Source organism: Peribacillus sp. RS7, assembly GCF_041956845.1.
GTDB lineage: Bacteria > Bacillota > Bacilli > Bacillales > DSM-1321 > Peribacillus.
Map to the genome: position 1 here is coordinate 2,882,769 of NZ_CP168135.1, position 57,671 is coordinate 2,940,439.

At 41.9% G+C, this 57,671-nt stretch carries 51 protein-coding genes, 15 tRNA genes, 3 rRNA genes, 1 pseudogene and 2 riboswitches (2 of these 72 cut by a window edge); of the genes and pseudogenes, 44 read left to right on the forward strand and 26 right to left on the reverse strand.

Translation table 11 applies throughout. The annotated features are described in order from the left end of the window. Positions 1–287 carry the 3' end of an ABC transporter ATP-binding protein gene (locus ACDZ29_RS14470; protein WP_375088017.1) on the forward strand. Its footprint begins 1,462 nt before the window's first position, so 287 of the gene's 1,749 nt are visible here — the last part of the coding sequence; its start codon lies beyond the left edge, outside the window; the stop codon is at positions 285–287. A 98-nt stretch (positions 288–385) separates the two neighbouring features. Here ACDZ29_RS14470 and ACDZ29_RS14475 read toward each other — a convergent pair whose 3' ends face one another. From ACDZ29_RS14475 to ACDZ29_RS14495, 5 genes are all read right to left on the reverse strand, one after another. Next, on the reverse strand, positions 386–1,306 hold the full coding sequence (locus ACDZ29_RS14475) for a DMT family transporter (RefSeq protein ID WP_375091140.1): 921 nt from the start codon (positions 1,304–1,306) through the stop codon (positions 386–388). A 292-nt stretch (positions 1,307–1,598) separates the two neighbouring features. Beyond that, positions 1,599–1,943, reverse strand: coding sequence for a hypothetical protein (locus tag ACDZ29_RS14480; RefSeq protein WP_375088018.1), 345 nt, complete (start codon positions 1,941–1,943; stop codon positions 1,599–1,601). Positions 1,944–1,956: 13 nt separating this feature from the next. Further along, the gene (locus ACDZ29_RS14485; protein WP_289317916.1) at positions 1,957–2,487 is read right to left on the reverse strand and encodes an NAD(P)H-dependent oxidoreductase; all 531 of its coding nucleotides are present in this window, start codon (positions 2,485–2,487) and stop codon (positions 1,957–1,959) included. 18 nt (positions 2,488–2,505) lie between these two features. Further along, positions 2,506–4,110, reverse strand: a complete 1,605-nt coding sequence (locus ACDZ29_RS14490; RefSeq protein WP_370016972.1) for a DHA2 family efflux MFS transporter permease subunit — start codon at positions 4,108–4,110, stop codon at positions 2,506–2,508. 54 nt (positions 4,111–4,164) lie between these two features. Continuing rightward, entirely contained in the window at positions 4,165–4,803 is a 639-nt protein-coding gene (locus ACDZ29_RS14495) for an HlyD family efflux transporter periplasmic adaptor subunit (protein ID WP_289327222.1), read from the reverse strand. Between the two features lie 331 nt (positions 4,804–5,134). Here ACDZ29_RS14495 and ACDZ29_RS14500 point away from each other — a divergent pair, with 331 nt between their 5' ends. Beyond that, complete coding sequence (locus ACDZ29_RS14500) at positions 5,135–5,593, forward strand: MarR family transcriptional regulator (RefSeq protein WP_251437883.1); 459 nt, start codon at positions 5,135–5,137, stop codon at positions 5,591–5,593. 58 nt (positions 5,594–5,651) lie between these two features. Here the strand turns inward: ACDZ29_RS14500 and ACDZ29_RS14505 are convergent, their stop codons facing one another. The 4 genes from ACDZ29_RS14505 to ACDZ29_RS14520 form a co-directional block, all read right to left on the reverse strand. After that, positions 5,652–6,743 (reverse strand): aromatic acid exporter family protein, encoded by a 1,092-nt coding sequence (locus tag ACDZ29_RS14505; protein WP_289323761.1) that lies wholly within the window; start codon positions 6,741–6,743, stop codon positions 5,652–5,654. 351 nt (positions 6,744–7,094) lie between these two features. Further along, positions 7,095–11,567, reverse strand: coding sequence for a glutamate synthase-related protein (locus tag ACDZ29_RS14510; protein ID WP_375088019.1), 4,473 nt, complete (start codon positions 11,565–11,567; stop codon positions 7,095–7,097). A gap of 341 nt (positions 11,568–11,908) precedes the next feature. After that, positions 11,909–13,198, reverse strand: a complete 1,290-nt coding sequence (locus ACDZ29_RS14515) for a glutamate-1-semialdehyde 2,1-aminomutase (RefSeq protein WP_375088020.1) — start codon at positions 13,196–13,198, stop codon at positions 11,909–11,911. 143 nt (positions 13,199–13,341) lie between these two features. After that, entirely contained in the window at positions 13,342–13,662 is a 321-nt protein-coding gene (locus ACDZ29_RS14520) for a hypothetical protein (protein ID WP_370013899.1), read from the reverse strand. A 151-nt stretch (positions 13,663–13,813) separates the two neighbouring features. Here ACDZ29_RS14520 and ACDZ29_RS14525 point away from each other — a divergent pair, with 151 nt between their 5' ends. The 3 genes from ACDZ29_RS14525 to ACDZ29_RS14535 are packed head-to-tail and all read left to right on the forward strand — an operon-like array spanning position 13,814 to position 16,451. After that, positions 13,814–14,821, forward strand: a complete 1,008-nt coding sequence (locus ACDZ29_RS14525) for an ATP-binding cassette domain-containing protein (protein WP_289323765.1) — start codon at positions 13,814–13,816, stop codon at positions 14,819–14,821. Positions 14,822–14,869: 48 nt separating this feature from the next. Beyond that, a complete protein-coding gene (locus tag ACDZ29_RS14530) occupies positions 14,870–15,661 on the forward strand; it encodes an ABC transporter permease (protein WP_375088021.1) in 792 nt (263 codons plus the stop codon). A gap of 4 nt (positions 15,662–15,665) precedes the next feature. Further along, complete coding sequence (locus tag ACDZ29_RS14535) at positions 15,666–16,451, forward strand: ABC transporter permease (protein WP_289317907.1); 786 nt, start codon at positions 15,666–15,668, stop codon at positions 16,449–16,451. A 41-nt stretch (positions 16,452–16,492) separates the two neighbouring features. Here ACDZ29_RS14535 and ACDZ29_RS14540 read toward each other — a convergent pair whose 3' ends face one another. Together ACDZ29_RS14540 and metE are read right to left on the reverse strand one after the other, a co-directional pair. Continuing rightward, entirely contained in the window at positions 16,493–16,981 is a 489-nt protein-coding gene (locus ACDZ29_RS14540) for an acyl-CoA thioesterase (protein WP_289323766.1), read from the reverse strand. Beyond that, positions 16,978–19,284 carry a 5-methyltetrahydropteroyltriglutamate--homocysteine S-methyltransferase gene (metE, locus tag ACDZ29_RS14545; protein WP_375088022.1) on the reverse strand — a complete coding sequence of 769 codons (2,307 nt, stop codon included), beginning with the start codon at positions 19,282–19,284 and terminating at the stop codon, positions 16,978–16,980. Before metE ends, ACDZ29_RS14540 begins: the two co-directional genes overlap by 4 nt. 153 nt (positions 19,285–19,437) lie before the next feature. Beyond that, positions 19,438–19,630, reverse strand: a riboswitch (cobalamin riboswitch). Positions 19,631–19,887: 257 nt separating this feature from the next. On the opposite strand from metE, the gene ACDZ29_RS14550 reads away from it, so the two are divergent. The 5 genes from ACDZ29_RS14550 to perR all read left to right on the forward strand — a co-directional run bounded on the left by ACDZ29_RS14550 (position 19,888) and on the right by perR (position 23,655). Beyond that, complete coding sequence (locus ACDZ29_RS14550) at positions 19,888–20,307, forward strand: potassium channel family protein (RefSeq protein ID WP_101225970.1); 420 nt, start codon at positions 19,888–19,890, stop codon at positions 20,305–20,307. Positions 20,308–20,369: 62 nt separating this feature from the next. Beyond that, positions 20,370–20,840 carry a thioredoxin-dependent thiol peroxidase gene (gene bcp / locus ACDZ29_RS14555; protein ID WP_289318482.1) on the forward strand — a complete coding sequence of 157 codons (471 nt, stop codon included), beginning with the start codon at positions 20,370–20,372 and terminating at the stop codon, positions 20,838–20,840. Between the two features lie 11 nt (positions 20,841–20,851). After that, positions 20,852–21,976 carry an aminopeptidase gene (locus ACDZ29_RS14560; RefSeq protein ID WP_375088023.1) on the forward strand — a complete coding sequence of 375 codons (1,125 nt, stop codon included), beginning with the start codon at positions 20,852–20,854 and terminating at the stop codon, positions 21,974–21,976. A 133-nt stretch (positions 21,977–22,109) separates the two neighbouring features. Further along, on the forward strand, positions 22,110–23,054 hold the full coding sequence (locus ACDZ29_RS14565; protein WP_375088024.1) for a D-2-hydroxyacid dehydrogenase: 945 nt from the start codon (positions 22,110–22,112) through the stop codon (positions 23,052–23,054). A 157-nt stretch (positions 23,055–23,211) separates the two neighbouring features. Beyond that, positions 23,212–23,655, forward strand: a complete 444-nt coding sequence (gene perR / locus ACDZ29_RS14570; RefSeq protein WP_370013904.1) for a peroxide-responsive transcriptional repressor PerR — start codon at positions 23,212–23,214, stop codon at positions 23,653–23,655. A 100-nt stretch (positions 23,656–23,755) separates the two neighbouring features. Here the strand turns inward: perR and ACDZ29_RS14575 are convergent, their stop codons facing one another. Continuing rightward, a complete protein-coding gene (locus tag ACDZ29_RS14575; RefSeq protein WP_289323770.1) occupies positions 23,756–24,109 on the reverse strand; it encodes a YgzB family protein in 354 nt (117 codons plus the stop codon). 175 nt (positions 24,110–24,284) lie between these two features. Between ACDZ29_RS14575 and ACDZ29_RS14580 the strand changes: the two genes are divergently transcribed. The 19 genes from ACDZ29_RS14580 (at position 24,285) to ACDZ29_RS14670 (ending at position 31,725) form a co-directional block, all read left to right on the forward strand. Then, positions 24,285–25,160: a nucleotidyltransferase-like protein gene (locus ACDZ29_RS14580; RefSeq protein WP_289323771.1), complete on the forward strand. Its 876-nt coding sequence runs from the start codon at positions 24,285–24,287 to the stop codon at positions 25,158–25,160. Between the two features lie 270 nt (positions 25,161–25,430). Then, positions 25,431–26,981, forward strand: a 16S ribosomal RNA gene (locus ACDZ29_RS14585). Positions 26,982–27,156: 175 nt separating this feature from the next. After that, positions 27,157–30,089: ribosomal RNA gene (locus ACDZ29_RS14590) — 23S ribosomal RNA — on the forward strand. A 119-nt stretch (positions 30,090–30,208) separates the two neighbouring features. Further along, a 5S ribosomal RNA gene (gene rrf / locus ACDZ29_RS14595) occupies positions 30,209–30,324 on the forward strand. Together the 16S, 23S and 5S rRNA genes with 15 tRNA genes alongside form the textbook arrangement of a ribosomal RNA operon. Before the next feature lie 9 nt (positions 30,325–30,333). Beyond that, positions 30,334–30,408 (forward strand) — tRNA-Asn (locus ACDZ29_RS14600). A gap of 5 nt (positions 30,409–30,413) precedes the next feature. Next, positions 30,414–30,505 (forward strand) — tRNA-Ser (locus tag ACDZ29_RS14605). 10 nt (positions 30,506–30,515) lie between these two features. Beyond that, positions 30,516–30,590 (forward strand) — tRNA-Glu (locus ACDZ29_RS14610). A gap of 15 nt (positions 30,591–30,605) precedes the next feature. Then, positions 30,606–30,681, forward strand: a tRNA-Val gene (locus ACDZ29_RS14615). Between the two features lie 79 nt (positions 30,682–30,760). After that, a tRNA-Met gene (locus ACDZ29_RS14620) sits at positions 30,761–30,834 on the forward strand. Between the two features lie 5 nt (positions 30,835–30,839). Then, positions 30,840–30,915 (forward strand) — tRNA-Asp (locus ACDZ29_RS14625). A gap of 12 nt (positions 30,916–30,927) precedes the next feature. Further along, positions 30,928–31,003 (forward strand) — tRNA-Phe (locus ACDZ29_RS14630). A gap of 7 nt (positions 31,004–31,010) precedes the next feature. Further along, positions 31,011–31,086, forward strand: a tRNA-Thr gene (locus ACDZ29_RS14635). Positions 31,087–31,102: 16 nt separating this feature from the next. Beyond that, positions 31,103–31,186, forward strand: a tRNA-Tyr gene (locus tag ACDZ29_RS14640). 10 nt (positions 31,187–31,196) lie between these two features. Further along, positions 31,197–31,270, forward strand: a tRNA-Trp gene (locus ACDZ29_RS14645). A gap of 17 nt (positions 31,271–31,287) precedes the next feature. Next, a tRNA-His gene (locus ACDZ29_RS14650) sits at positions 31,288–31,363 on the forward strand. A gap of 38 nt (positions 31,364–31,401) precedes the next feature. Then, positions 31,402–31,476: transfer RNA gene (locus ACDZ29_RS14655), tRNA-Gln, on the forward strand. A gap of 3 nt (positions 31,477–31,479) precedes the next feature. After that, positions 31,480–31,554, forward strand: a tRNA-Gly gene (locus tag ACDZ29_RS14660). Positions 31,555–31,562: 8 nt separating this feature from the next. Further along, positions 31,563–31,636, forward strand: a tRNA-Cys gene (locus ACDZ29_RS14665). 8 nt (positions 31,637–31,644) lie between these two features. Beyond that, positions 31,645–31,725, forward strand: a tRNA-Leu gene (locus ACDZ29_RS14670). Positions 31,726–31,982: 257 nt separating this feature from the next. Here the strand turns inward: ACDZ29_RS14670 and ACDZ29_RS14675 are convergent. From ACDZ29_RS14675 to ACDZ29_RS14685, 3 genes are all read right to left on the reverse strand, one after another. Continuing rightward, positions 31,983–32,117 carry a hypothetical protein gene (locus ACDZ29_RS14675; protein WP_269083778.1) on the reverse strand — a complete coding sequence of 45 codons (135 nt, stop codon included), beginning with the start codon at positions 32,115–32,117 and terminating at the stop codon, positions 31,983–31,985. Between the two features lie 270 nt (positions 32,118–32,387). Continuing rightward, on the reverse strand, positions 32,388–32,678 hold the full coding sequence (locus ACDZ29_RS14680; protein ID WP_370013924.1) for a hypothetical protein: 291 nt from the start codon (positions 32,676–32,678) through the stop codon (positions 32,388–32,390). A 636-nt stretch (positions 32,679–33,314) separates the two neighbouring features. Next, positions 33,315–33,521 carry a hypothetical protein gene (locus tag ACDZ29_RS14685; RefSeq protein ID WP_289323782.1) on the reverse strand — a complete coding sequence of 69 codons (207 nt, stop codon included), beginning with the start codon at positions 33,519–33,521 and terminating at the stop codon, positions 33,315–33,317. Positions 33,522–34,029: 508 nt separating this feature from the next. On the opposite strand from ACDZ29_RS14685, the gene glsA reads away from it, so the two are divergent. Beyond that, a complete protein-coding gene (gene glsA / locus ACDZ29_RS14690) occupies positions 34,030–34,971 on the forward strand; it encodes a glutaminase A (RefSeq protein ID WP_375091141.1) in 942 nt (313 codons plus the stop codon). A gap of 299 nt (positions 34,972–35,270) precedes the next feature. Here glsA and ACDZ29_RS14695 read toward each other — a convergent pair whose 3' ends face one another. Together ACDZ29_RS14695 and ACDZ29_RS14700 are read right to left on the reverse strand one after the other, a co-directional pair. Further along, entirely contained in the window at positions 35,271–35,465 is a 195-nt protein-coding gene (locus tag ACDZ29_RS14695) for a hypothetical protein (RefSeq protein ID WP_063235353.1), read from the reverse strand. After that, positions 35,452–35,973: a tyrosine-type recombinase/integrase gene (locus ACDZ29_RS14700; protein WP_370016974.1), complete on the reverse strand. Its 522-nt coding sequence runs from the start codon at positions 35,971–35,973 to the stop codon at positions 35,452–35,454. Before ACDZ29_RS14700 ends, ACDZ29_RS14695 begins: the two co-directional genes overlap by 14 nt. Positions 35,974–36,536: 563 nt before the next feature. Here ACDZ29_RS14700 and ACDZ29_RS14705 point away from each other — a divergent pair. The 3 genes from ACDZ29_RS14705 (at position 36,537) to clpP (ending at position 38,556) form a co-directional block, all read left to right on the forward strand. After that, positions 36,537–36,869, forward strand: coding sequence for a hypothetical protein (locus tag ACDZ29_RS14705; protein ID WP_289323783.1), 333 nt, complete (start codon positions 36,537–36,539; stop codon positions 36,867–36,869). 367 nt (positions 36,870–37,236) lie between these two features. Then, positions 37,237–37,941 (forward strand): sigma-70 family RNA polymerase sigma factor, encoded by a 705-nt coding sequence (locus ACDZ29_RS14710; protein WP_375088025.1) that lies wholly within the window; start codon positions 37,237–37,239, stop codon positions 37,939–37,941. 30 nt (positions 37,942–37,971) lie between these two features. Beyond that, entirely contained in the window at positions 37,972–38,556 is a 585-nt protein-coding gene (clpP, locus tag ACDZ29_RS14715; protein ID WP_375088026.1) for an ATP-dependent Clp endopeptidase proteolytic subunit ClpP, read from the forward strand. A gap of 117 nt (positions 38,557–38,673) precedes the next feature. Here clpP and ACDZ29_RS14720 read toward each other — a convergent pair whose 3' ends face one another. Then, on the reverse strand, positions 38,674–39,630 hold the full coding sequence (locus tag ACDZ29_RS14720) for an alpha/beta hydrolase (RefSeq protein ID WP_375088027.1): 957 nt from the start codon (positions 39,628–39,630) through the stop codon (positions 38,674–38,676). 203 nt (positions 39,631–39,833) lie between these two features. On the opposite strand from ACDZ29_RS14720, the gene ACDZ29_RS14725 reads away from it, so the two are divergent. After that, positions 39,834–40,421 (forward strand): DUF6241 domain-containing protein, encoded by a 588-nt coding sequence (locus ACDZ29_RS14725; protein ID WP_370013929.1) that lies wholly within the window; start codon positions 39,834–39,836, stop codon positions 40,419–40,421. 188 nt (positions 40,422–40,609) lie between these two features. Here ACDZ29_RS14725 and ACDZ29_RS14730 read toward each other — a convergent pair whose 3' ends face one another. Both ACDZ29_RS14730 and ACDZ29_RS14735 read right to left on the reverse strand, forming a co-directional pair. Beyond that, positions 40,610–41,503 (reverse strand): TauD/TfdA dioxygenase family protein, encoded by an 894-nt coding sequence (locus ACDZ29_RS14730; RefSeq protein ID WP_375088028.1) that lies wholly within the window; start codon positions 41,501–41,503, stop codon positions 40,610–40,612. Positions 41,504–41,533: 30 nt separating this feature from the next. Beyond that, complete coding sequence (locus ACDZ29_RS14735; protein WP_370013931.1) at positions 41,534–42,523, reverse strand: ABC transporter substrate-binding protein; 990 nt, start codon at positions 42,521–42,523, stop codon at positions 41,534–41,536. 379 nt (positions 42,524–42,902) lie between these two features. Between ACDZ29_RS14735 and ACDZ29_RS14740 the strand changes: the two genes are divergently transcribed. Beyond that, complete coding sequence (locus ACDZ29_RS14740; RefSeq protein WP_370016975.1) at positions 42,903–43,673, forward strand: ABC transporter ATP-binding protein; 771 nt, start codon at positions 42,903–42,905, stop codon at positions 43,671–43,673. Positions 43,674–43,696: 23 nt separating this feature from the next. After that, positions 43,697–44,530 (forward strand): ABC transporter permease, encoded by an 834-nt coding sequence (locus tag ACDZ29_RS14745; RefSeq protein WP_370013932.1) that lies wholly within the window; start codon positions 43,697–43,699, stop codon positions 44,528–44,530. Positions 44,531–44,590: 60 nt separating this feature from the next. Here the strand turns inward: ACDZ29_RS14745 and ACDZ29_RS14750 are convergent, their stop codons facing one another. Continuing rightward, positions 44,591–45,817, reverse strand: a complete 1,227-nt coding sequence (locus ACDZ29_RS14750; RefSeq protein WP_375088029.1) for an ATP-binding protein — start codon at positions 45,815–45,817, stop codon at positions 44,591–44,593. Between the two features lie 443 nt (positions 45,818–46,260). On the opposite strand from ACDZ29_RS14750, the gene ACDZ29_RS14755 reads away from it, so the two are divergent. The 7 genes from ACDZ29_RS14755 (at position 46,261) to thiC (ending at position 53,986) form a co-directional block, all read left to right on the forward strand. Next, positions 46,261–46,509, forward strand: coding sequence for a hypothetical protein (locus ACDZ29_RS14755; RefSeq protein WP_289323788.1), 249 nt, complete (start codon positions 46,261–46,263; stop codon positions 46,507–46,509). Between the two features lie 562 nt (positions 46,510–47,071). Continuing rightward, the gene (locus ACDZ29_RS14760) at positions 47,072–47,992 is read left to right on the forward strand and encodes a glycerophosphodiester phosphodiesterase (protein ID WP_370013934.1); all 921 of its coding nucleotides are present in this window, start codon (positions 47,072–47,074) and stop codon (positions 47,990–47,992) included. A 175-nt stretch (positions 47,993–48,167) separates the two neighbouring features. Beyond that, positions 48,168–49,307, forward strand: a complete 1,140-nt coding sequence (locus ACDZ29_RS14765; protein ID WP_375088030.1) for a zinc-dependent alcohol dehydrogenase — start codon at positions 48,168–48,170, stop codon at positions 49,305–49,307. Between the two features lie 183 nt (positions 49,308–49,490). After that, entirely contained in the window at positions 49,491–49,943 is a 453-nt protein-coding gene (locus ACDZ29_RS14770; RefSeq protein ID WP_375088031.1) for a hypothetical protein, read from the forward strand. A gap of 402 nt (positions 49,944–50,345) precedes the next feature. Next, positions 50,346–50,879: a histidine phosphatase family protein gene (locus ACDZ29_RS14775; RefSeq protein WP_375088032.1), complete on the forward strand. Its 534-nt coding sequence runs from the start codon at positions 50,346–50,348 to the stop codon at positions 50,877–50,879. 183 nt (positions 50,880–51,062) lie between these two features. After that, positions 51,063–51,845 carry an HAD family hydrolase gene (locus ACDZ29_RS14780; protein ID WP_289323792.1) on the forward strand — a complete coding sequence of 261 codons (783 nt, stop codon included), beginning with the start codon at positions 51,063–51,065 and terminating at the stop codon, positions 51,843–51,845. Between the two features lie 111 nt (positions 51,846–51,956). After that, a riboswitch (TPP riboswitch) is annotated at positions 51,957–52,071 on the forward strand. Positions 52,072–52,204: 133 nt separating this feature from the next. After that, positions 52,205–53,986, forward strand: a complete 1,782-nt coding sequence (gene thiC, locus ACDZ29_RS14785; RefSeq protein ID WP_289327228.1) for a phosphomethylpyrimidine synthase ThiC — start codon at positions 52,205–52,207, stop codon at positions 53,984–53,986. A gap of 284 nt (positions 53,987–54,270) precedes the next feature. Here the strand turns inward: thiC and ACDZ29_RS14790 are convergent. Together ACDZ29_RS14790 and ACDZ29_RS14795 are read right to left on the reverse strand one after the other, a co-directional pair. Then, a pseudogene (locus tag ACDZ29_RS14790) lies at positions 54,271–54,753 on the reverse strand (DUF3231 family protein). A 121-nt stretch (positions 54,754–54,874) separates the two neighbouring features. After that, positions 54,875–55,018, reverse strand: a complete 144-nt coding sequence (locus ACDZ29_RS14795) for a hypothetical protein (protein ID WP_375088033.1) — start codon at positions 55,016–55,018, stop codon at positions 54,875–54,877. Positions 55,019–55,200: 182 nt separating this feature from the next. On the opposite strand from ACDZ29_RS14795, the gene ACDZ29_RS14800 reads away from it, so the two are divergent. After that, the gene (locus tag ACDZ29_RS14800) at positions 55,201–55,836 is read left to right on the forward strand and encodes a spore coat protein (RefSeq protein WP_375088034.1); all 636 of its coding nucleotides are present in this window, start codon (positions 55,201–55,203) and stop codon (positions 55,834–55,836) included. A 112-nt stretch (positions 55,837–55,948) separates the two neighbouring features. On the opposite strand, the gene ACDZ29_RS14805 is transcribed toward ACDZ29_RS14800, so the two are convergent. The 3 genes from ACDZ29_RS14805 to ACDZ29_RS14815 all read right to left on the reverse strand — a co-directional run. Next, positions 55,949–56,314 (reverse strand): carboxymuconolactone decarboxylase family protein, encoded by a 366-nt coding sequence (locus ACDZ29_RS14805; protein ID WP_375088035.1) that lies wholly within the window; start codon positions 56,312–56,314, stop codon positions 55,949–55,951. A 113-nt stretch (positions 56,315–56,427) separates the two neighbouring features. Continuing rightward, a complete protein-coding gene (locus tag ACDZ29_RS14810) occupies positions 56,428–57,210 on the reverse strand; it encodes a cytochrome c oxidase assembly protein (protein WP_375088036.1) in 783 nt (260 codons plus the stop codon). Then, positions 57,200–57,671 carry the 3' portion of a DUF2243 domain-containing protein gene (locus ACDZ29_RS14815; protein WP_289327229.1) on the reverse strand. The gene runs 11 nt beyond the window's last position, so 472 of the gene's 483 nt are visible here — the last part of the coding sequence; its start codon lies beyond the right edge, outside the window; its stop codon occupies positions 57,200–57,202. The genes ACDZ29_RS14810 and ACDZ29_RS14815 overlap by 11 nt, the downstream gene beginning before the upstream one ends.

Sequence of the window (57,671 nt, forward strand, 5' to 3'; positions counted from 1 at the left end):
TTGCCATTGCGAGGGTATTTTTGAAAAACCCACCTATCCTTGTGCTGGATGAAGCTACATCCGCATTGGATTTAGAAAGTGAACACTATATCCAGGAGGCACTTGATATTTTGGCGAAAAACCGGACCACCATCATCGTGGCCCATCGCTTATCAACCATCACCCATGCCAACCGGATCGTTCATATCGATAATGGGGAAATTACGGAAAAGGGAACACACGAAGAACTTATGAAAAAGCAAGGGCATTACTACAGCCTATTTCAAGTACAACAATTGGATTCCTAAGGGAAAAGGAAAACCATATGATTCCCGCCAAAGTAATATACATAAGAAAGACCATTCCGCTAACGGGAATGGTCTTTCTTATTATAATGATGAACCTGTTAGGAAATTCTTTTTTCATGCAGCGTTTTTTTTCTGTCAGGAAGGAATTGAGGAAGATGCTTTATTCCCTCAGGCAAGGCGATACCGACAATGATCAAGGACATCCCGAACCATTGCAGTGACGTAACCTGTTCATTCAAGAAGATGACGGAAACGACCATCGCTGATGGCAATTCCGCTGCACAAAGGATCGTTCCAAGCCCGACTCCCACTTTCGGCAGACTGACAGCAAAGAAAAAGAAAGGAACAAGAACACCCAAAGTACCGAGCAACAAACCGTAGTACCATAGGTTCGTTTGGACAAGATTCGTAACAAGTGTAACGGGGTTAGTTGTGAATACAGCAGTCAGCATACCACCCGTTGCAATGTAAAACAGCCGTTTCATTGAAGATTCCCCAACTGCGAATTGAGAGTTGCAATACATATATAGCGCAAAAAGCACCGCAGACAATAGTCCGAACAATACGCCTTTTAGGCTTAGGGCAGATAGAGGCTGACCAAAAATCGCCCCTGCCAATAATGTTCCGATGAAGAGAACGAAAATGGCAATGAGTTTATTTTTATCAGGGCGTCTTTTATTTATGAAACTTTCAATGAGGACGCCTATCCAGGTAAATTGAAATAAAAAGACAACGGCAATCGAAGCGGGAAGCTCGGATACGGAAACGGCATATGCCTTTCCGACGAAAGTGGACATCATGCCCGTGATTAAAAGTAATCCGGCACTCTTCCATGAAACTTTATATTTAAACGAAAAAAGAAATAAAACGGAGACAATCAGCCAACCGACAAGATATTGACTGCCGACCAGTTCTCCAGATGAATGGCCATCCATAAATCCAAACTTGATCATGGTGGATAATGTGCCATATGAGATCGAACCAATTAAGACCATTATGGAATACTTCAAAAGTTGCATATTTTTCACCCCTGTAAAAATAAAAATCGCCACCTGCCAAAAAGGCAAGTGACGAACGAAAAAAGGAAATCCTTTTAAAATTCCGTCTCTCAACAAAAGCTGAGTTTAAAAAAATGTTTGTGTTGCATTAACTTAGCTTAAAGTCTTTGTGAATATTTGTCAACCAGAAAAAAGTAAAACCTGCACGTCGATCCCTAAGTTTGAAGGTGGTGGCAGAGGTAAGAGAAGATCCTTTCATGGCATATAAAACAAAACCCCCAAAAGGCAAATATGCCGAGTGGGGGGGCGTGTTTCAATCGCCATTTTGCTGGAAGTCTTCCAATTTACCACGATATTCTTCGTCTTTCATTTTGCGAAGATTAGGCTTTTTTTCTGCAGTTGGCTCATCGTCAGGCTTTTGGTTGTGAAGCTTGGAAAGTGCCGAACGATAATCCTGATCTTTCATTTTCAATTCATCATTGTCTGTTGGGACGATGATTTCGGTAACGGGTTCATCATCCGAAGAAGAAGCGGACTCTTCCGACGAGTTCTCTTTCTCGAGAACCGGCTTATCTTCAGGTGATAAAGCTTTGATATTGAATGTGATCAAGCCCGAAACCGCTAAAATGGCAACGATGATAATTAGAATTATGCCCATTGAATCAAGCCTCCTAGAGCTCGTTTGTGAATGAACGGGTGACATGGGCTACCCGTTTTCCTAATGCTTCTCCAAGCTGCAAGTCGTTCTTGGTTATGTTGTCATCCACCCCGGGCGGGCAGCTTATTCCTACACCATAGTAGGAACCATATAAGGCGTTTTCCGGGACAGTGCCGGGTAAGCCGACAATGATCATGCCTTGATGAAGCATTGGGGTGATTAAGTTCAGCATGGTAGCCTCGAGTCCTCCATGTATGGTGGCAGTCGTACAGAAAACAGCACCCACTTTATTGATCAGCGCTCCTTCCGCCCATAGATACCCAAGTTTATCAATCCATGTTTTCAAACTCGAACTGATGGTGCCGAAGTGACCCGGACATCCCCAAATGATGGCATCCATTTCCTGAAGCTTATAAACATCCGCTTCGTTTACATGGTCAATTAGAACCTCAGCCCCTGGAACCCCAGCGGCTCCGTGAGCTATTGATTCGGCAAGTGCCTTCGTATGGTTACCTTCACTGTCGTATACAACATAGATTTTCATATTAAATCCCCCATTTAATTAAACCGATTTTTTTACTGGTGAAGGAAGCAAAGGTACATCCAATTTTTCCTGTTTAGCTTGTTTCATTGCTTTATCCTTCCGAACGTCACGCAAAAACAATGAGAGAACTATACCGGCAATTGCGAAACCTGTTGCCCAAAAGAATGCATCATTGATTCCCATCACATTTGCTTGACCCTGGATTTGTGAAGAAATCAGCGACATTGCAGTTTCCTGTGCCTGTTCTCTCGTTTGATTCATCGAACTCATGATGGATTGAACGATTGTTTGGAAATTCTGAACAAAACCAGGATCACTCGTACTCATTTCCGAACCTAAGGAAGTTCCATGGAAAGAAGCACGGGTTGTATAAATGGTCGTCACGAAGCTCGTACCAATTGCTCCGGTTACTTGTTTCAGCGTATTGCTCATTGCCGTACCATGTGTATTCAAATGCTTAGGAAGCTGATTCATCCCAGCTGTCATGATCGGCATCATAAGTAAAGACATTCCAAGTGAGCGGATGGCGTAGATGATGACCAAAGTCGAATAGGTTGTTTCCGTAGTCAATTTAGCGAATTCGAAGGTTGTGATAGCAGTAATCGCTAAACCGACAAGTGCTAATGGACGAGGTCCGATTTTGTCGAATAATGCTCCTGAAATGGGTGACATCACCATCATCACAAGGGCTCCGGGTAACATCAACAGACCGGACTGAACGGGTGTGAATCCTCTTAGAGTCTGTAAATAGATAGGCAATAAGAATATCCCGGTAAACATGGCCACTGTGACTATGGCGGAAATGATATTCGATAATACGAACATGTCATACTTAAATACACGGAAGTCGAGCATAGGTGTTTCAGATTTTAACTGTTGAACCACAAATAGGCTCAGAAGGATAAGCCCGATGATGATCGTTCCCAGAACGATGGAATCCGTCCAGCCTTTGGAACCTGCTTCACTGACACCGTATAGTAATGATGCAACACCTATCAAGGATAGAGAGGCGCCCAACAAATCCAATTTTATTTTCTTGGGTTCTGCTACATTACGCATACTTATAAAGGCAAGTGTCATGATAATCATGCCTAATGGCACCATTGCGTAGAACATGACCCGCCAGCTATATTCCTGAATGACCCAACCAGATAAAGTCGGTCCGATGGCAGGGGCGAACATAATGGCCAGACCAAAGATTCCCATTCCTTTCCCGCGCATTTCTGGAGGGAAGATGAAAAGAATGATTGTCATGACCAATGGCTGCAAGATCCCGCCGCCCGCAGCCTGGATCAGCCGGCCAGTAAGGATGACGGGGAAATTTGGTGCGATGCCGCAGATGAATGTCCCTACCGTGAATAGAAACATGGCAGCGAGGAATAAAATACGCGTGCCGAACCGTTCTATTAAAAAAGCGGACAGTGGAATCAAAGCTCCATTCACGAGCATGAATCCAGTTGACAACCATTGAATCGTTGTCGCAGCTACATTAAATTCGGCCATCATCCTCGGCATGGCGACACTAAGCAGGGTTTGATTCAAAATGACCATGAACAAACCTAGCATTAAGATAATTAACATGGGGGCAAACTGTTTCATTCCCTTGTTTTCATTTACTGAGATGGTTTGAGAAGCCACTTAAGGTAAGCCTCCTTTCTGTATAACTGTATTGCCGGTTTATTTAGTTGAAATTTTCACTTCTGCGTTCATTCCAGGCAGAACTTTATCGGATGGTGCTTTAATGGAAATTTTCACTGGTACTTTTTGAGTGACTTTCGTATAGTTTCCGCTGCTGTTTTGATTGCCCATCACTGAAAAGACAGACGTTGTCGCATAACCGATCTGTTCCAATGTACCTTCGAAGACAGTATCGGGATCTCCATCGATGATAATATCGACGCTGTCACCTTTTTCAATATCCTTCAATTTATTTTCTTCAATGTTAGCCGTTATGGATAGATCATCCATATTGATGGTCTGAGCAAGCGTTTGACCCGCTTGAACCAGCTGCTCATCATGTACTTGTGTTTTAACGATTGTCCCTTGCGCTGCCGTTTTTACTGCTTCTTTTACATCTGATGTGGTTACATTAGCAACTTTGTCATTTTTACTTACACTGTCTCCTTCGTGTAAGTCCCAATCTGCTAATTTTCCGGTTGCGGGGGCAACGATGGTATAAAGGTCACCCGACACTTTCGCTTCATCCGTTTTAATGAAATTCGTGCTTTCATAATAGTAATAAGCCCCACCGGCCACTACCGCCAATATAATAACCAAACCAATGATATTGATTAAAACTAAACGTCCTCTATTCACTTGTTTCGCCTCCAAAAAAATATTGATGATCGGTTTTTGAATCAGTTTCATTAAATGACTTGACCTATATTTGACAACGCCTCCCATATCAATGTTTATTTATTAATTTTAATAAATATTAATTTTTATAAGTATTAATATTATTAACTAAAGAGTTTACCAGTTTAATTATTTTTTGTCATGTAATTTATTCGGAATGGAAGTAGGAAATAAATACAGTTAAATGGGTAAAATTTGAATTTTTTTTAGTTTTAAGGATATATGGAAAGTAAATTTGACAATGGTATGTCATTTAATTAAATTTAAGAGGTAGGATTGTCCTATATAAGGAGTGAGAAGGCTGGATTTTAAATGGGAAGTAACTAATAGTATAGAAATGCAGATTTTTCGGATTAGGAAGAAGCTTAGGGCCATCGTAGCAAAAAATCTTCAGCCTTATGGATTAACGTCGCCTCAGTTTTTCATATTATTGATATTGAAAAAAGAGGGGTCGATCAAATCGACCCAGCTGGCTGACTTCTTAACCGTAAAGCCAAGTGCGATTACCGTATTTGTAGATAAGCTGGTCGAAATGGATTATGTGAAACGGCAGCCCTCTGAAAAGGATCGCAGGGTCATCAATCTTGAATTGAAAGAGGCAGGGGAAGCGATTTTGGGGAGAGTCCTTGCGGAGCATAACCAATTGATGGGCAAGAACTTCAACTCATTCTCAGAAGATGAGCTGCAGGATCTTTTGAAGAAATTGGATACGATTGAAAAGGCTGCTGATAAGAACCTTTTGGATGATTGAATGAGGAGCATGCTCTAAATAGAGACGAAAAAAGACGGTTCCCGGGGAACCGTCTTTTTTAATCTTCTTCATACTGGACAGATATTTCGTTATCTTCCTTATGGAAGGACTGGAAGCTGACGATCAGCTTTTCAAGATGTTCCAATTGTTCGTCATATTCTATGACTGCAGAAATCAATGGTACAAGACGGGCAGAGAGATGGCCTAGATTATCATGCATTTCGTCCACTTGATTCTGCTGTTCGAAAAAGTGGGCGAGCAGCTCTTTACGACTTAAACAATCCTGGTCCCAATCTTCAATCTCCCCAATCGACTTGATTTTTTCGATATGCAGTAATATCAACTGTTCATGCTTGCGAATCAAGGAATCAAGCTGTTGTAAGATACTCCGTTGGAAATCTTCAGGCATTTGATATACTTCATTCTCGAATTTATGGATTCTCTTCAAGGTTTCAAACGCTTTTTTTGTTGTTATGATCATCTGCCGATAAACGACAAGCTTTCTTGCTTTAGCTACACTGTTCTTCTTGAAATATTCTCGTTCCTCTTTGTACATGGAATAGATATGTTCGAGATCGAGTAATTCCGCCTTTAATCGGCTGATGTCTTTCTTCAATAAAGTGTGTTCTGTAGCATGTCTTGTGCTGATTCTGATCCATTTTAAGATGTCTTCCGTCACATCTGTAATGCGTGTATAAAGTTTTGCTTCATATTTTGGAGGAATGAAAACCAGATTCACGATAAAAGAAGAAACGATTCCCAGCAAAACGGATGAAAGACGTATAAAGGCAAAATTAAGGAATTCCCCTTCCTGGTTTTCCATGATGGCAATGACCGTCACGATGGAAAGGACAATCGTTTTATCCATTTTCAATTTTAAATTGATGGTTATGACAACCATTACGGCAAGACCGATTATAAAAATATCATTTCCGAACAACAAAACGAAGGAGACAGCAACCAACGCGCCAATGATATTTCCTTGAATTTGCTCCAACACCGTTTGATACGAACGGTAAATGGTCGGCTGTATTGCAAAAATTGCAGCAATCCCAGAAAGGACAGGAGCAGGAAGGTTAAGCAGTTCCGATAGATAAAGCGCTAAAACAATTGCTATTCCTGTTTTGAGAATGCGGGCACCAAACTTCATATATAGGTTAATCCTTTCTTTGTGATGTAATGGAACATGGTAAGAAAAAGGCTCTATTTATATATAGGCTTTTGCTTAAAATTGTATTCTAACTTATTTGTTAGTACTTTACACTAAAATAAGAGGATGTAAACAAAAAGTAATATACAGGATTTTCCTTAGAGTTACAATAGGTAAAATCAAGTTTAATATATAAAGAAAATATAGGCAATTTCTTGGCTGCTTTTCAAGTGCGTTTTTCCTTCGTTTAAAAGACTACTCCAGAGGTAAATGACTGGAAAAGGCTGATGCTCGAATTGAAGAGCATCAGCTTTTTTAATGAACGATTCTCGATTAAATTTGTTTTCGGAATCACTCTGTGGATACAGCAGGATCCGCTTGTTCTTTAACAGGAACGACCTGAAGGAAGTGCTCTCCAGGATTTTGAAGCAGAGCCTCCAAGGAGGCTGCTTCTTCCGTTTGGCCATGATCCTTCAAGAGTGCCGTGTACTTGCCAAGAAGTTCGGCCACGTCCTGCAGGCCTTTTGCAGACAGGGGCTCAATGGAAATCTTTGCCCCTTTTGCAACCCGTTTTTTAATGACATCTTTGGTTAATCCAAATTCAGGCTGTTGCCGTAAATAAACGACACCGCCTGTCATCCCTGCGCAAATCCATGGACCCGGATCACCCAGAACCAAACCTCTTCCATTTGTCATGTATTCAAAAGCGAATCCCTTAATATTGGAAGTAACCGCAATATTACCGGTTTCCTTTTCAGGAAGTGGTTGTTTCAATAATCCTCCAATGATCATATCTGCTCCGGAAAGCCGGATTCCCGCTCTGGCATCGGCATCACCTTGGGCAATGAGGAGACCATGCTGTGCACCATATCCAAAGCCCTTACCGACAGAGCCATTGTAGAACTTTCCGTCTTTTCCGGGAGATTTAAAGATGGCAATATTACCGCCAATCGATGTTTTGCCAATCCCATCCTGGGCGCCGCCATTCACACTGATCGTAATTCCCTCCGTATTGTATGCCCCAAGTCCATTACCCGGGATGGAACCATCCTGATAGGATAGGTGAACGGGAGGAAGTTTTTTGTATGAACCATCCAATCTGCCCCTAACGCGATGACAGGACACCCTGCTGCCTAGTACACGCTGCTCGGAAGTGATCGAGCTATAGTTGCGGGATTGCTGCAGATCATCTACATGTGAATCTAGATATTCAGCGCCAACGGCAACCTGCATGGAGCCTTCATTCAAATATGCCGCCGTTTCTTTATGTGAGAACGGTGTTATATCCAAATTTTTCAATAAATAGGTTAAATCCATTGATTGTTGACCTTTACTTTGCTGAAGCAAATCAGAACGTCCGACGATATCCTGAAGATTCTTCACCCCGAGTGATCCGGTCAGCGCTTTGAGTTCTTTGGCAAATGCACTGAACATATTCGTTAATCCTTGAACGGCTAAATCAAATTTTCGCGGAACAAAACGGCGTAGCCCATGTTCTTTCGCTTGTGCTTCCGATTCGATTTGAGTGGCGATGCCCACATGGCAGGTATCAAGGTGACAACCGCGGCACGTTGTACAGCCGACGGCAATCATCGAAAGTGTCCCAAAACCTACACGGTTTGCCCCGAGCAGCATTAATTTCAATACATCCATCGAGCTTTTTAACCCACCATCAGCCCATATTTCAACATTCTGACGAATACCTGACTCAAGTAAAGCATTATGGGCCGCTTTCACACCAATCTCGACTGGCAGACCGACATGTGCGAGTGCATGGATCCTGGCAGCACCTGTTCCGCCATCAAAACCGGAAAGCGTAATGATATCGGCCCCTGCTTTGGCGACGCCGACCGCAATCGTACCAATGTTTGGAACGACCGGAACCTTGACGGCAACTTTTGCTTTATCGTTTGCCGTTTTTAGTTCATGGATCATTTGGGCCAAATCTTCAATTGAGTATATATCATGGTTATTGGAAGGGGAGATCAAGTCGGAACCGATTGTTGCATTCCGGGCTTCTGCGATTTTCGCTGTGACCTTGGAACCGGGAAGGTGTCCGCCTTCACCAGGTTTTGCCCCTTGCCCAATTTTAATTTCCAATAGATTTGAAGAGTTCAAGAGTTCTGCGTTGACACCGAAACGGCCGGAAGCGATTTGCTGACCGCGGGATTTCGGGTACTTGCCCAGCATATCCTTGATTTCCCCGCCTTCACCATTCATGCTGATCATGCCTAACCGCTCGGCAGCTTCTGCATAAGCCCGGAAAGCAATTTCATTTTGTGATCCAAAGGACATGGAGGCTATGACGAACGGCAAATCCTGTTCGCCGACCGAAAGACTGACCTCTTCAGAAGGGATTGAAGAATCTGAAGCTTTTAATGATGTCAAGTGTCGGATCGTCGTAGGATTGGATTCTTCCTGTTCGGTGATCTTTTCGCGATAAGCGTCATAGTCACCGGTTGAAGCCACTTCCCCGATCGACTTCCAAACCCTAGGGAATAAATGGAAGGTCTTTCCCATCCGTTCTTTTTCATTGCAGTAATCTTCCGCACGCTGGATGGCGTCAGCCTTGATTTTATCAAAATTGTAATCCAGATCATTGGAACCGAAGAAGTTAGCCACATTTAAATATTTTGCGATTTCCTCATGTAAACCGATGCTAGAGAAAAGTCTTCCATATCCCCGCAGCTCATGAATGCCGATGGTGGAGATAACTTTCTCAAGTCCTTTCGTCAAGGAGTTATATAGATTGGTAACCCCCTTAAGGTCATCTGAAGATAAGGATAGGAACATATAATACGGGCTGATTAAGTTGGCTCCAAGACCATAAGAAACGATGATATCATGCAGTGACCTTAGCGATGCGGAACGTAAAAGGATGGAACAATCCCGGCGCTTGCCTGTGCGGACCAATGCTTGATCGACGGCTGAAGTGACAAGGTGGGGATCAAGCCAAAGGTTGCCGTTTTGATGGGCAAGGGCATCATCCAGAACGAGCAGCGTTTTTCCTTTATCCACTGCATTGACACTTTCATCCGTAATCCTGGTTAAAGCATCCGTGATGCTTTCATCCTCTTTGAACGTGCTTGAAATGAAATGCACGAGTTTTTGATCTTGGTTATATTTAATGAACTGATCATAGCTTGGCTGCGATACGATGGATGAACACTCATAACCCGTCAATCCTTCAATCAATAAAGGAGTCAGCAGCTCCATAACCTTTCCAGCCTTATTGGCTTCGAATAGGGAAGGTCGTTTTCCGATGATGGTCCTTGTTGAGAAGTGCTCGGTTTCCCGATCCCGGTCTATCGCTGGGTTGGTTACGACAGCCACACTTTCCTTAATGAAATCCGCAATGTTGGTCCGTTGGGGATTAAGTGCAGCCAGAGGCGCATCGTGACCAAGTGAACGAATGGGCTCAGCGCCTTTTTCGGCCATCTGTTCCACTAATTGAACGTGCTCCCTTTCCCAACCGAAAGCTTTATACTGACCATTATGAATGGCTTGCGTGTTTGTCATGGAGACAACCTTTTCAAAAAATTGGGGCTGCAAGCGGACTCGGTCATTGGAAAGAACGAAACGATTATTGAAGAGTTCAAATACTTTATCCTGGTAATCCTTGTAGGTGTACAACTCGATACGGTCACCATTCCATTTCAAACCCACTTTTTCCCCAGGTCCCATCGGTTTAGGATCTCCGGTATATTCACTTGAAGGGATGATTCCTGGTTCGGAAGTGAACATATAGGATGATTCCGTTTCAATATTCCATAGCGGGCGCAGACCTAAAGAGTCGACAGAAAACACGGCCTCATCGCCGAAACGTGAGATGATTCCTGCTGGACCTTGTGCAAAGTGACCCCAAGCCTCCCGTAAATACGTATATAAGTCTTGTAAGTGCTCTGGATATTCCTTGATTTCATTAATGATTGGCGGGAACATAAGGTCGACAGCTTCAAATAAAGAGTAGCCATGGCGGCAGATGAAAGTTTCGATCGTCTTGTTTAAATCCTGTGAATCACTTCCGTCTTTAGCGATGGGAACACCGATCATTTTCGCTTCATCACGCAATTTGGCAATGGTATTGATCTCGCCATTATGACCAAGTACACTGAAAGGCTGGACCCGGAAGAAGCTTGATAGAGTATTAGTGGAGAAACGGTTATGTCCCAGTGTCATGGTGGAGGCAGCTAAAGGGTCTGCAAGATCAAGATAATAGGCAGGGAGGGTATCCCCCGCACCCATCACTTTGTAGACAGCATGATGCTGGCTTAAGGATGCAACATGGACGAAATCACTTTTTTCGATGTCGGAAGTCAGCTCAAAAAGAAGATTTGAAAGCTCCTGGTTGTTTTTGATGGTGGAGGAACAGGCGAATTGCCAGAACATTGGGTCTTCCTGAATGGCAATCGGTCCCAAGGCCTCAGAACGGTATGCTTTATCTGTTTCATATATCAAAGAGAGACCATGTTGAAGCAGTTTCTCCTTTATTTCGATTTTTAAGTCGTTCGCATCTGTTTTTTTGCTTAAAAATAAGTGGCCGACTATGAAGGAATCTTCATCGACGATGCTTGGATCGATATTTACCGCTTCCAGCTTCTTTTTCCAAAGAGCCCGGGGAATATCGATATGGATGCCGGCGCCATCACCCTCGCCATTGATGAAGCCGCAGCGATGGTTCATTTTAACCAGGGCGTCGATACAGGCAAAGATGTTTTCGTTAGTAGGGATCTTCTTTTTTTCGATTCGGGAAACGATTCCGCAGGCATCATGTTCTTCCTTGTAAAATTCTTTGAATGTAGCAGGTGTCCATTGTTGGGTCATATGTGTGGCTTGAATAAGGCTGCCCTTATTCTTAGCCTTTCACCTCCTGTAGCATTTGTTTAATGGGGGAAATATTAGTAAACCCGAACAATCGTCCAAGTTTTTTTATAGATTGAAAGAAAGTGTATAAATGTATATAAATGTATCCATATCATATCATTTAAATATTCAGAAATCAATTTTTTATACAATGGATTGGATGCTGTGGTTGATGGAATTTTTGTGGAGAATTGCTCCAAAGGCTAATTTAAAAGATTTATTACACGGAAATAAGAAACCCCCAAGATTGATGTACATCTTGGGGGTGTATAAAAAATGCATAATTATGCTGTTTCGTTTTATTAAATTAGGTTTTTGAATGCATGTTCAACCGCTTTTAGAGTATAAGCGATATCATCGTCCGTGTGAGCTATTGTCAAGAACCATGCTTCATATTTAGAAGGTGCCAAATTGATGCCTTGGTTGAGCATGAGTTTGAAGAACTTAGCGAACATTTCGCCATCAGTATTTTCCGCCTGCTCATAGTTTTCAATTTTTTCTGTCGTGAAATAGATCGTCAATGCCCCTTTTAGGCGGTTGATGGTGATCGGGACATTATATTGGCGAGCGGCTTTCAGGATACCTTCTTCAAGAATGTTTCCCAGCCGGTCAAGCTCGTCGTACAGACCCTCTTCTTTTAGTACTTCTAAGCAAGCTATCCCGGAAAGCATGGAAGCCGGATTTCCTGCCATCGTACCTGCTTGATAGGCTGGTCCTAACGGTGCGACAGTTTCCATGATCTCTTTCTTGCCGCCATAGGCACCAATCGGAAGTCCGCCCCCGATGATTTTTCCAAGCGCCGTCAAATCGGGCTGAATGCCCAAGAAGTCCTGTGCCCCTCCATACATGAAGCGGAAAGCTGTGATGACTTCGTCGAAAATGACGAGTGATCCGGCTTCGTGAGATAATGAAATGACTTCCTCCAAGAAGCCTGGGCTTGGTTCTACGATTCCAAAGTTACCGACGATCGGTTCAACAAGTACGCCTGCAATTTCATTGCCCCATTTATTCAGTGCTTCTTTAAAAGGCTCGATATCATTGAAAGGCACCGTGATGACTTCTTGTGCGATACTTTTGGGCACGCCGGCTGAGTCCGGTGTGCCTAGGGTGGATGGGCCTGAACCAGCAGCTACTAGAACAAGGTCCGAGTGACCATGGTAACAGCCGGCAAACTTGATGATCTTATCGCGTCCGGTGTAAGCGCGGGCCACACGGATGGTGGACATGACAGACTCAGTGCCTGAATTGGTGAAGCGGACTTTATCCATGGATGGAATGGCATCTTTCAACATTTTGGCAAATTTGACTTCATGTTTTGTTGGTGTGCCGTATAAAACGCCGGTTTCTGCCGCTTTAACGATTGCCTCCGTAATATGTGGATGGGCATGCCCTGTGATGATCGGGCCATATGCAGCTAAATAATCAATATATTTATTGCCATCTACATCCCAGAAATAAGCCCCTTTGGCATGATCCATTGCAACTGGTGAACCGCCGCCTACAGCTTTGTAAGAACGGGATGGGCTGTTAACCCCACCAACTATATGTTCTAATGCCTCTTTATGTAAAAGCTCCGAATTACTAAAATCCAATCTTAAAACCTCCTAAAAATATAAACATATTTCACCTTAATCATAGCACTTTTCCGTCCGTAAATCTGTGGTGGAAGGCTAGGAAATGTGATCCGGCCTCTGTTGGAATGATGCAGCCTTAGAGCAGCAGCATTCCTGGGCCTTCATTTTGTTTGGGAAATGGGGTCGGACCCCAAAACTCCGGATATGAAAGATAAAATGTCCAAGATGGTGGCAGGGTTTTCGATGTCGAAGGATTGGCGGTTCATTTCGCCCTGGGCTTGGTAATAGATAAGTTGGCCGGTTCCTTTTTCTTCATTAATACGAATGTGGAAACTTATGGGGGTGCTTTCAATCGATCCGCTGGAATCCCTTTGGATGACCTGGCATAATAATTCTCCGTATTCATCTTCATAAAGGAAGTCATATCGAAGGTCGATTACGACCTTTTCGATTTGGGATAGTAAAAATTCTTTAATATTCATGGCATGATCGTCTCCTTTATATATGTATCTGGTACAACGTTCGGATTCGCCCTGAAAATGGTAGATGGCATCCAAGCATTTTTATTGTCTAAAAGGGTTAGGTTGGATAAACTAATTCATTAGGACAAGAGATTACGGAGGATGTAACAGGATGAGTGATGCAATTCAAGTGAAACAGCTTCGGAAGGAATTTAAGTCGGCATCAAGCCGTTCAGGCTTAAAAGGTGCCTTCCGGGATTTACTTACAAGAAATTATAAAATCGTCCCTGCCGTCAATGATATCAATTTTACTGTAAAAAAGGGTGAGATGGTAGCTTATATTGGGGAAAATGGTGCAGGAAAATCGACCACTATCAAAATGCTGACAGGTATTTTGGAACCGACAGCGGGTGAAATCACGGTCAATGGCATGAATCCACATAAGGAAAGGGAAAAGTTCACTCAAACAATCGGAGTCGTATTTGGTCAGCGCTCACAGCTATGGTGGGATATTGCGGTTCAGGAATCCTTTAGGCTGCTAAAAAAGGTCTATAAAGTAACGGATGAACATTATAACGATCATATGGAACATGTCATCAAGACGCTCGATATCGGTCCTTTGCTGGACAAACCAGTGCGTAAACTCTCACTTGGTCAGCGAATGCGCTGCGAGCTTGCGGCAGCACTGATTCACAATCCGCCTTTGCTGTTCCTTGATGAGCCGACAATAGGCCTTGACGTACTCGTGAAGATGAAAATTCGCGAGTTCCTGAAAGAAATCAATGAGAAATATAATACGACAATCCTTTTGACTACCCATGATTTAGGTGACATTGAGGCATTGTGTGAGCGCGTAATCATGCTTGATGAAGGACAAATCATATATGATGGGGAATTGCAGAGTTTGAAAGATAACTGGGCTGAGGAAAAACAGATCCATTTTCAATTCATCGAGCCGATTGAATTGAAGGAATTGCAATCCTTACCACTCCCATTTACTGCTAACTGGGTTTATGATGAGAAAAATCAAACTTACATTGCCTTGTTGAAAGAAGAAAGTGATCATATTTCACAGCTTGTTTCAGCTGTCGTGTCACATTTTAAAATAAAGGACATCAAAATCCATGAAACGTCAATTGAAGAGATTGTTCGCAATATTTATGAAGAAGGCACTGTCTGACTCTCTTATCATTAAGAAACAACGTGTCTATCAAGAAGGGGGAGGGCAATGGGGAAGTATATTGCAATGATCCGCATGCGTTTTTTGATGATGCTTGCGTATCGAACGGATTATTATACCGGCATTTTAATTTATAGCATTAATATCGGTGCTTATTATTTCTTATGGAATGCGATATATGGAGAGAAAAGCTCCATCGAAGGACTTTCAAGTATGCAGATGACAACCTACGTCGCTGTTGCATGGATGGCGCGTGCTTTTTATTTCAATAATATTGACCGCGAAATCGCCACTGAAATTAAGGACGGCAAGGTCGCCATTGAAATGATCCGTCCTTATAACTATTTAGGCATGAAAACGATGCAAGGACTTGGGGAGGGGATATTCCGTTTCTTCTTCTTCTCGATTCCGGGAATGCTGCTGGTAGCTTTCATTTTTCCTATTGAATTGCCACACGAGCCGGCTACGTGGGGGATATTCGGCATTTCCTTGCTGTTCAGCTTCATCATCAATACACAAATTAACTTATTGACAGGAATCACTACCTTTTTCTTATATAATAATGCCGGATTGATCCGGGCTAAAAGGGTTATCATTGATTTATTTTCCGGTCTGCTGCTGCCCATCAGTTTCTATCCGATATGGGCGCAGGAAGTGATGAAATATTTGCCCTTTCAAGGGATCAGCTATGTACCAAGCATGATTTTTACGAACGGGTACAGTTCAGCTGAAATTGGCATGGCGCTTTTACAGCAGTTAATTTGGTGCATCATTCTTATAATACCGATTCAGCTTTTATGGATAGTCGCAAAAAAACAGCTGATTATTCAAGGAGGTTGAAGGGATGTTTTATGTATCGATGTTTTTTCAATATGTGAGTCAGTATATGAAAACAAGATTGCAGTATAGAGCCGATTTCTTCATGGAAATCCTATCTGACCTGCTGAATCAGGTCGTGAATCTGGTATTTATCTTAGTCGTTTTTGGACATACCCAATTTTTAAGCGGGTGGAGCCGTGAAGAAATCATATTCATTTATGGATTCTTCCTTATCCCATTCGCCCTTTTTTCAGCCTTTTTCAACATCTGGGATTTTAATGATCGCTATATCGTCAAAGGTGAGATGGATCGGATATTAACAAGACCGATACATAGCCTCTTTCAAGTCATCTTAGAAAGAATCGAGCTAGAATCGTTATTTGGCGTTGTGACCGGTTTGATCATTATATTCTATTCGGGGGCTTCATTGGATCTGGAGCTTGCGTGGTATGACCCGATTCTTTTCATCATTTTTGCAATAGGAGGGGCCCTTGCTTATGCAGCCATATTCGTAGCGATAGCAAGCATTGGGTTCTGGTCGGATGCGAAAACATCCATCATGCCAATGATGTACAATATCGGGAACTACGGTCGCTATCCTGTTGATATTTATAATAAGGTCATTCGTTTTATCCTTACATGGGTGCTGCCATTCGCGTTTGTTGGTGTTTATCCGGCATCTTATTTCCTTAGAAAAGAAGAGTGGTATGCGTATGCATTTGCCACACCTGTAATCGGGGTTGCCTTTTTCATGATATCCGTTTTCATATGGAATCAAGGAGTGAAGAGGTACCGTGGGGCAGGAAACTAAAAAAACCCCTTCAACAGTATTCATGTTGAAGGGGTTTTTGTTTATTTGCGTTTATTCTTTCTTTCAATATATCTTGCTTGTGCTTGAACATATTGCTGCTTTTCATCTTCCGTTTCCGGAATGACCTGAGGTACGATTGTCGGCTTACCGTTTTCGTCAATGGCCAGCATCGTTAAAAAAGCGCGTGCCGTAAGCTGCTTTTCACCTGTTAATAAGTTCTCACGCTCCACTTTCACGAATACCTCCATTGATGTGCGATGGGCACAAGTGACATAAGCTTCAAGGTTAATTGCGTCCCCTGTCTTGATGGGGGCCAAAAAATCAAAAGAGTCGCTTGAAGCAGTCACAACGGGTTTTCGGCAATGGCGCATTGCTGAAATACAGGCTATTTTATCAACATAAGCCATTACTTTCCCGCCAAAGATGGTATTATGATGGTTCGTATCCGGTGGAAAAACAAGGTCGGTTAGGAAAGTCCGTGACTGCTGTGTTGGATGGGCATTTGATAGGCCGCTTTCCTTTTCAATCATTTGCCTGTTGTTTGGGCTAACAGATTTTCACGGACGATTATTGCTGCTTCGACCATGTTTTTCAGGGAAGCGACGGTTTCCGGGATACCCCTTGTTTTCAGGCCGCAGTCGGGATTGATCCAAAACTGGTCTTTATCTAATACCTTGATGCCCCGTTCAATCATATCGACCATTTCTTCCACTGCTGGAACTCGGGGACTGTGAATATCATACACACCCAGGCCAATACCTTTTTCATACGTTTTTTCCTCGAATGCGGAAGCAAGCTCTCCATGGCTACGGGATGTTTCGATGGAAATAACATCGGCATCCAAGGAAGAAATGACATCCATGAAACTGTTGAAGTCGCAATAGCACATATGCGTGTGAATTTGCGTTGTATCCTCCACGCTTGATGTGGATATCAAGAACGAATTCACAGCCCAGTTCAAATACTCATCGCGATCGCTTTTTTTCAATGGTAGACCTTCCCTAAGTGCAGGTTCATCAACTTGGATCATTTTGATTCCTGCCGATTCCAATGCAATGACTTCTTTTTCCAAAGCAAGTGCCAGCTGGTAGCATACATTCTCCCTGGAAATATCATCACGGACAAATGACCAGTTCAAAATCGTGACAGGACCTGTAAGCATTCCCTTTACGGTCTTCTTTGTCAGTGATTGTGCGTATACACTTTCCCTGACTGTCATCGGTTCGATGAAATGGATGTCGCCATAAATGACTGGTGGTTTTACGCAGCGAGACCCATAGGATTGTACCCAGCCCTTTTCTAGAAAGACAAATCCGCCTAACTTATGACCGAAGTATTCAACCATATCCGTCCGTTCGAATTCCCCGTGTACCAGAACGTCCAAGCCAATTTCTTCTTGAATATCGATCCACCTGCCGATTTCTTCGTTAATGAATGTTTCATATTGCGCAGCGCTCCATTCTCCTTTTTTGAATTTCCCGCGTGCTTGCTTAACTTCAAATGTCTGTGGGAAACTACCGATCGTTGTTGAAGGTAGAAAAGGCAATTTGAAAAATTCCTGTTGTTTTTGGTAACGTTCTTTAAATGGCAGCTGACGTCCAACATGCTCTGATTTAGCCTTTTCGACACTGGATTGTACACTCTTATGATTCCGTGCATTTGAACTAGCTAACGTCTGAACCGTTAATTTATTAGCATCGACCTTATCGGCGATTGCTTCAAAGCCCTGATTATTCCCTTTGACCAAGAGTGTTATTTCTTCAAGTTTCTCATCGGCGAAAGCAAGGGTTTCTTTCACTTCTTTTGAAACGGCGGTTTCATTACGAACGGTCACTGGAACATGAAGCAGGGAACAAGAGGGTTGAAGCCAGATTCGGTCTTCGGCTACTTTTTTCTTTAGAGTGTCGATCAATTGAATCTTTTTCGATAAATCAGAAAGCCAAATGTTTTTTCCATCAATCACACCTGCACCAAGCACTTTGTCCTTCGGGAAGCCGGATGCTTCAAGATTACTTAGATTCCTTCCTTTATCATGTACAAAATCAAGACCGATTCCCTGAACTGGTAATTCGATGACTTCTTGGTAGTGTTCCACGGCATCAAAGTATGTTTGCAGCATGATGTTCAGGTTTGGTGCTGCTTCATTCAGTTTTTCATAGAGGTAAGTAACAGTTTGCATATCATCTTTGGAAATGGATGAAACAAGAGAAGGCTCGTCCATTTGAATCCACTTCACGCCTTCTTGCTCCAACTCCTGCAGGATTTGCGTATATAGAGGAAGCAGGCGCAGGATTATGCCAGGGATATCTTGTTTTTTGAAGCCTTTGGAAAGGGAGATGAAAGTATAAGGTCCGATTAACACGGGCTTCGTTTCAATCCCTAGCTTTTCCTTGGCTTCCCGATATGCTACAAGTGGTTTATTTTCTGTTAAAGTCAGCTGTGGCAGTTTTAATTCAGGGACGATATAGTGATAGTTCGTATTGAACCATTTCGTCATTTCGGAAGCGACCTCATCATTGTTCCCGCGAGCCATTGAATAATAAACGGAAAGGGGAACGCTTCCGCCTTCATAGGCAGAGTAACGTTCAGGAACAAGACCGAACATGACGGACATATCGAGCATTTGATCATAGAAAGTGAAGTCGTTGACAGGAATGATATCAATGCCTTGATCTTTTTGTTTTTGTAAGTTGCCTAAACGGATGGCTTTTAGTTGTGCCGTAAATTTTGGTTCATCGATTTTCCCAGACCAATATGCTTCCAATGTACGTTTCCATTCACGATCTTCCCCGATTCGCGGGTACCCCAAATTACTGCTTTTCAAAATTCTCATCCTCCTACTTTCCTTTGATTTGTTTAAAAACAATAAAAAAAGCACCCCTAACCGTCAATAAGAGAAAGTTAGAAATGCTTAAAATAAAGAGACATGCAGAATGCCCCTTATAATTATAAGGTCCCTAACACCTCCCTATCTCCCGTAGGTTAAAACAGTGTTGTCGAAATAGGCAGGTCTCCTGACTTAGGGAATATCATTAGCAGCGAGCCTTCCCGATCCGTAGATCAGTGGCATATTGGATGGCGCTAACATTCCCATTACAGTGGCGGGACCGTGCCGGAATCAAACCGGGCTTCCCTTTTAATCCTAATGAAAATTAGGAACCTATTTCCACATATGAAATTTCACTAAACCTGCTGATAAACTGATTGCAGGCACCAAATATTTATAAAATAAAAACTATTATAAAAATTTAGATAATCTTAACATATCCGACCAAAAGGGTCAACATGAAAAAAATCGGGAAACGTTCCCGACATTTTGACAAATGCCTTTAGGGTGTGTGAGTGATAAGGCTGAAGTCTGTTCCTAAAAAAGAATATATTGTTAGGACAGGGAGTATGTATAAAGGAAGTGGCGTTTTGAAATGGGGCGTAGGGGATGACTTTCTACATCTTGATTGCAGGAATCATTTTTTGCATGGTGATGAGCATTCGGACGTTATTTCTTGTTGAGTCGGGAGGAAAGAAGTTTTCTCTGGAGGATATGCTGTGGCTTGGCAATTTATATGCGACGATATTAGTTGGATTTGCACTGATTTATTTATTATACGAGCTTCAGAATCATTCGGTGATTCTTGATATGGGCAATCGATTGGATGGCACATTCTATGAACAGTTGAAGACTTCTTTTTATTTTAGCGCGATGACTATGTTTTCTGTAGGGTATGGAGATATAGCCCCAATTGGAATGGGCAGGATGATAGCTACCATTCAGGCTTTCATCGGGTACACACTCCCGGCAGCGTTCGTGATTCGGACGGTGATCGATCTGGAGCATAAAGATAGGAAGGATAAATGAAAGTTGTGTTTCTTTCGATTATTGGGTACTCTTACCATAATGAAGGAAATGGAGGATTCAATATGACTGTTAAAATTGGAGAAAAAGCACCTGATTTTCAACTCCCTGCAAACAATGGTGAAATGGTTTCCCTATCGGATTTTAAAGGGAAATACATCGTTTTATATTTTTATCCAAAAGACATGACGCCAGGATGCACGACGGAGGCCTGTGATTTCCGGGACCACAATGAACAATTCGAGGAATTGAACGCTGTCATTATTGGTATAAGCCCAGATCCGGCGGCACGTCATGAAAAATTCATCGAAAAACATGGATTGCCTTTTCTGCTGCTAGCTGACGAAAACCATGAAGCGGCTGAATCATTTGATGTGTGGCAATTGAAAAAGAATTTCGGCAAGGAATATATGGGCATTGAACGTTCAACTTTCCTGATTGATAAGGCAGGTAAAATAGTCAAGGAATGGCGTAAAGTAAAAGTCAAAGGCCACGTCGAAGAAGCGCTTGAAACTCTTCGAGACCTAGAAAAATAAGGGACAGGCAGATGAAGGATGAACGAATAACGAAGCTTGCGGCCAGGCTGATTCATCATTCGATACAATTACAGCCAAAAGAGAGAATCCTCATCCGGGGCCATATCAACACGAAACCATTGTTGAAAGAGCTGATTGATGAAATATACAGGGTGGGTGCTTATCCATATATAGAACTCGAAGACGATGAGATTAGCCGACATCTGTTACAAGGGAATGTGAAGGAACAACTTGATACCTCGTCGCAATGGGCTATGAAGAAGTATACGGATATCGATGCGGTCATCATCATCACCAGTGAAGAAAACGACGTGGAAATGACTGATGTTCCCATCGAGAGGCACCGTATTCAAGGGGAAGCTATGAATTCTCCCACTCTTTTCTATGTAAACAACCGACGGTGGGTCTTACTTAAATATCCCACCAACGCATCAGCGCAAAAAGCCGGCATGAACTTCGACAGGTACCAAGACTTCCTTTTCAAAGTATGCACTATGGATTACGGGAAAATGGAGGCGGCATTTAAACCGTTAAAGCAATTGATGGAACGGACTGACCAAGTCAGGATCGTTTCACCGGGGACAGATCTGACTTTTTCCATCAAAGGTATGCCGGCCATCATATGTGCCGGCAAAAAGAATTTACCTGATGGAGAAGTGTTTACGGCACCCATAAAAGAAAGCGTCAATGGAAGGATATCCTTCAACGCACCCACAACCTATGAAGGAATCACCTTTAGTGACATGGAATTAAACATTGAAAAGGGGAAAATCATTAAAGCCATTTCCAATCAACCTGCCAAAATGAACCGGATTCTGGATATCGATGAAGGGTCCCGTTTTATCGGGGAGTTCGCAATTGGAATCAATCCATACATATTGGAACCTATGGACGATACATTATTCGATGAGAAAATAAGCGGGAGTCTGCACTTGGCTCTGGGACTTGCCTATGGAGAAGCGGATAATGGAAACCGTTCATCTATACACTGGGATATGGTCTTGATCCAGCGTCCTGAATATGGCGGTGGTGACATCTACTTTGACGATGTGCTGATCAGAAGGGATGGAATTTTCATATTGCCTGAATTACATGCATTAAACCCAAATTCATTAAAACAAAGCCTTTTTTATTAAGGCTAAGGCTTTTGTCCAACTCAAAAAGGGGACACCTGAATATGCTTTATTAAGGGAATACCTCCTCAGAGAAAGTTGCACGGGACACACAGAGCCCGTGTTTTTTTATGTTAATTAAAAGGGAGAGATAAACATGTTAATACTTTCAACAATCATTCCGAATGAAAGCATCCAAACGAAGATGATGGACGCATTTCCTGATTTGAACTTCATTTATCAAGAAGGATGGACGGATGAGCCACTTAATGAAGCGGAAATCTTGATTACATACGGTGAGGATTTAAATGAAGAAATCATTGGGAAAGCGGCGAACTTAAAATGGATAATGGTCATGAGTGCAGGATTGGAATTAATGCCTTTTAAAGCCATTGAGGAACGCGGCATTTTGGTGACGAACGCAAGAGGCATTCATAAAATCCCAATGGCCGAGTATACGATAGGGATGCTTTTACAATATGAAAAGAAACTTAAACTGCTTATGAAGAATGAAAGGGAAGAACTGTGGCATAGAAAGATTGAAGTAGGGGAAATGAATGGCAAAACGATGCTCGTTCTTGGTGCCGGTGCAATTGGAGGAGAAGTGGCCCGTTTGGGGAAAGCCTTTAGGATGACGACAATGGGGGTGAACCGCAGCGGGAAGCCAGTGGATTCCATCGATCGCCTTTATACACTGGATAATATATTGGAAGCCGTACCGGAAGCTGATTACATCGTATCCGTCCTGCCAAGTACTGATGAAACCAAGGGCCTTCTGCAAAAAGAACACTTTAAAGCAATGAAAGAAACCGCCGTATTCGTGAATATTGGCCGCGGTGATCTTATTAACGATGAAGTGTTGATCGAAGCATTGGAAGCAGGGGAATTGGCTCATGCCATCTTGGATGTATTTGATCCGGAACCTTTAGGAAAAGGGCATCCATTTTGGAAGATGGAAAACGTTACGGTCACACCGCATCTTTCAAGTAAAAGCGGAGAATACTTACCAAGAACCTTTGCGATATTCGAAAAAAACATGCGTGAATACCTGAAAGCTGGAAAAGACTTCATCAACGTAATCGACTTATCGAGGGGATACTAAAATACAATACGAAAATGGGAAAGATTCAAAGCGGTGATGAATAAAATAAAAAAGAATGGTAAAACCATCGAATTATTGACAAATTCAACGAATAAAAGGTACACTAATTATAAATATTACAATTTAAGAATTCATACTTAATGAGAAAACGAGGTGGATGACGGTGTCTGAAGTTCAGTTAAAAGAAGCGTTGGATTCCCTAAAAGATACCGGTGTAAGAATAACTCCTCAACGCCATGCGATACTTGAGTATTTGATAAGCTCCATGTCCCACCCTACCGCGGATGATATATATAAAGCGCTGGAAGGCAAGTTTCCAAATATGAGCGTGGCGACAGTTTATAATAACCTGCGTGTTTTCCGGGAGGTAGGCTTGGTAAAAGAACTTACTTATGGTGATTCTTCAGCCAGGTTTGATTTCGTAACGACGAATCATTATCATGTAATCTGTCAAACCTGTGGGAAAATTGTGGATTTCGACTATCCTGCATTGGATGAAGTCGAGCATTTCGCGGCACAAGTCACCGGTTTCAATGTCAGTCACCATCGGATGGAAATCTACGGCGACTGTACGGATTGTGCGAAAAAAGAAACGCATTAAAAAAAGTTCCTCCACTTGGTTGGAACTTTTTTTCATGTCTCGAAGAAATGATACAATTGTTAAGGTCTCATGATAGGTAAATCAGCAAGCTGGAACCCCTCTAATCATGCAGGCTTTTGCGATTATATTTTTCGTTAAATTCTTCGCCTTCCAACTTTTTGTCAAGGGTCAAGGGTTCTTCACAATGCATGCAAATATCTACACGCCCTAATATTTTTGTAGGTTTGCTGCAGTTAGGACAGACAACCTGGATCGTTTTTGTAGAAAGCATTCCAATCCAAAAATAAACCCCGGTGCTTGCGATTATGAATAAAAGGCCAAGCCCCATGAAAAGTGTCATGACAACTGGATGTGATTTGAAGAAAAGCCCGATATACATTACGATAAAGCCGATGAAAATCAAACTCAAAGCAAATGTACGTATTTTATTGATTTTGCTAGAATGTTTAGCCATGGATTGTCCCTCCTAAAATATAACTTTAACTATAACATAAACAATGGATGGAACAAAAAAGAAATAAAGGATACTTATTACTTTTGAATTGAAATGGTTTGGGGTAAGGGAAATAAGCAGGAAAATGAAGAGTTTTGTCGAAACTTAAAAAAAAAAGGTTTTGGAGGAATTTATGATGGAAGATATCCTTCGCCCGATTTATCAAGAGCGAGCAAGCTTAAAATCTACACTTGGAATCTTGTTAATAGAAAAAAGAGAAGATAATAGCCCGATTACCGATACATTTGACTACATCCTATTTGTGATTGCAGACGAAGCCCAAGAGGCCGTGTTTTTAAAACACTACACTTATCAGGATAAAAAGGCAGCCTTACATATCGTAAAGGAAGACCAGTTAAAAGAATGGCTCCTATTAGGGACGAACCGCAAAGTGGTTGACTGGATTTATAATGGGAAGGTCCTTTTTGACCGGAATGAATATTTGGACCGTTTGAAAACCGAAATCCGCGAGTTCCCCTTCTATGGAAGGAAGTTAAAGATGGGGATGGAGTTCGCGAAGTTAATTCGCAGGTACATGGATGGGAAAAGCTTTTTTGAAAAAGGTCATTATCTTGAGGCATACAACCATATCGTTCATTCCCTACATCACTTGGCACGTTTGGAAATAATAGAACAAGGCTTTTATCCGGAGGTTACGGTCTGGAACCAAGTGAAGCAAATGGAACCTGAGATCTACAAGTTGTATAAAGAATTGATCAGCAGTGAGGAAACTCTTGAAAAAAGATTGGAGCTTCTATTCCTTGCGAGTGAATTTCTTATTTATTCGAGGACGAATGCAGGTTCACAGCATTTGGTAGAAATAATGGGGACGAAAGAAGATCCGTGGACGATTGCGGAGCTTATGGAGCATCCGGAAGTTAAGTTTTATTCAGTCGACCTAGGCGTTCTGTTGGAATATTTGATAGAGAAGAAGGTAATCGATGTCATCAAAGCGGAGACAAAAGGACACGAGGTTTATCATCGGTTTTATCGAGTGTCAAAAAACTTTTAAAAAAATGTGTTTTTATTGTTGACCAATAATAATATAGGTGTTATATTAATACATGTCGCTGCGGGACATCAGCTTTCGCAGCTTCATCAAAAAAAATAAAATAAAAAAACATGTTGACAACAGAGTTGATAACATGATAAGATGTAAAAGTCGCTTACGAAGTAAACGACAACGAAATTGCTCTTTGAAAACTGAACAAAACAAAGCGCCAACGTTAAATTTTAAGTGAGCACACACTATCAAAAAAGCAAAATGAGCAAGTCAAACATTTCTTCGGAGAGTTTGATCCTGGCTCAGGACGAACGCTGGCGGCGTGCCTAATACATGCAAGTCGAGCGAATCGATGGGAGCTTGCTCCCTGAGATTAGCGGCGGACGGGTGAGTAACACGTGGGCAACCTGCCTATAAGACTGGGATAACTTCGGGAAACCGGAGCTAATACCGGATACGTTCTTTTCTCGCATGAGAGAAGATGGAAAGACGGTTTCGGCTGTCACTTATAGATGGGCCCGCGGCGCATTAGCTAGTTGGTGAGGTAATGGCTCACCAAGGCGACGATGCGTAGCCGACCTGAGAGGGTGATCGGCCACACTGGGACTGAGACACGGCCCAGACTCCTACGGGAGGCAGCAGTAGGGAATCTTCCGCAATGGACGAAAGTCTGACGGAGCAACGCCGCGTGAACGAAGAAGGCCTTCGGGTCGTAAAGTTCTGTTGTTAGGGAAGAACAAGTACCAGAGTAACTGCTGGTACCTTGACGGTACCTAACCAGAAAGCCACGGCTAACTACGTGCCAGCAGCCGCGGTAATACGTAGGTGGCAAGCGTTGTCCGGAATTATTGGGCGTAAAGCGCGCGCAGGTGGTTCTTTAAGTCTGATGTGAAAGCCCACGGCTCAACCGTGGAGGGTCATTGGAAACTGGGGAACTTGAGTGCAGAAGAGGAAAGTGGAATTCCAAGTGTAGCGGTGAAATGCGTAGAGATTTGGAGGAACACCAGTGGCGAAGGCGACTTTCTGGTCTGTAACTGACACTGAGGCGCGAAAGCGTGGGGAGCAAACAGGATTAGATACCCTGGTAGTCCACGCCGTAAACGATGAGTGCTAAGTGTTAGAGGGTTTCCGCCCTTTAGTGCTGCAGCTAACGCATTAAGCACTCCGCCTGGGGAGTACGGCCGCAAGGCTGAAACTCAAAGGAATTGACGGGGGCCCGCACAAGCGGTGGAGCATGTGGTTTAATTCGAAGCAACGCGAAGAACCTTACCAGGTCTTGACATCCTCTGACAACCCTAGAGATAGGGCTTTCCCCTTCGGGGGACAGAGTGACAGGTGGTGCATGGTTGTCGTCAGCTCGTGTCGTGAGATGTTGGGTTAAGTCCCGCAACGAGCGCAACCCTTGATCTTAGTTGCCAGCATTCAGTTGGGCACTCTAAGGTGACTGCCGGTGACAAACCGGAGGAAGGTGGGGATGACGTCAAATCATCATGCCCCTTATGACCTGGGCTACACACGTGCTACAATGGATGGTACAAAGGGCTGCAAACCTGCGAAGGTAAGCGAATCCCATAAAGCCATTCTCAGTTCGGATTGTAGGCTGCAACTCGCCTACATGAAGCCGGAATCGCTAGTAATCGCGGATCAGCATGCCGCGGTGAATACGTTCCCGGGCCTTGTACACACCGCCCGTCACACCACGAGAGTTTGTAACACCCGAAGTCGGTGAGGTAACCTTTATGGAGCCAGCCGCCTAAGGTGGGACAGATGATTGGGGTGAAGTCGTAACAAGGTAGCCGTATCGGAAGGTGCGGCTGGATCACCTCCTTTCTAAGGATAATTACGAGAGCGCTTTTGTTTTGTTCAGTTTTGAATGAGTAATTCATTCAGATAGGGAAGAAAAACATCACGATGTGATGGATTCTTTCTGCTTTGTTCCTTGAAAACTAGATAATAGATAGAAGGCAATTAATTTTTTTCAAAGCATCTGTAAGATCTTTTTAACGGTTAAGTTAGAAAGGGCGCACGGTGGATGCCTTGGCACTAGGAGCCGATGAAGGACGGGACTAACACCGATATGCTTCGGGGAGCTGTAAGTAAGCTTTGATCCGGAGATTTCCGAATGGGGAAACCCACTGTTCGTAATGGAACAGTATCTTTACCTGAATACATAGGGTACTGAAGGCAGACCCGGGGAACTGAAACATCTAAGTACCCGGAGGAAGAGAAAGCAAATGCGATTTCCTGAGTAGCGGCGAGCGAAACGGAATTAGCCCAAACCAAGAGGCTTGCCTCTTGGGGTTGTAGGACACTCAACATGGAGTTACAAAGGAACGGGGTAAATGAAGTGACCTGGAAAGGTCCGTCAAAGAAGGTAAAAACCCTGTAGTTGAAACTTCGTTCCCTCCTGAGTGGATCCTGAGTACGGCGGGACACGAGAAATCCCGTCGGAAGCAGGGAGGACCATCTCCCAAGGCTAAATACTCCCTAGTGACCGATAGTGAACCAGTACCGTGAGGGAAAGGTGAAAAGCACCCCGGAAGGGGAGTGAAATAGATCCTGAAACCGTGTGCCTACAAGTAGTCAAAGCCCGTTAATGGGTAATGGCGTGCCTTTTGTAGAATGAACCGGCGAGTTACGATTTCATGCGAGGTTAAGTTGATAAGACGGAGCCGCAGCGAAAGCGAGTCTGAATAGGGCGAATGAGTATGAGGTCGTAGACCCGAAACCAGGTGATCTACCCATGTCCAGGGTGAAGTTCAGGTAACACTGAATGGAGGCCCGAACCCACGCACGTTGAAAAGTGCGGGGATGAGGTGTGGGTAGCGGAGAAATTCCAATCGAACCTGGAGATAGCTGGTTCTCTCCGAAATAGCTTTAGGGCTAGCCTCAAGATGAGAGTATTGGAGGTAGAGCACTGATTGGACTAGGGGCCCCCAACGGGTTACCGAATTCAGTCAAACTCCGAATGCCAAATACTTATTCTTGGGAGTCAGACTGCGAGTGATAAGATCCGTAGTCGAAAGGGAAACAGCCCAGACCACCAGCTAAGGTCCCAAAGTATACGTTAAGTGGAAAAGGATGTGGAGTTGCTTAGACAACCAGGATGTTGGCTCAGAAGCAGCCACCATTTAAAGAGTGCGTAATAGCTCACTGGTCGAGTGACTCCGCGCCGAAAATGTACCGGGGCTAAACGTATCACCGAAGCTGTGGATTGACACCATTAGGTGTCGATGGTAGGAGAGCGTTCTAAGGGCGTTGAAGTCAGACCGGAAGGACTGGTGGAGCGCTTAGAAGTGAGAATGCCGGTATGAGTAGCGAAAGAAGGGTGAGAATCCCTTCCACCGAATGCCTAAGGTTTCCTGAGGAAGGCTCGTCCGCTCAGGGTTAGTCGGGACCTAAGCCGAGGCCGAAAGGCGTAGGCGATGGACAACAGGTTGATATTCCTGTACCACCTATACATCGTTTGAACGATGGGGGGACGCAGAAGGATAGGGTAAGCGCGCTGTTGGATATGCGCGTCCAAGCAGTTAGGCCGGAAACGAGGCAAATCCCGTTTCCATTAAGGCGGAGCTGTGATGGCGAGGGAAATATAGTACCGAAGTTCCTGATTCCACGCTGCCAAGAAAAGCCTCTAGTGAGATGTAAGGTGCCCGTACCGCAAACCGACACAGGTAGGCGAGGAGAGAATCCTAAGGTGTGCGAGAGAACTCTCGTTAAGGAACTCGGCAAAATGACCCCGTAACTTCGGGAGAAGGGGTGCTTTTTAGGGTGAATAGCCCGGAAAAGCCGCAGTGAATAGGCCCAGGCGACTGTTTAGCAAAAACACAGGTCTCTGCGAAGCCGCAAGGCGAAGTATAGGGGCTGACACCTGCCCGGTGCTGGAAGGTTAAGGGGAGAGGTTAGCGCAAGCGAAGCTTTGAACCGAAGCCCCAGTAAACGGCGGCCGTAACTATAACGGTCCTAAGGTAGCGAAATTCCTTGTCGGGTAAGTTCCGACCCGCACGAAAGGTGTAACGATCTGGGCACTGTCTCAACGAGAGACTCGGTGAAATTATAGTACCTGTGAAGATGCAGGTTACCCGCGACAGGACGGAAAGACCCCGTGGAGCTTTACTGCAGCCTGATATTGAATTTTGGTACAGCTTGTACAGGATAGGTAGGAGCCTGAGAAGCCGGAGCGCTAGCTTCGGTGGAGGCGTTGGTGGGATACTACCCTGGCTGTATTGAAATTCTAACCCGCGCCCCTTATCGGGGTGGGAGACAGTGTCAGGTGGGCAGTTTGACTGGGGCGGTCGCCTCCTAAAGAGTAACGGAGGCGCCCAAAGGTTCCCTCAGAATGGTTGGAAATCATTCGTAGAGTGTAAAGGCACAAGGGAGCTTGACTGCGAGACCTACAAGTCGAGCAGGGACGAAAGTCGGGCTTAGTGATCCGGTGGTTCCGCATGGAAGGGCCATCGCTCAACGGATAAAAGCTACCCCGGGGATAACAGGCTTATCTCCCCCAAGAGTCCACATCGACGGGGAGGTTTGGCACCTCGATGTCGGCTCATCGCATCCTGGGGCTGTAGTCGGTCCCAAGGGTTGGGCTGTTCGCCCATTAAAGCGGTACGCGAGCTGGGTTCAGAACGTCGTGAGACAGTTCGGTCCCTATCCGTCGCGGGCGCAGGAAATTTGAGAGGAGCTGTCCTTAGTACGAGAGGACCGGGATGGACGCACCGCTGGTGTACCAGTTGTCTTGCCAAAGGCATAGCTGGGTAGCTACGTGCGGACGGGATAAGTGCTGAAAGCATCTAAGCATGAAGCCCCCCTCAAGATGAGATTTCCCATGGCGCAAGCTAGTAAGATCCCTGAAAGATGATCAGGTTGATAGGTCAGAGGTGGAAGCGTGGCGACATGTGGAGCTGACTGATACTAATAGATCGAGGACTTAACCAACGCTTTTTAAAAAATGAAATACCTTCTTATTATCTAGTTTTGAAGGAATGAAAATTTCTTCTTGCATTTTTTCGAAAAGACGTTATAATAATATATGTCTTGAAAAAATGTTAACAATGTTTGGTGACGATAGCGAAGAGGTCACACCCGTTCCCATTCCGAACACGGCAGTTAAGCTCTTCAGCGCCGATGGTAGTTGGGGGTTTCCCCCTGTGAGAGTAGGACGTCGCCAAGCTTATATTGTTCCGCAGTAGCTCAGTGGTAGAGCATTCGGCTGTTAACCGAACGGTCGTAGGTTCGAGTCCTACCTGCGGAGCCATTATTGGAGAGCTGTCCGAGTGGCCGAAGGAGCACGATTGGAAATCGTGTAGACGGGTAACCCTGTCTCAAGGGTTCAAATCCCTTGCTCTCCGCCATTTTATACCTGGCCCGTTGGTCAAGCGGTTAAGACACCGCCCTTTCACGGCGGTAACACGGGTTCGAATCCCGTACGGGTCACCATTTCGATAACATATTGGAGGATTAGCTCAGCTGGGAGAGCATCTGCCTTACAAGCAGAGGGTCGGCGGTTCGATCCCGTCATCCTCCACCATTTTCAATAAGATCAGATTGTTTCTGCATTGAAACGTTCAACACGAAAATCTGATGCATAATAGCAACATTATTAACGTCGCGGGGTGGAGCAGTCCGGTAGCTCGTCGGGCTCATAACCCGAAGGTCGCAGGTTCAAATCCTGTCCCCGCAATCTATGGTCCCGTGGTGTAGCGGTTAACATGCCTGCCTGTCACGCAGGAGATCGCGGGTTCGATTCCCGTCGGGACCGCCATTTTTATTGTTTGGCTCAGTAGCTCAGTCGGTAGAGCAAAGGACTGAAAATCCTTGTGTCGGCGGTTCGATTCCGTCCTGAGCCACCATAGTAGTGCCGGTGTAGCTCAACTGGTAGAGCAACTGACTTGTAATCAGTAGGTTGGGGGTTCAAGTCCTCTTGCCGGCACCATGTTTCATCCATATGCGGAGGGGTAGCGAAGTGGCTAAACGCGGCGGACTGTAAATCCGCTCCTTCGGGTTCGGCAGTTCGAATCTGCCCCCCTCCACCATCTTTCTAACAGGGGTATAGTTTAAAGGTAGAACAGAGGTCTCCAAAACCTCCAGTGTGGGTTCGAGTCCTACTACCCCTGCCAATTTAAATCCTATAATGGCGGTTGTGGCGAAGTGGTTAACGCACCTGATTGTGGTTCAGGCATTCGTGGGTTCGATTCCCATCAGTCGCCCCATTTTTTATTAAATCATGGTATAATGAATACAACGTTAATGGGCTATAGCCAAGCGGTAAGGCAACGGATTTTGATTCCGTCATGCGAAGGTTCGATCCCTTCTAGCCCAGCCATATGCGAAAGTAGTTCAGTGGTAGAATACAACCTTGCCAAGGTTGGGGTCGCGGGTTCGAATCCCGTCTTTCGCTCCAAAAACGTTGGCGGCATAGCCAAGCGGTAAGGCAGAGGTCTGCAAAACCTTTACCACCGGTTCGATTCCGGTTGCCGCCTCCAACATACATGCCGGTGTGGCGGAATTGGCAGACGCGCACGACTCAAAATCGTGTTCCTCTGGAGTGCCGGTTCGACCCCGGCCACCGGTATCATGAAACAGCCAAGAGTGCTGTTGTATCAAGGCCTTACACTTAATTGTGTAAGGCCTTTTTTCATTTTTCTCACACTACAGATTTGACACTAATAATGTGCGGAGGTCATGTGCGGTGAGTAAACGGAGAATATTGCTTACAGAAGATGAAATAAAAATCGTTAACAAAACTATGTATGCTACCACAGATGAAGATGCACTTAAATTATTTTTTGAAGATTGCAAACTAAGGAATTTACGTCCAAAGTCATAGATTTATTTATTTTTATTTTCTAATTCCTCAACTCTCCTTTCCATGTTCTTTATTTTTTTGATTGAGTGAAGGGCGAGACCTAAAGCTATTCCACCTAAAGTGAATGCTGGAAAAACAAAAAAAGTAAACCATTCCATCTTTTAACCCCCCCTAAAAGCATTGTGTATAAATTGCAATCCTATAGGGTTTATTATGAAGAGAATTAACCCCCATTCTTAATTGTTCTGATGGTATAGTATATATAAACATTAAGCATAAAAGTATAAATTTACCAAAATCAGAACATAACGAATTGACTGTTGTTATAGTCATAAAAGATATAGTTTAAAGAACCGTTGCTCTTACGAAAAAAAAAACGAATGGGTCAAAGAGCACTAACTCTACCATTCGTTCCGAAAACAATGATTTCAGATTTCAATATTCATAGCAGATAGCTCTGCTTCCGTATAGCCAGCAGAGGAAAGTGCAATTTCAATTTCTTCAGCAGCCTTATAATCAAATAATTTAAATTTAGACATTAATGCGAAAGCATTTTGTTTTTCAATTGCCAGAGCAACAGCTTCCACGTCTTGTAGTAACTTCAGGTCTTCAATGTAGAATTGAGCGGTCCTCATCGCTAAATACTCATTCAGTGTAGTTGAACTGTAGAAAAGTCTTGTTAAAGTAGCGATTGCGTTAGGAACGAAAATCTTATTCATAATTATCCCTCCGTTATTCTCAATATTCTGTCATTTAAGTCACTATAAGTATGAGTCACGATTAAAATGTTGTCAATCTTTATCTTTTGAGCAATTTTACTCACTAGATGAAAGTACATTTGTACTCAAATTGGGTAAATAGAAAATAGGCGACATTACCAAAGGTAAAAAACATTTCACCGAAAAGTACGAAGTAAGCAAATATATGTTGCTGTAGTTTACGAAGCGAATCAAATTACATGAGACATGTTGATTCAAGCTCGATTGCTCGGCTACATACAAAAAGACCCTGAAGGCAAGGGTCTCAGGCTCGATCATAACAAGTTGGATAGAAGAGATACATATTATTCACTTCCTTCCATTTACTTTATTTAACAAATAGGAATGGTCGACCATGGGCCAAAAGTTTGGCAAGGCATGAGTAAAGAAGAATACCAATAAATAAAATATTTAGAGGAGCATAAATACTAAAAAGACAACTCGATTTTGAGCTGTCTTTTTTTAAAAATCGAGAAAAAAGCCAGTGCCACAAGTGACACGATTAAGCCGAATGTTTTAGATTTCTTTATAAATTCTTTCATTGATGAGATCCTTTCTGTGTTCGGTAATTTCAAGAGATTATGATACAACAGGTCCTTAGTAACTGTGAAGAAGGCGGGCTTCCACATTACGCAGCTCTCCAGATGAAACACTATCAGCCACAATTATCTGCAAGGTTCTCGTAGCTGTCATTCGTTTGTCTGGATGTTTCAATTGTAGATGCTGTTGTATCGATTGGAAAAGTTCATTATTTTCTGGCCGGTTGGCGTTATAGATTTCTTGTAAACTCTTCGCTTTTTCCATGGCTTTTCCTACTTTCCATCAATTGTAAAATACATATGAAAGCTTATGCGCTAATATCCGTATAGTCTATATTTCCGTCTGAGGGCTTTTATTTCCTTCTTTTTAGTCAATTAAATCTTCTTTTAAGAAAAGTGAAGTTTATCCCGATTCTTTAAAAGGAGTTAGCTTACCAGTCTTACGGCTTGACCGTTGCCGTATATATTTTCTTTTTTCTTTGTCTTAACACCACAAAAGTAATTCAGAACCGTGTGCCTTTATATTAGGGAAGTATGGTAAGACGTGTGACCTTACAAAGGATGAATTAAAATCAGTAAACGAAAATGATAGATGAAGAAAGCATTTGAAAATTTCTTTAGAGAATTGTTATTTGAGAAATCTAAGACTAGGTAAGTAGCCGCTTGGTAGTTTTTTAAATAATATCGGTGAAATATGGTAATAAATAATAAAACCACTAGCTAAGAACACTTCACATGACAAATTTTCTAAGGGGCGGCAAATTGTGAACAATATGGGATGTCAATGCAGGTCCAATGAAGAATTACAGCAACTGGTTGATGAGGCAAAAAAATATACAAATAAGGGAACAGTGGCAGACTATATACCGGCTCTTGAAAAGGCTAACCCTGGGGATTTATCTGTTGCTATTTACTATCCTGACGGAAAAGGATATTGTGCGGGGGATTTAAGTGGTAAAATGACCCTGCAAAGCATATCGAAAGTTTTGACACTTGCTCTGGTATTAATGGAAAAAGGGGAGGAATATGTCTTTTCCTATATAGGAAAGGAACCCACCGGAGACCCTTTTAATTCCATTGCCAAATTAGAGACCAATAAGCCATCCAAGCCGTTAAACCCGATGATCAATGCAGGAGCATTGACTGTGACCCACATGGTTGCAGGTGACAGTGTAAATGAGCGATTTCAGCGTATTTTACATTTTATCCGGGAGTTGACGCAAAATCCTACTATCGGGTTTAATGAAGAAGTTGCCCGGTCAGAATACAATACAGCAGATTTAAATAGGTCGTTAAGCTATTTTTTAAAGCAGCATAATGTAATAAATGGGGATGTGGAGGACTTAATCGAATTGTATTCAAAGCAGTGTGCCATTGAAATGGATAGCCAGGATTTGGCGAGGATTGGCTGTGTGCTGGCCATGAATGGGAAAGATTTGTTGACGGGAAGGCAAATCATCCCCGGGGACATTGCCCGTATTTGCAAGACATTCATGGTTACCTGCGGCATGTATAACGCATCAGGTGAATTTGCCATTAATGTAGGCATACCGGCTAAAAGCGGTGTTTCAGGGGGAATCATGGGGGCCGTACCCGGAAAATGTGGAATTGGAATTTATGGTGCAGCGCTGGATGAGAAGGGGAATAGCGTTGCCGGGATAAAAATCTTGGAAATGATGGCGAAGAAGTATTCCTTAAGCATGTTTAATTTGTAAACATTGACACTATTACCGATGAGTCGGATGATATTAATCATTTTTATACGAAAGTGTCTGGAGTTAAAGATTGTTTCGTTATCATACGGCTTATGAGAGTCTGAGAAGAGAGAGAATGAAGCTTGGAGTAGAGCTTTTTCGTTATGTTAGGGGTCTTTCTGGAAAGGAAAATGCCTGCCAGATGCGATTGGAACAGTGGCATTTTTAAGTGAGGTTCAGTCTAAATCCTTACAGAAGCAAAGCATTTACTTTCACGGCAAAAAAAGACCTCTGCACATAAGGGCAAGGTCTTAAAATGTTTATAACAAGTTAGAGAAAAGAGATACTTTTTTATATAAAGCATTTACCTCCTTATTTCGATGTTCCCCGATTTCATTTCTTAGCTGGCCTTCCATATCTGTCATTAAATCAGCTAATTTTAATGCCTTTTGTCTGTCGGAAATATTGCTGCGAATGATATATTCATATTTTGCATTGTATTCAGTCAGTGACATTTCTTCCGTCCTTCCATAGTACAAAGTCATTTAAGCTGTCATCTGTTCCTCCATCAGCAATCCCAATGTACTTAAGTGTAATGTCAGGGTGTGAATGGTTAAGGATCATTTGTAAATCAGTAAGGTCCTTACTTCGTTTATAGAACCAGTACCCGAATGTTTTCCGCATGGTATGGGTACCGACGTTCTCGATGTCTACCATGTCTGCTGCTTTATTAAGTTGCCTGTAGGCTTGTATCTTACTTATAGGCTTATCGCCCTTGCGTGAGGGGAATAGCCATTCACCATCAATGGTGGCTATATAGGCGGCCAATTCATTGCATACAGTATTAAGCTGTATGATTCTTGGTTTCTTTGTTTTGCCTTCCTTGATGGTGACCTCCATCTTGCCTTTAATATCCTTTATCTTCAACGATAATAGATCAGACACACGCATGCCGGTATTGATGCCTAACAAGAACAATATGTAGTCTCTCTCGCTGCAATGTCTTTTCAATGACCATTTCATATCATCTAATTTTTCCAATGATCTGATTGGTTGGACGTCAATTAAATGTTCTTTTGGCAAATGTGATCACCCTTATTTCACGCTAATGGAATCAGTGTTTTGAATGTATACTTTTTTATTAATTTAAGAGTAACACTGAAAAAGGATGGAAGTCAATGTGAAGAGTATATTGATGGCAATGTATTCGGTGGTGTAGGGGGAGGTTAAGATATCGGGACGAATAGAGATAAAAAAAACGCGGTCTCCTCTTAAAGAAAGGGCCGCGTTTTTAGGTAAGTGCAAACTTCATTATTCATAGAACATTCCCTAGATTTAATGAAGATGGTATAGAGTTCTTCGATATAGTCATGAAAGGCCTTGCCTATTCGTATTAAGGCTGAATTTTAAGTGTGGATAGCTATAAAAACTCCTGAAACTTGATATAATGAATCAATAGTAATATTTTTCTAAACTAGTGTTATTATTGGATATTTGGATAGGTCGATCAAAAGAAAACGGTTAGGGTCATTCCAAAAGAATGTTTTTTTGATATTTATTATGCTTTTAGGATTGGGGAAACCACCATGAAGAGATTTTTAGCTATATTGAAAAATAAGTTAATGCCGGCAAAGTCAAGGTTGATTACAATGGCAATTATGATTGCGGTCTTTTACTGCATGTTCATGTTCGCAGACCTGGAGAATGAAAGGATATCTGACAGCGAACGGCATTACGAGCGATCAGTGAATATTGAAGAGATGAGCGATCAAGAATCGGAAGAGATGCCTGCCAGTTCTTTAGTGAACTATTGTAAAGATAGGGCTAATGAAAGTCGCGCCTCCAGTTGGGTTGGTATTGAATCCGACGTGATGGAACCCAGTGAATACACGGTTGAATGCATTGAACACTTGGAATAGTAGCCTAAGTTCCTATGGAAACTCAGGATTCACGACAAGGACATCAAGGACGTCACATCCAAAGATTTGGCTGGTTGGCTTAATGGAACGGAGTGAAATGCACGGATTTTAAGTGTTTTAGAAAATAGGGGCTCGCTGAAATGATTGGTGACGAATCGGGGGTGGCTGAGGAAAAGTCTATTTGGTTGCATACAGAACCTTGAAATTAACCTGTTTGGATCATAACCAAACAGGTTTTTAGTATGAAAGGAAATCCAATGGAAAAAATGGAATAGAATATGGAGAATGAAGAAAAAAATTTCACCCCCATATCTTTTTCTCTTTCTGAAACGTTTATAGGATAGAGGGTGTTGAAGGAGTGAGAAAAATGATAAATAAGTTGAGGGAAGATATTTTTGAAGGGAAGGCTAACGGCAAGATTTTGCGTGAAGTCTATCCTGAATTGCTTCGTTTTTGCCGATTCCTGACCCAAAATAATTGGGATGGGGATGATTTGGCACAGGAAACGATATTGAAGGCAATGCAGGGCTATGGAAAGAAAACGGAGATAACAACGGCTTTATTGAAGACGATTGCCCGCCATTCCTGGATTGATACGATCCGAAAAAGAAAAAAGGAATCTTTAGAAGAGTTGGATACCGAACAGCAGGGATCAATTGGGGAAAATGCCTTTGAAACGGTTGAATATATTATAAAATCCCTTACCCCGAAACAAGCTGTAGTGTTCATATTAAAGGAAGGATTCCTCTATCGCTCCAAAGAAATCTCAGATTATTTGAACACGACGGAAACGGCGGTAAAGGCCATCTTGAACCGTGTGAAAAAGCGTTTTGACAATGGCGTCGAAGAGCGTAAGTTGTCCTGCGCGGAAGATTGGCAAGACGATGAGGAACAGAGGCTCATGTCCCTGATGACAAAGGCTTTAAAAGCCCAAGATCCTGATATCCTCATTAGAAGCATCCCATCTTTCAAATCCCTGAACAGTGAATCGATGGTTCCTAAACTGATGAATCGTTCGATACATTCAAAAGCATGCTTCACTCCTTCAAACACACTCTCAATGGCTGCATAGCCAATAATTTTGTTAGGAGGAAGAAGAGATATGACTACCATTCCATATGTAATTGAGCAATCCAGTAAGGGTGAACGCTCATACGATATTTATTCCAGACTTCTAAAGGACCGAATCATCATGATTGGGGAAGAGATCACCGATCATTTAGCTAATAGTGTGGTTGCTCAATTGTTATTCTTGGCAGCAGATGCACCTGATAAAGAAATTACCATCTTCATAAATAGTCCAGGGGGATCGACTAGTGCCGGTTTCGCCATTTATGATACGATGCAATATATTAAGCCTGATATCCGAACTGTATGTACGGGGATGGCTGCATCATTCGGTGCCATGCTTTTATTGGCAGGTACCAAAGGGAAAAGGTGCGCATTGCCAAATAGTGAAATCATGCTTCATCAACCGCTTGGTGGGGCAAGGGGGCAAGCCACGGAAATTGAAATTTCTGCCCGAAGGATTTTGAAGCTAAAGGACCATATCAATCAGATCATCTCGGAAAGAACTGGGCAGCCTATCGAAAAGGTGGCGAAGGATACAGATCGTGATTACTTCTTAAGCGCAAGTGAGGCGAAGGAATACGGTATAATCGATGAAATAATCCTTCAGGTTAATTAACTGGATAAAAGCGTCATCTAAAAGCAAAAAATAAGCTAAATGAAAACGAAAAGAAACTATCGATATTAGTATATCGGCAGTTTCTTTTTTTTTACCCTCTTTCATGATAATTCAACATTACTCCATATATTTATCCACAAAACCCCATACTTTGTTCCAATACTTTTCCGGATCCACTAGTTCAGCTTCACCATGCCCGGCCCCCGTTATTATCAATTTATCTTTGTCTACGTTCGCTGCATTGTATACGTCATCCAGCATGGAATAAGGGACGAATGTATCATCTTCCCCATGGATGAATAACATTGGTGTTTTACTTTTGAGCACTTGTTTGACAGCTGATGCTTCATTTAAATCATAGCCTGCACGGAGCTGGGTCACTGTGTTGGCTGCATTCATTACTGGGAATTTTGGCAATCCAAACAAATCATCAAGTTGATAGGTGAATACGTCCATTACCGATGAATAACCGCAATCCTCTACAATAACTTTAACATTGGTAGGCAGCTTTTCCCCAGAGGTCATCATGACGGTTGCCCCTCCCATGGATATCCCGAATAATGCAATGTCTGCCTGTGGATCTTTGTCGGTAATTTGCTTGATCCATAAAAGCATATCTTTCCGATCGTCCCAGCCCATTCCAATGTATTCTCCTTCGCTTTTTCCATGTCCACGAAGATCAGGTGCCAACACATTGTATCCATTTTCGTGAAAATTGCGTATCCACCGAATCATTTGTGTATTATTGCCGGTATAACCGTGAACGACAATAGCCCATTTATGGTCTTGGTTATTATTTTCATAAAGTTTAGCACTTAGTTTTAGTTGGTCTGAAGAAACAATGCCCACCTCATCCGGTTGATGCTCTTTGGCAAATTCCGCATCAGCCAATTTACTGGATTCAGCGACTTCAACAGAAACGGCTTCAGATTGGGCAAGATGGGGGTTATTGCTTAAAAAGTCTTTTTCCTTATTCGGGTTTAAGGCGATATTGTAAAAAAAGTTTCCTGCCACTCCATATGTAACGACTAGAATTACAAGAATACTTGTCGCAGCGATACTGAATTTCTTCACTCAAGACTCCCTCCAAAAAACGAACCATTATTTTTTAATAGTACAATATTTTGAGGTGATTGTGAAAATCCGAAACTACAAAAATTGTTTTGAATATGGATGAGCCGGAGGAATTTGAACATATTCCTTTTCTGGATAGTCCATCCAGTTAGTATGTTAAAATAAGTATTATCTAACATAACAATATCTTGGGGGAAGTCTTTATGAAAAAAAAGCAAAAGGTTTTACTTATAAGTGGAATCTCTGTTGTTGCATTATCCGGGTTGGGAATTGCTTCCTTTAAAATCATGGAAAACGCAAATGAGTACGAAAAAGCCCAGCTGGTAATCGAAGCAAGGGAAACCAAGGAACAAATTGAAAGGGAAAGAGAGGATGTAAAAATCAAAGCCCAAAGGGAAGCAAAAGCTAAAGCGGATGAGCTTGAAGCGAAAACAGCGATATATGATGGGATTGAATTTGAGACAGGACTTGATGAAGAATCGACCGAAATGGAAGTCATGGATGTCATGCATAAAATGACTCATCAAAAGGTTCGATCGCAAGATAAATGGGGAGCTATACCAATGTCCCCTAAGATTATTGAAGAAGTTTATTATATAATCAATACAAGTGATTTTAAGCATAGAGATAGATTGCTAGGCATTGCTGCCAGATGGAAAGATTTTAATTTTAGTACGATCGTTCAGGATCATAACTTCTTTTGGGAAGACAAAGAAGGTACCGTGGGAAAAGCCCATGGAACATTAAGTACGGCAGAAGAGATTGAATTCATCGAAGTGAATTTTAAATGAGGCCATTTGCAGGGAACGATGAACTTTGAAAATGCCAAAGGAAGAGTGGGCAAGACCTGTTCAAAAAGGAAAACACTTAAACCTCCTGCAATAACCAGTACTCAGGAGGTTTTTAAGTATTTTCGATGGTATTCCACTAAAGTATTCGCTTATGGTAAGACAAGCAGTGGAACTCCATACCAGGAGATTTATTTCTTAATAACCAGCCTGCTGGACTCGTTCTCCTTGTTTACGGGAACGTCTTTTCCTACTGTGACCCGGCGAACGACACGGTGCTGGTCTCCGTAATCGGCAATAGCGTAATGCTGTGTTGCTAAGTTATCCCAAATGACCACGTCTCCTTCACTCCATTTCCAACGCACGGTATTTTCTAAGCGCGTTACGTATGAATCGAAGATACTTAATAATCTTTCAGATTCACTTGTTGTATATCCTTCCACTCTTCCAGCAAAGCCACCTAATAACAAATGCCTTTTTCCGGTTTCTGCGTGCACGTGGACGACTGGGTGCCTTGTTTTATAAATGGTCGATTCGAATACATCTCGATATTTCTTTTTAACCTCATCATCAATGTTTTCAGTTGGTTTGAATTGAGCATAATCATATTCATTTGTATGGATCGCCCATAGTCCGTCCGCTAATTTCTTCAATCCATCCGGTAGGTCCTCATATGCTTCATTCGTATTTGCCCAAACTGTATCTCCGCCGACTTTAGGGATGGTTACACCTCTTAAAACAGAGTATTTTGGAACTTCTGGAACGAAAGTGACATCAGTATGCCAATGGTTTGCTTTAGCACCATGTTCGGAATCCAGTTCAAAAATATAGTTAGTATTGTCTTTGACCGGTACTGTAGGGTGCGCATAAGGTTCACCCAATAGTTTGGCAAATGCTTCTTGGATGGCATCGTCCAAATGGTTTTGACCTTTGAAGAATACGACTTTATGATCGTTTAATGCTTGTTTTATTTCACTGAAAATAGCTAAATCCAAGTCTCCGCTTAATTGGACTCCTTGAATTTCCGCTCCAATCCTTCCTGCTACGGGTACCACTTTTAATTGTTGTGTTTTAGTTTCCGTCATAATCGATCTCCTCCTGTATGATATATTTTTTTATTTTTTAAAGGCTTCATCAATGTATTCATTGTGGATCTGGTTTTTAAAATTAAACGATTTCTTGATATAACCCACATCGGCTAGAGTATCGATTGATTCTTGTTGTGCTTTGATGGCATCTTCGGTATAGAAGATATTGGGTTCTTCGGCCGTTATTATTGTTTTGACTGTTCCTACAGGCAATTTAGTTTCTTTAGAATAAATTTCAGATGCTTCATCCGGATTTTCAATTTGCCAGTCAGCAGCTTTTTTATAAACCTTTAAATATGCCTCTACAATTTCAGGATGCTCTTCGGCAAACCCCGTACGTGCAATGATTGCACCAGGAGCTAATATTTTTCCTTTTACTTTAAGTGCGATAGCATTCCCTTTTTCAATATTATTAAGGTAATAAGGGTTCCATATCGCCCAGGCGTCCAATTGTTTGGTTTCAAAAGCGGCTTGAGCATCATCCGGTTGTAAATTGATGAGTTTAATATCATCAGTCGTTAAACCATGTGCTTTCAATGCCTTGATTAAATAAACATGACCGGTTGTCCCCGAGGCAACACCGACCGTTTTTCCCTTTAAGTCTTCAATCTGCTTTATGTTACCTTCTGCTTGAGCCAGGATCCGGACAGATGACTCGCCTCGACCTGTTTGTGCAATCACTTCGAATGGCAGATTCTTATCAATGCCGGCGATCAGTGCACCATCCCCTAAAAAGGACAGGTCAACCCGATTGGAAGCAAGGGATTCCAAAAGCGGGGGACCACTCGGGAATTCACTCCACTCGATTTGGGCATCTAGTTTAGAAAACTCTTCGTTGAACAATCCCTTTTCCTTTGCAATGACCAATGGCCCCATCTTGCCATTTAAGGCAATATGCACTTTAAGTGGATCACTTTTCCCGGAAGCTTTGCCGGCATCGGAATTACAGCCTGTTAATACAGCGATGCTAATGATGGCAAGTAGTACTACGGTTAAATGGTTAAGATACTTTTTCATGAATTCCCTCCCTTTTTATTACACTTACCACCTCTGGATAGTCAGATTAATGACAAAAAAGAGATTCAACGAAGAGTATGCAAGGTTACTCTTCATTGAATCTCCGGTAGTCCAGTTGATTCACATGACCGTTATTGAATTGGCTCCTTTGTGAAGCGGAGTGGTGTATGAATGCATCTTAACAGCTGTTTGAATAATCTGTCAATTGTTATTTTTGATTAATCCGATAAAATAAATTGGTATTAGATGTTGATTATAAATAATCGATAAGTTAATATAAAATGAAATATTGAATCGACTAGTTAACTAGAGATTCAGCAAAGGGACCATAGGTGCCTTTTTGCTGGATCTCTATTTTTTTATTCGAGAAAGGGTGAGGATATTGGTAGCGACGTTGGAAATTAATCACGTAAGCAAAACATTTAAAAATGATAATGAAAGTGTCCATGTTTTGGATAAGTTAAATCTGACCGTCAACAATGGTGAGTTCGTTACCATCATTGGTCCGAGCGGATGCGGGAAAAGCACATTATTAAAGTTGATCGCAGGGCTTGATTTAGACTTTGAAGGCTCGATCATCGCAGGAGTTCATCCGGTTAGCGGCCCTTCTAAAGACCGAGGTTTCATTTTCCAGGAGCATCGCTTATTTCCATGGCTAAACGTGGAGAAGAATATTGCAGGTAACCTTCCATTAAAGAAACCGGACATTCGAAAAAGGGTGGATGATTTGATTTCCCTTGTTAAATTAAACGGATTTGAAAAGGCATATCCACGCCAATTATCAGGTGGGATGTCTCAGCGTGTTGCCATTGCCAGAGCCTTATTGCGTAACCCTGAAGTTTTATTGCTTGATGAGCCATTTGGTGCCTTGGATGCTTTCACTCGAACGCATCTTCAAGAGGCTTTACTTGAAATATGGGTGAGGAATAAGACAACGATGGTGCTTGTCACCCATGATATTGATGAATCCATCTTTTTATCGAGGAAGGTTGTCGTCATGGATGCAAAGCCAGGACGAATTAAAGCTATCGTTCCAATCGATTTACCATATCCAAGAACACGAACAAGCAAAGCATTTCAGGAATTCAGGTCCGTCATTTTAACCCAACTGGATCATCTTCCTGAGGAAAGGGAAGATTGGAGCATTTAAATAAATTTTTAAAAAAAGGAAGGATGAATAAAATGTCTACACAGACCGTTGTTCAAAACAAGCCGCTTGTCATGAGGGAAACGACAAAACAATCCAAGATTGCCAAGTCAGCATTGCGGGGTTCGGTCCTTCCCGTTGTCGTGTTGATTGCATGGCAATCATTAGGTTCAATAGGAATCCTGCCTGCCCAATTATTCTCATCACCTTTATTGATCGTCACAACTTTCATTGATCTCGTTCAGTCAGGGGAAATGGCCATGCATTTACAAATTAGTTTAACGCGGGCTCTTCTTGGTTTTGCATTGGGTGGTTTTTTAGGCTTAATGATGGGTGTCATCGTGGGCATGCAAAAAAAATCCGAAGAATATCTAAATCCAAGCATTCAAATGTTACGAACAGTTCCTTTACTTGCGATTACCCCTTTATTCATTATGTGGTTCGGATTTGGTGAACTATCAAAAGTGCTGCTTATTGCATTAGGTGCTTTTTTTCCACTATATTTACAAACATTTTTGGGCCTTCGGAATGTGGATAAAAAACTATACGATGTTGCCCGAATCTTAGAGTTCAGCCGTCTGGAACAAATAACGAAGCTCATGATTCCGGCAGCTTTACCAAATATATTACTTGGTATCCGTTTAGCCTTAAGTGCTGCTTGGATGTGCTTGGTCGTCGCTGAATTGCTGGGCGCCGATAGAGGGGTGGGCTTCATGATCCAGGATGCCCGTTCATTCATGCAAACGGACGTCGTATTCGTAGGCATCATCCTTTTTGCCCTCGCTGGTAAAATCTCCGACTCGTTTGTCCGCTTTTTAGAAAACCATTTGCTGAAATGGCAAGATAGTTTTAAAGCCTAATTGAAAAGGATGACCGCCCGTTGATGGAAGGTCATCCTTTTTCTTGTTTGAAAGGTGTTTTTATACTATTTCTTTAAATAAGGGCAAATAAATGGTGAAAGATGTTCCCTTGTTCAATTCGCTTTGCACCACGATTTTCCCTTTGTATTTTTGAACGATGGAATAACAAACGGTCAGGCCGATACCAGTTCCCTTATCCTTAAGCGAATAAAATGGAGTGCCGAGTATTGCAAGCTGGTCTTTGGAAAGACCTATTCCTGTATCCGTTATTCGTATTTTTGCCATAGTGCGTTCCTGCTCTGTTTCCACCTTGATGAATCCAGGATTGTTCATTGACTCAATTCCATTTTTCATGATATTGACCAGTATCTGCTTAAGCTCGATGGGATTCATATTAATATGTAGGTTGTCACGGAAATCCAGGATAAAGCCTATGTTGCGATTATTGGCGAAACTGGTTAATAGATCGGAAATCTTTTGGATTTCATAATTTAAAGGAATGACCTGTATATTATCCGTTTGCGGTTTTGCCAAAGACAAATAGTCATTGATAATCACTTGTGTATATTCAAGTTCTGTAAGCATGGTCTGTACATAAAATTTTTCCGTTTCATTCAGTTCCTTCTCTTGATCTAATAACTGGGCAAACCCTTTTACGACTGTAATGGGATTCCGTATCTCATGTGCAATGGTGGCAGCGAGCTGTCCGACTGAGTTCAATTGCTTGGCCTGCTGAATTTCCTTATGGAATGCATTAGTGGATTCCATCCTATTATTGGTTCCAATGAATACGAATACCAATATGATTTGTATAGCGATGAAATTAAGCGTATTGCCGAAACTATCCAAAGCGACATATTCATAAGTGTATTGAAGGTCCGTTTGCGAAATGGTCAAGATGGAAGCAGGACCTAATATGATATTTAAAGTGGAGACAATATAAAATCCAATTTTATCAAAGAGAAAAATGGGAATCAAGGGTGCTATAGCAAATAAAGCCAGCATAATTGCAGTGTCTGGAAATATCCAGAATTTGCCATACAAATAAACAGTAATTAAGAAAATGAATAGGGTTTTATAGAAATTGACTTCTGTTTTTAAGAAAAATAACAGAGAAATTATCATCCCCGATATTAAAATGACCTGTAATGTCATCTCGTAAGGATTATCTTTCCAACTTATAGGTGATACAGAAATCCCCACCAATAGTAAAAAAGATATCATTGCCATGAATGCCTTCAGGATAAATCGGTGTTTGTTTTGATAATATTGATAATTTTTTAACATAATTCCCCTTAATATTAATATTCTGTTTGCTTAATAGTAATATGATACTAGTTTTTTGTAAATCAGAAAAAGATAGATTTTGTCATCGATAGTCTCTCTTTCTATTTCTAAAAAGGGCTGTTCTCTACGAATGGTTCAGTTGGAATTTGAGAAAGTCCTTTCAAAAAGTCTTCACCCTGGTTAGGCTAGGGCTCTCAGCTTCATATTTGCTTTTAAAGGTGTTTTGTTTTTTTCTATATGAATTAAACTTAAGGACAACTATAAAAGCGTATAGAAGTGGATTCTAAAGGCCGTCAAATGTACCAGTAATACCAACTCTGCCCAGGCCCTCTTCGTATGTCAACATTGACACACATGATCTCATATCTGGAATTTGTAAGCTATAGATTTAGTTTATTATGGATTTGGAAAACTATTAAATTGTAGAGAAAGGATGATGGATTATGAAACTAGCCAAGTTTATGTTCATTTTAACTGCACTTGTACTGATCATTAGTTCTATTGGTCCAAGTTCTGCGAAATCTAAGTCGACTCATGACATAAATAAAGAAATTACAGATGTAACATCACTTGAAAATGCAGAAGAAACTTCCTTCGATAATCTTGAGGATGTTAAAATTACAAAAAAAACTGAAAAATTGGCATCTGAAATTGAATTGGATAATTATTATTATCTAATGAATTCGATTTAGAATAAGTCGCTAATAATCAATCCTTCCGAAATGACTAGTGAAGAAAAAGCAGAAAAAACTATGATTCTGAATCCAATTCTTTTTTTGAGGATTCTGCTTCAATATCCTAAACTCAAAATTGATAGCTTTGGCGTTCAAACAGCGAAGTAAGGAGTTTAGTAATGAAGAGAATATGGAAATATTTAGTAATAGTTATATGGGTTACTGTTTTTTCTACTATTTCAATATCTACATGCCAAGAAACTTTTTATATTTTCTTATTGGATTACCAGTATCCATGTTTAGCACATTTTTTATTTATAACTTTTTCAGTAAAAGAGGCTTTTAGTGGGTTCCTACTCCGACTCTCTTCACGGGACTTTCTTGTATCAACTAGAGTGAAGAAAATGCATGATGGGGAGACGAATGCTTTTTGGTTAGGTACAACAAACTAAATGAATGCCCTGGTTAGATAGGTTATTTTACCCAATTAAACCAATTTATTATTTCTTTACACTATATTTGCTATAGATTCACATTCCCCTTCTAAAATGATGGTAACAATAGGAGGGAGAGAGGGAAAATGAAAACGAATATAAAGAAATTCGGTTTATGTATGATGAGTGCGGCCTTTATATTGCAGGCTACTTCTATGGGGGCTTCAGCAGCAAATGAAAATCATTCGAATTCATCTATTTATGAGAAGAAAATCGTGAATGTCGCACATCGCGGAGCTTCCGGTTATGCACCTGAACATACCATTCCCGCTTATCAATTGGGAGAACAAATGGAAGGCGACTACATAGAAATCGATCTTCAGATGACCAAGGATGGAAGATTGATAGCGATGCATGATGAAAAGGTTGATCGTACAACGAATGGTACAGGTCTGGTGAAGGATTTAACTCTGGCAGAAGTCAAAAAACTGGATGCCGGTACATGGTTCAATGAAAAATATCCGCAATTGGCAAAAAAGAAATATGAAGGGTTAACGGTACCCACTCTTGAAGAAGTCTTTAAGAAATTCGGCAGGCAGGCCAATTACTACATTGAAACAAAGTCCCCTGATGTATATCCAGGAATGGAAGAAGAACTTCTGAAGGTTTTGAAAGATTATAAAATGGTAGATTCAAAGGGCCGTACCAAAAATGTACTTATACAATCGTTCAGTCAAGAAAGCCTTTTGAAGGTTCATGACATGAATCCAAAGTTACCGCTTGTGCAACTTTTTTCTTATAAGAACCAAGCAACCATTTCTGATGAAGAATTGGAATCGATTAAGGAATATGCCATTGGAGTTGGCCCGAACTTCAGTAAGGTTGACGGACAATATGTGAAGATGGTTCGAGACCATGGCCTTCAATTCCATCCATATACAGTAAATGAAAGAGCGGACATGAAAAAGGCTCTGGAATGGGGTGCAACGGGGCTGTTTACGAATTATCCCGATGTATTTAACGAGGTACTAAGAGAGTATAAGCACAATAACAATGGGAATTTATAAGTTTACTAAATAGGTGTTTCATAGGTGAGTCCCGGTTTTCCGGGGCTTTTTTTGTATGATCCGGATTCAACTTAAGAAGGTTATTTATTTCTTGGGAAAATCAGGTGTTGCTAGGCTTAGTAGTCTTTTTTGGCGGGTATATCAATTGTATTAAGAATATTTTAGGAGGTTGATTATGAAGGCTGTAACTTTCCAAGGTGCAAAAGATATTCAGGTAAAACAAGTTGAAGATCCGAAACTTCAGCAAAAGGATGATATCATCGTCCGAGTGACTTCAACGGCGATTTGCGGGTCCGATCTCCATATATATCAGGGCGCTTTGCCTACGCATAAAGATTATGTCATTGGTCATGAACCGATGGGAATCGTTGAAGAAGTGGGTCCGGAAGTATCGAAAGTGAAAAAAGGGGACAGGGTTGTCCTGCCTTTCAACATTTCTTGTGGACATTGTTATTATTGTGAACATGATATGGAGAGTCAATGTGACAATTCCAACCCCAATGAAGCGGTGGATACTGGAGGATACTTTGGTTTTACGGAACGATATGGGAACTATCCAGGAGGACAGGCGGAATATTTAAGGGTCCCTTATGGGAACTTCATGCCGTTTGTCATCCCAGAGTCATGTGAACTTGAAGATGAGGCGCTTCTGTTCATGTCCGATGTGCTGCCAACCGCTTATTGGAGTGTAGAGAACGCAGGCGTCAAGAAAGATGATACGGTAGCGGTACTGGGCTGTGGGCCAATTGGCTTGATGGCCCAGAAGTTCGCTTGGATGAAGGGCGCAAAAAGGGTCATTACCATCGACAATCTTCCTTATCGGCTCAATAAGGCAAAACAGATGAATCAGGTTGAAGCGTATAACTTCGATGAGTATAACGATATGGGCGGCTATATTAAGGAAATCACTTCAGGCGGGGCGGATGTCATCATTGATTGTGTGGGAATGGATGGCAAGAAATCGACGATTGAGGCGATTGAGCAAAAGTTGAAACTTCAGGGTGGAACGTTAAGTGCGATCGAAATTGCCATTAACTCCGTGCGTAAATTCGGCACGATCCAACTGACTGGCGTATATGGGTCCAAATATAATATGTTCCCGTTAGGCAATTTATTTGAAAGGAACATTAATATAAAAATGGGACAAGCACCGGTCATACACTATATGCCAAAGCTTTTTGATAAAATCACAGCTGGAGATTTCGACCCGACGGAAATCATATCACATAGAGTTCCTCTCGAAAAAGCGAGTGAAGCATATCAAATCTTTAATGATCACGAAGATGAATGTATTAAAGTGGTGCTAAAGCCATAATAAGAAGTTGGCGAAATCCAATGCATGGAGCTGCATTGGATTTCTTTGTTAGGTTCGTATAGGAAAAAGAAGCGTTGGCATTCAAAATGAACTCCGATGCCAAGTGATCTTGAATAAGGGTTTTTGGTAAGGAAATGAAGGATTTATATTATATAATGATAGTGACAAAAGGAGGATGTTCAGATGGTATATAATTCGGCAGCGGAACTTTTTGAAGGGTTTGGGTATCCGCCCGTTTACGTTAAAATGACAATAGAGATCATAGATAAGAGATTGGGACCTGTAAAGGCGGAAGCAGAGATTGCCATCAAGCCTGTTAAGTCAAAGGAATATCTAGAAGTATTGGTGGAAGAACTTGAATCGGAGCATATCTTTGCTGAAGAAAATGGCAGTATCTATGGCAGCTTCGGCATCGATCAAAGCATCCAGATTTATGATGAAGTCCTGACTACCATACCATTCGATGAGTTAATCGGAAATGAAAATTGGAAAGAGACAGTGGAGGAATCCATCACTGTGGATAAGCTAAAGGAACAATTGGGAAAATCCCTCAATGATTATCAATTCAGTGATTTAAGCGGGAAATATAAATTCAGGAAGAGATGTACGATAACAGAACTTCAATTCATAGGGTAACGACATATGGAGAAGGCAAAATGCTTTCTCTTTTTTTGATAATTTCAGATAGAGTCTGGCCATGAAATTTTTCCCTTTAATAATTGCTACTACTCCTGTAACATCTTCCATGAACTCGTAAGGGAAAGTCGTTTCTTTTATTTTTACGTTTGTTGGTTAAAGTGAAGAAAGGGTATTAAAAAAGCATAGGGATAAACGCTTGGTTATAGCATGTGACGGGACCACTGCTGCAGGACCATTTTCAGCAGTGACCCAATCTGTAAGATTGTTAAAAACACATACTCGCAAGTGCAATTCAGTAAGATTTTTAATGGTTTTCATATACCTGTTTTTGTATAATTTTACATAACTATTGAAAAGCCAAAAAGAAACTTATATTTAAAAAGATAAAAAGGAGAATATATGAAAATTGGTTTGGTACGGCATTTTAAGGTGGCACATGAATTTCCTACTGGGAAATCTGTGACGGCGGATGATATGAAGCAATGGTTTGAGGACTATGATGCAGCGGATATTATTTATGGAACGACTTTATTTGGCGTGGAGGAATGGCAGGAATGTTATTGCAGTGATATGTCGAGAGCTGTCAAGACAGCGGAACATATCTATCCAGGTAAGGTTCATCGAATGGAGGAGCTGCGGGAAATACCTTCTCCCCCTCTTAAAGGAAAAGTGAAGCTGCCGTTCATCCTTTGGGCCATCTGGATTCGATGCTGCTCGATGTTCAACAGGGAGACAAGGGCGGAAATTAAGATCGCTGAACAAAGGATCAATAAAGTATTGGATGAAATCTTTACAAAGGGGGATAGGGATGTTCTGATCGTGAGTCATGCCGCCCTCATGATATATATGAGGAAAGAGCTGATCCGACGGGGGTTCACCGGTCCAAAATTCAAGATTGCAAGTAATGGAAAGCTGTATGTATTCGAAAGATGATAAGTGAAGAAATATAGGGTTTTCCATCAGAAAAGGTAAGTATGATGTTCATCGTACATTTTGCTGATTTTAAGAAAGATGCAGGGATTTTCTGAATAATTATTCTTTTTCCATTGGTTGTGGTTTATTATTGTAATAGTGTAATTTTTACGAATTCAATAATAGGGAAAGAGGGTGGACATTTTGGTGAAGGCAGTTTTTTTTGATTTAGATGATACATTATTATGGGATCAGAAAAGTGTAAAAGAGGCTTTTGTGGCTACATGCGAAGTGGCTAAGGAGAAATATGATTTGAATGTCGACGAGTTTGAAGAAGCTGTGCGGAAGGAAGCGCGTGAGCTTTATTCTTCTTACGATACATATGCTTTTACTCAAATGATCGGTATCAACCCATTTGAGGGGCTATGGGGAAATTTTCAGGATGATCATGATGAATTCCGGAAGATGGCCGGGATTGCACCGGCTTATCGGAAAGAAGCGTGGACGAGAGGCTTGAAGGCATTAGGGATCGATGACCCGGAATTTGGGCTTGAACTGGCAGAACGTTTCCCTGCCGAGAGACGCAAAAAGCCATTTATCTATGAAGAATCATTCCGTGTGTTAGATGAATTAAAAGGGAAGTACAAATTGCTATTGCTTACGAACGGGTCTCCTGAACTGCAAAACACCAAACTTGAAATTACGCCTGAACTAGTTCCTTATTTCGACCAAATCGTCATTTCTGGTGCGTTTGGAAGAGGTAAACCGGATGCCTCCATTTTTGAGCATGCTTTGGAAATCATGGAGCTTGATAAGGATGAAGTATTGATGGTCGGCGATAATTTAATGACGGATATCCTTGGAGCGTCACGGGTAGGCATAAAGTCGGTTTGGATAAATCGCCATGATAAGGAACGGAATGAAGTGCTTCCAACCTATGAAATCAAGCATTTAGAGGAGCTTTTCCCAATCCTTGAGAGCCTGTAAAATTACTCTTCAAGTAACGAATTTTGGAGAGGTTGAAATAAAATATTAGGTCTTTTAAATTATTTACAGAGTGAAAAGGGTGATATATAGTTACCCTGTAATCAATTAAATTATTTAGACTAGGGGTGTCCAATAAAAGTTGGGCTGAGAGAGAAGCGCTTAAGCTTCTTAACCCTCAGGACCTGATCTGGTTCATACCAGCGTGGGGAAGTTAGAATCTACTAAACAATGACCATTTCAATTGGTCATTTCTGTAGTCATACTAACGTTAGCCGGGTCTTAAATATGAGACCTGGCTTTTTCGTGCGAAATGGATTGGATTTTGTCCTTTTTAAATGAACTTAAAAAGGAGAAATGAAATCATGAGTAATTCAGTAAATGACATGAACGTTTCAATTATGTCCAGTTTTGCTGGGAGTAAAAAAGTGTATGTTGAGGGATCTAGACCTGATATTAAAGTACCTATGCGTGAAATTAAGCTAAGTCCGACTACAGGGGCATTCGGCGAAGAGGAGAATCCGCCTTTACGAGTTTATGACACAAGCGGTTTCTATACGGATTCAGAATATCCCATTGATATTCATAAAGGTCTTGCCCCGATTAGACGCAACTGGGTCCTGGAACGGGAAGACGTTGAAGAGTATGAAGGACGTGAAATAAAACCAGAAGATAATGGGTATAGAAAAGTGGATTCACAATCCAAAGTAGAAATTTTTCCGGGATTGAAAAGAAAACCATTGCGTGCGATGGAAGGGCAAAACGTAACCCAGCTCCATTATGCCCGTAAAGGTATCATTACCCCAGAAATGGAATTCATTTCGATCAGGGAAAATGTTGCCCCTGAGTTTGTAAGAGAAGAGGTAGCTAGCGGACGGGCGATCATTCCGGCAAATATTAACCACCCTGAAAGTGAGCCCATGATCATCGGACGAAAATTTCATGTGAAAATAAATGCGAATATCGGAAACTCAGCTGTTAGTTCATCGATCGAAGATGAAGTGGAGAAAATGACTTGGGCTACACGATGGGGAGCCGACAATATAATGGATCTTTCCACCGGAAAGAATATTCACACGACCCGGGAATGGATTATCAGGAATTCGCCTGTGCCAGTTGGAACTGTTCCGATATATCAAGCATTGGAAAAAGTGAATGGAGTCGCGGAAGATTTAAATTGGGAAGTTTTTAGGGATACATTAATCGAGCAGGCCGAGCAAGGTGTCGATTACTTCACCATACACGCTGGTGTCCTTTTGCGATATATCCCTTTAACAGCAAAGCGAGTTACGGGAATTGTTTCCCGAGGGGGCTCCATCATGGCACAATGGTGCTTGGCCCACCACCAAGAAAGCTTTCTCTATACTCACTTTGAAGAGATTTGTGAAATCATGAAGGCATATGATGTCTCTTTCTCATTAGGCGACGGCCTCCGTCCTGGATCCATTGCAGATGCAAACGATGAGGCTCAATTTGCTGAATTGGAAACATTGGGGGAACTGACGAAGATTGCATGGAAGCACGATGTTCAAGTCATGGTTGAGGGACCCGGTCACGTACCTATGCATTTGATTAAAGAAAATATGGATAAGCAGCTGGAAGTGTGTCAAGAAGCACCATTCTATACCCTAGGACCATTAACAACGGATATAGCACCTGGGTACGATCATATTACTTCTGCAATTGGTGCTGCCATGATTGGATGGTTTGGAACTGCCATGCTTTGTTATGTGACACCGAAAGAGCATTTGGGACTTCCGAATAAAGAGGATGTTCGAGTAGGGGTCATTACCTATAAAATTGCAGCCCACGCAGCTGACCTTGCAAAAGGCCATCCGCATGCACAAAAACGGGATGATGCCCTTTCTAAGGCTAGATTCGAATTTCGTTGGAGAGATCAGTTCAATCTTTCTCTCGACCCTGAAAGGGCGGTTGAATATCACGATGAAACTCTACCGGCTGAAGGTGCCAAAACAGCCCATTTCTGTTCAATGTGCGGACCTAAATTCTGTAGTATGAGAATCTCACAGGACATCCGTGATTTGGCGAAAGAAAAGGGTCTGGGTTTTGAGTCGGTAATCGATGAAGGGCTTAAAGAAAAAGCCAATGAATTTAGGAAAACGGACGGAAAAATCTATCAATGATTCGGACGAGAGGGAGAATTCGATGAATCGGGTAATCCAGATAAAAGTTGAAATGAAACAGTTGGAAACTCAATTGGAACAGCTGAAAAGAGAGCTGAACATTTTTCGGGAGAATTGTAATCATGAATTTATAAAAAATGATTATAGTCAAGAATGCACAAAGTGCCACTTAATCGAAAGTCTGCAATGGTAGTGATTCATTAATCTTCCTTTCATACGGAAATCAATCCCTTAATCATGTTGGAGGTTCAGCCAACATGATTAAGGGATATTTCATCAATGTTTTACAAACTTGTTTTATTAATATGAAGAGGAGGAGGGACCAGCCATCCTTTTTCCTTATTTAATCTTAGGAAATCAGCACTCAATGCCGCTTTTTTTGTATGGAATTGTGCAAACATTCCCGCAATATCTTCGCGGATGCATTGACCCATGATCTGGCTGCAAGCAACTAATCCTGCACTAATATCAATGGATACTGAAGCGGAGATTTCAGGATCTTGAAGTCTTGCCCCCACGGGAATATCCTCTAAATTAGCTTTAGGCCTTTCAGGTGGTGATGGAGGCAGTCCTACGTTATTTTCTTTTAATGATAATTCAATGGTCATTTTCCTGTTTACCTTGATTGATCACTTCTACAAGGAATTTATGTAGGGTCCTTATCAGTCCTTATCACCAGAATGATTAAGCATGGTTTGATGACATGCAATCAACCCTTTTGTTGTTGCTTGAAATGCCCATGTTCCAAATACGTAACCATAATGCATAGGCTATTCTTTCGGATTTACGCTTAAAATTCCCATAATCATTATATATTTGTACTGTGTGAAACGAATTTAAGTTGCCCTATACTTAATCATTTTTGAGATTATTTGAGGGCTTTTTATACTAACCTTTTATTCCTTGCAGCCATTCTTGATAACATTCATCACAGAGCATTTCATTTCTATCCGTGTCAGTAACTTGAAACGTTACAACATGGATTTTTTTTTCTTCTGTGTCGTCAGCACAATAGAAGCATTTATGTGTCATTAGAAATCCTCCCATACATATTAAAGGTGTTTATAGTGTAAAACGTCTCGGTTTTTTTATACAGACAACATGATGGAGGTAGCTTAATTGGACTTCATGGAAGAGTTTAGGTTGAATAATCCTGTTGGGGTTTAACATACTAAACTTGTTCGCATGATTGATAAAACGAGGAGGGAAATACAATGCAAAATCAAAATCAATATCAACAAGGTCAAGTACACCAGAACATGCAAACGGGTGCTATTCCTCCACAAATGAATCACGGAGGTCATGAAGTATTCGATGTACATGAAGTGTTATCGGGAACGATTGGTACATTAAACACATATATGCTTTTGCGTCAGCATGTACAGGATCAGGAATTGCTGGATATTTTGGATCGTCAATATCAGTTCATCCAAGATGAATATAATATTACATTGGAGTGCTTCCAAACGGGCCAGGATCCTTCTAAACCGACCCAGAGCTACAAAATGAATCAAGGTAACGATTTTATATATGGATTGACTCCAACACAGCCAAAGAAACCTTTGCAATCCGTCTCGGAAATTACGGATGAATGCATTTCAGGTATGATGCTTGGAGCTGTTAAGTCTGCAGCATCCTTGAAAGCGATGGCTGCTCTTGAAATAACGAATCCGGTGGTTCGCCGCGTATTTGCAGATTCCGTTCCGAACTGCATTGAAATGGCATACGAGATTTCGTTATATCAAAACAAACATCATTACTACCAAGTTCCACAGCTTGCACAGCAGGATATGCAACAGATGATGAATTCATATGCACCCGCACAAAGAAATAACAACATAAGTCATTAAAAGCTATGTGACAGTTATTTTTGCAATGAGGAACTGAAAACGGCTATATAACTGGATTTCTTAGTCAAGAACATAAAGAAGGGGTAGGACTAAATGTCCTATCCCTTCTTTATTACTGTTTCATCTGATTGATTTCCTGGATGCAATCCTGGACAAGAGTTACTGCCTGACTCATGGTAGCTCCTCCGCCAAATGCTGCGGTCACTCCAATGGCTTCTAGAATTTCTTGTTCCGCACACCCTTGATCAAGACATCCTTTTGTATGATAGATAATACAGTATTCATCTTGTGAATATAAGCTTATCCCTAGTGCGATAAGCTGTTTTTCTTTCTTGGATAATTGACCTTCTTTGAAGCACTCTTCCGTAAAGGCATTGAATTTCTCAGCGAGGTCTGGCATTTTATGCGTAAAGGCACCGATTCCAGCTTTATAATCACGAAGAGCATTTTCAGTAGAATTGTTAGCTTCAAATTCCATTTTCCATTCAGCTCCATCCTAAATTTTTTTCATCAAAAATTAGTATGAGCTAAATGTTGAACGATTAAACAGAAACACAGGAGTTTACTGAAGTAATCATTTAACCGTTCCTGTTACAAGGCAAGTGATTCCTTAGGACGGGTGGCTTTGAACCATTGATAGAAAAGGATGCAGATAAGTGCAAGGTCAATGGCATCACCGGCATAGTACATTATCATGCCTCCACTTTCCGCTTGTTCCTTAGTGACTCCGCTTGGCGGATGGGCATAAATATATTTAGAAAGGATATCATGGCCTGCCAGTGAAATGGCAAATACGATAGCTCGAAACATGAAGCTGAACCGATGGGGTGACGTGTCCATATAAATCATCGAGGCAGTGAATAGATAACCCGCAATGAACACGTGAAAATGAACCAATGCATGCAGAAGGACATTCTGTTGCATCACCCCATATAACCCAGTCGTATATAGTATCCAAAGCCCCCCAATATTAAGTGCGGAGGCAAGGATTGGATTACTTAATATGCGCAACGGCCAACTTTTCAACACCTTTGAAAGACGTCTTGCAGATGGCACATCCAGTGTTCGAAGTGCAAGAGAAATGGGAGCAGCAAGCACCAGTAGGATGGGTGCAATCATTCCAAGCAGTAAATGACCGACCATATGTGCCGTGAAGTCCATATGAGCGCGATTGGCTATTGGACCAATGATTGCAAAAGCGGCACAGATGATGCCAAGAATCCAAAAGAACGTACGGTATAAGGGCCATTTTTTATAGCGGCGGTTCGAAACTACGCCAGCTGCGATATACATCACACTAACAAGCGCGAATAGAATCCATAAAATCGGCTCAATGCCAGCTCCATTTTCATGAATATGTCCATTACTGTGCACTTCTGCCGTCTTCTTTCATTATAATTAAGCTGCGCCTTGTTCGAATGATGAGGGTAATGCCGATCAAGATCATGACAGTGGCAGCAATGTTCCAAATCAAGTCGTATGGGAGAATATCGACATTGTAACGAATCTGATGGAGTCGCATGAGCTTGTGCTGGATGATCCCGTCGTATAACTGAAATGAACCTGCCCCGAGTAAAACTCCTCCTATCCACCTTTTCAGCCATAATCCCTTTCGACGACGAAGGTCAGCGTACATGAATAAAGAACCGACCGTCGCGAACCAGCTTAGGGCATGAAATAAACCATCCGAGACTAGCCCGATATTGGATGTGGACTTGTCATAGAAGTGGTGCCAATGTAATAGTTGATGAAAGATGGCCTCATCGATGAATGCGACCAGTCCGATTCCGAATAGAAAACCGGACCATAGATTACGAGCGGAATAAGTATAACGT

What these genes read in the sequence shown, in the direction of transcription:
- ACDZ29_RS14725 (WP_370013929.1), top strand. Translation starts at nt 39,834, where the DNA reads ATGAAAAAAAAGCAAAAGGTTTTACTTATAAGTGGAATCTCTGTTGTT.
- ACDZ29_RS14750 (WP_375088029.1), bottom strand. Translation starts at nt 45,817, where the DNA reads ATGTTAAAAAATTATCAATATTATCAAAACAAACACCGATTTATCCTG.
- ACDZ29_RS14760 (WP_370013934.1), top strand. Translation starts at nt 47,072, where the DNA reads ATGAAAACGAATATAAAGAAATTCGGTTTATGTATGATGAGTGCGGCC.
- ACDZ29_RS14705 (WP_289323783.1), top strand. Translation starts at nt 36,537, where the DNA reads ATGAAGAGATTTTTAGCTATATTGAAAAATAAGTTAATGCCGGCAAAG.
- perR (WP_370013904.1), top strand. Translation starts at nt 23,212, where the DNA reads ATGACGGTGTCTGAAGTTCAGTTAAAAGAAGCGTTGGATTCCCTAAAA.
- ACDZ29_RS14485 (WP_289317916.1), bottom strand. Translation starts at nt 2,487, where the DNA reads ATGAAAATCTATGTTGTATACGACAGTGAAGGTAACCATACGAAGGCA.
- ACDZ29_RS14560 (WP_375088023.1), top strand. Translation starts at nt 20,852, where the DNA reads ATGAAGGATGAACGAATAACGAAGCTTGCGGCCAGGCTGATTCATCAT.
- ACDZ29_RS14480 (WP_375088018.1), bottom strand. Translation starts at nt 1,943, where the DNA reads ATGGGCATAATTCTAATTATCATCGTTGCCATTTTAGCGGTTTCGGGC.
- ACDZ29_RS14525 (WP_289323765.1), top strand. Translation starts at nt 13,814, where the DNA reads ATGAGTGATGCAATTCAAGTGAAACAGCTTCGGAAGGAATTTAAGTCG.
- bcp (WP_289318482.1), top strand. Translation starts at nt 20,370, where the DNA reads ATGACTGTTAAAATTGGAGAAAAAGCACCTGATTTTCAACTCCCTGCA.
- ACDZ29_RS14565 (WP_375088024.1), top strand. Translation starts at nt 22,110, where the DNA reads ATGTTAATACTTTCAACAATCATTCCGAATGAAAGCATCCAAACGAAG.
- ACDZ29_RS14575 (WP_289323770.1), bottom strand. Translation starts at nt 24,109, where the DNA reads ATGGCTAAACATTCTAGCAAAATCAATAAAATACGTACATTTGCTTTG.
- ACDZ29_RS14700 (WP_370016974.1), bottom strand. Translation starts at nt 35,973, where the DNA reads ATGAAATGGTCATTGAAAAGACATTGCAGCGAGAGAGACTACATATTG.
- ACDZ29_RS14730 (WP_375088028.1), bottom strand. Translation starts at nt 41,503, where the DNA reads ATGACGGAAACTAAAACACAACAATTAAAAGTGGTACCCGTAGCAGGA.
- ACDZ29_RS14580 (WP_289323771.1), top strand. Translation starts at nt 24,285, where the DNA reads ATGGAAGATATCCTTCGCCCGATTTATCAAGAGCGAGCAAGCTTAAAA.
- glsA (WP_375091141.1), top strand. Translation starts at nt 34,030, where the DNA reads ATGGGATGTCAATGCAGGTCCAATGAAGAATTACAGCAACTGGTTGAT.
- ACDZ29_RS14475 (WP_375091140.1), bottom strand. Translation starts at nt 1,306, where the DNA reads ATGCAACTTTTGAAGTATTCCATAATGGTCTTAATTGGTTCGATCTCA.
- ACDZ29_RS14680 (WP_370013924.1), bottom strand. Translation starts at nt 32,678, where the DNA reads ATGAATAAGATTTTCGTTCCTAACGCAATCGCTACTTTAACAAGACTT.
- ACDZ29_RS14765 (WP_375088030.1), top strand. Translation starts at nt 48,168, where the DNA reads ATGAAGGCTGTAACTTTCCAAGGTGCAAAAGATATTCAGGTAAAACAA.
- ACDZ29_RS14805 (WP_375088035.1), bottom strand. Translation starts at nt 56,314, where the DNA reads ATGGAATTTGAAGCTAACAATTCTACTGAAAATGCTCTTCGTGATTAT.
- ACDZ29_RS14755 (WP_289323788.1), top strand. Translation starts at nt 46,261, where the DNA reads ATGAAACTAGCCAAGTTTATGTTCATTTTAACTGCACTTGTACTGATC.
- ACDZ29_RS14795 (WP_375088033.1), bottom strand. Translation starts at nt 55,018, where the DNA reads ATGACACATAAATGCTTCTATTGTGCTGACGACACAGAAGAAAAAAAA.
- ACDZ29_RS14770 (WP_375088031.1), top strand. Translation starts at nt 49,491, where the DNA reads ATGGTATATAATTCGGCAGCGGAACTTTTTGAAGGGTTTGGGTATCCG.
- ACDZ29_RS14535 (WP_289317907.1), top strand. Translation starts at nt 15,666, where the DNA reads ATGTTTTATGTATCGATGTTTTTTCAATATGTGAGTCAGTATATGAAA.
- metE (WP_375088022.1), bottom strand. Translation starts at nt 19,284, where the DNA reads ATGAGAATTTTGAAAAGCAGTAATTTGGGGTACCCGCGAATCGGGGAA.
- ACDZ29_RS14685 (WP_289323782.1), bottom strand. Translation starts at nt 33,521, where the DNA reads ATGGAAAAAGCGAAGAGTTTACAAGAAATCTATAACGCCAACCGGCCA.
- ACDZ29_RS14505 (WP_289323761.1), bottom strand. Translation starts at nt 6,743, where the DNA reads ATGAAGTTTGGTGCCCGCATTCTCAAAACAGGAATAGCAATTGTTTTA.
- ACDZ29_RS14510 (WP_375088019.1), bottom strand. Translation starts at nt 11,567, where the DNA reads ATGACCCAACAATGGACACCTGCTACATTCAAAGAATTTTACAAGGAA.
- ACDZ29_RS14800 (WP_375088034.1), top strand. Translation starts at nt 55,201, where the DNA reads ATGCAAAATCAAAATCAATATCAACAAGGTCAAGTACACCAGAACATG.
- ACDZ29_RS14735 (WP_370013931.1), bottom strand. Translation starts at nt 42,523, where the DNA reads ATGAAAAAGTATCTTAACCATTTAACCGTAGTACTACTTGCCATCATT.
- ACDZ29_RS14520 (WP_370013899.1), bottom strand. Translation starts at nt 13,662, where the DNA reads ATGAATATTAAAGAATTTTTACTATCCCAAATCGAAAAGGTCGTAATC.
- ACDZ29_RS14775 (WP_375088032.1), top strand. Translation starts at nt 50,346, where the DNA reads ATGAAAATTGGTTTGGTACGGCATTTTAAGGTGGCACATGAATTTCCT.
- ACDZ29_RS14710 (WP_375088025.1), top strand. Translation starts at nt 37,237, where the DNA reads ATGATAAATAAGTTGAGGGAAGATATTTTTGAAGGGAAGGCTAACGGC.
- clpP (WP_375088026.1), top strand. Translation starts at nt 37,972, where the DNA reads ATGACTACCATTCCATATGTAATTGAGCAATCCAGTAAGGGTGAACGC.
- ACDZ29_RS14695 (WP_063235353.1), bottom strand. Translation starts at nt 35,465, where the DNA reads ATGTCACTGACTGAATACAATGCAAAATATGAATATATCATTCGCAGC.
- ACDZ29_RS14540 (WP_289323766.1), bottom strand. Translation starts at nt 16,981, where the DNA reads ATGATTGAAAAGGAAAGCGGCCTATCAAATGCCCATCCAACACAGCAG.
- ACDZ29_RS14675 (WP_269083778.1), bottom strand. Translation starts at nt 32,117, where the DNA reads ATGGAATGGTTTACTTTTTTTGTTTTTCCAGCATTCACTTTAGGTGGA.
- ACDZ29_RS14530 (WP_375088021.1), top strand. Translation starts at nt 14,870, where the DNA reads ATGGGGAAGTATATTGCAATGATCCGCATGCGTTTTTTGATGATGCTT.
- ACDZ29_RS14550 (WP_101225970.1), top strand. Translation starts at nt 19,888, where the DNA reads ATGACTTTCTACATCTTGATTGCAGGAATCATTTTTTGCATGGTGATG.
- ACDZ29_RS14745 (WP_370013932.1), top strand. Translation starts at nt 43,697, where the DNA reads ATGAATAAAATGTCTACACAGACCGTTGTTCAAAACAAGCCGCTTGTC.